Origin of the sequence: Desulfofundulus luciae, from assembly GCF_030813795.1 — a bacterium.
Lineage (GTDB): Bacteria > Bacillota > Desulfotomaculia > Desulfotomaculales > Desulfovirgulaceae > Desulfofundulus > Desulfofundulus luciae.
In genome coordinates, this window is sequence record NZ_JAUSUX010000022.1 from 1 (window position 1) to 43,738 (window position 43,738).

The 43,738-nt window shown below is 58.4% G+C and carries 38 protein-coding genes; 3 read left to right on the top strand and 35 right to left on the bottom strand.

From position 1 onward, the window contains the following. From J2Z49_RS11575 to addB, 14 genes are all read right to left on the bottom strand, one after another. Positions 1–501, bottom strand: a 501-nt coding sequence (locus J2Z49_RS11575) for a thiolase family protein (protein ID WP_307403121.1), incomplete at its 3' end; no start/stop codon positions are given. Positions 502–957: 456 nt separating this feature from the next. Then, positions 958–1,338: a RidA family protein gene (locus J2Z49_RS11580; RefSeq protein WP_072871479.1), complete on the bottom strand. Its 381-nt coding sequence runs from the start codon at positions 1,336–1,338 to the stop codon at positions 958–960. A 55-nt stretch (positions 1,339–1,393) separates the two neighbouring features. Continuing rightward, the gene (locus tag J2Z49_RS11585; protein ID WP_307403155.1) at positions 1,394–2,116 is read right to left on the bottom strand and encodes a type 1 glutamine amidotransferase; all 723 of its coding nucleotides are present in this window, start codon (positions 2,114–2,116) and stop codon (positions 1,394–1,396) included. Beyond that, complete coding sequence (locus J2Z49_RS11590) at positions 2,088–3,491, bottom strand: MurT ligase domain-containing protein (RefSeq protein ID WP_307403122.1); 1,404 nt, start codon at positions 3,489–3,491, stop codon at positions 2,088–2,090. Before J2Z49_RS11590 ends, J2Z49_RS11585 begins: the two co-directional genes overlap by 29 nt. Positions 3,492–3,700: 209 nt before the next feature. Further along, positions 3,701–4,675, bottom strand: coding sequence for an MBL fold metallo-hydrolase (locus J2Z49_RS11595; protein ID WP_307403123.1), 975 nt, complete (start codon positions 4,673–4,675; stop codon positions 3,701–3,703). A gap of 102 nt (positions 4,676–4,777) precedes the next feature. Then, positions 4,778–5,323, bottom strand: a complete 546-nt coding sequence (locus tag J2Z49_RS11600; RefSeq protein ID WP_307403124.1) for a Uma2 family endonuclease — start codon at positions 5,321–5,323, stop codon at positions 4,778–4,780. Positions 5,324–5,427: 104 nt separating this feature from the next. Next, positions 5,428–6,258: an ATP-binding cassette domain-containing protein gene (locus tag J2Z49_RS11605; protein WP_307403125.1), complete on the bottom strand. Its 831-nt coding sequence runs from the start codon at positions 6,256–6,258 to the stop codon at positions 5,428–5,430. Continuing rightward, a complete protein-coding gene (cbiQ, locus tag J2Z49_RS11610; protein WP_307403126.1) occupies positions 6,237–6,998 on the bottom strand; it encodes a cobalt ECF transporter T component CbiQ in 762 nt (253 codons plus the stop codon). The genes J2Z49_RS11605 and cbiQ overlap by 22 nt, the downstream gene beginning before the upstream one ends. Before the next feature lie 322 nt (positions 6,999–7,320). After that, the gene (locus J2Z49_RS11615; protein ID WP_307403127.1) at positions 7,321–7,632 is read right to left on the bottom strand and encodes a PDGLE domain-containing protein; all 312 of its coding nucleotides are present in this window, start codon (positions 7,630–7,632) and stop codon (positions 7,321–7,323) included. Continuing rightward, the gene (locus tag J2Z49_RS11620) at positions 7,629–8,285 is read right to left on the bottom strand and encodes an energy-coupling factor ABC transporter permease (protein ID WP_307403128.1); all 657 of its coding nucleotides are present in this window, start codon (positions 8,283–8,285) and stop codon (positions 7,629–7,631) included. The genes J2Z49_RS11615 and J2Z49_RS11620 overlap by 4 nt, the downstream gene beginning before the upstream one ends. 310 nt (positions 8,286–8,595) lie before the next feature. After that, positions 8,596–12,216, bottom strand: a complete 3,621-nt coding sequence (locus tag J2Z49_RS11625; RefSeq protein ID WP_307403129.1) for an AAA family ATPase — start codon at positions 12,214–12,216, stop codon at positions 8,596–8,598. Next, positions 12,203–13,444, bottom strand: a complete 1,242-nt coding sequence (locus J2Z49_RS11630) for an exonuclease SbcCD subunit D (RefSeq protein ID WP_307403130.1) — start codon at positions 13,442–13,444, stop codon at positions 12,203–12,205. Before J2Z49_RS11630 ends, J2Z49_RS11625 begins: the two co-directional genes overlap by 14 nt. A gap of 13 nt (positions 13,445–13,457) precedes the next feature. After that, entirely contained in the window at positions 13,458–17,354 is a 3,897-nt protein-coding gene (gene addA, locus J2Z49_RS11635) for a helicase-exonuclease AddAB subunit AddA (RefSeq protein ID WP_307403131.1), read from the bottom strand. After that, entirely contained in the window at positions 17,332–20,946 is a 3,615-nt protein-coding gene (gene addB, locus J2Z49_RS11640) for a helicase-exonuclease AddAB subunit AddB (RefSeq protein WP_307403132.1), read from the bottom strand. Before addB ends, addA begins: the two co-directional genes overlap by 23 nt. A gap of 697 nt (positions 20,947–21,643) precedes the next feature. Between addB and J2Z49_RS11645 the strand changes: the two genes are divergently transcribed. The 3 genes from J2Z49_RS11645 (at position 21,644) to J2Z49_RS11655 (ending at position 25,288) form a co-directional block, all read left to right on the top strand. Then, the gene (locus J2Z49_RS11645; RefSeq protein ID WP_307403133.1) at positions 21,644–23,188 is read left to right on the top strand and encodes an SLC13 family permease; all 1,545 of its coding nucleotides are present in this window, start codon (positions 21,644–21,646) and stop codon (positions 23,186–23,188) included. Between the two features lie 121 nt (positions 23,189–23,309). Beyond that, positions 23,310–23,891 carry a gamma carbonic anhydrase family protein gene (locus J2Z49_RS11650; RefSeq protein ID WP_307403134.1) on the top strand — a complete coding sequence of 194 codons (582 nt, stop codon included), beginning with the start codon at positions 23,310–23,312 and terminating at the stop codon, positions 23,889–23,891. Continuing rightward, the gene (locus J2Z49_RS11655; protein WP_307403135.1) at positions 23,870–25,288 is read left to right on the top strand and encodes an ArsB/NhaD family transporter; all 1,419 of its coding nucleotides are present in this window, start codon (positions 23,870–23,872) and stop codon (positions 25,286–25,288) included. The genes J2Z49_RS11650 and J2Z49_RS11655 overlap by 22 nt, the downstream gene beginning before the upstream one ends. A 146-nt stretch (positions 25,289–25,434) precedes the next feature. Here the strand turns inward: J2Z49_RS11655 and J2Z49_RS11660 are convergent, their stop codons facing one another. The 21 genes from J2Z49_RS11660 to nadE all read right to left on the bottom strand — a co-directional run bounded on the left by J2Z49_RS11660 (position 25,435) and on the right by nadE (position 43,450). Beyond that, the gene (locus J2Z49_RS11660) at positions 25,435–25,992 is read right to left on the bottom strand and encodes a CBS domain-containing protein (protein ID WP_307403136.1); all 558 of its coding nucleotides are present in this window, start codon (positions 25,990–25,992) and stop codon (positions 25,435–25,437) included. 50 nt (positions 25,993–26,042) lie between these two features. Continuing rightward, a complete protein-coding gene (locus J2Z49_RS11665; RefSeq protein ID WP_307403137.1) occupies positions 26,043–27,272 on the bottom strand; it encodes an anti-sigma factor domain-containing protein in 1,230 nt (409 codons plus the stop codon). Positions 27,273–27,278: 6 nt separating this feature from the next. Further along, positions 27,279–28,013, bottom strand: a complete 735-nt coding sequence (gene sigI / locus J2Z49_RS11670) for an RNA polymerase sigma-I factor (RefSeq protein WP_307403138.1) — start codon at positions 28,011–28,013, stop codon at positions 27,279–27,281. A gap of 194 nt (positions 28,014–28,207) precedes the next feature. Beyond that, positions 28,208–29,200, bottom strand: a complete 993-nt coding sequence (locus J2Z49_RS11675; protein ID WP_307403139.1) for a cation diffusion facilitator family transporter — start codon at positions 29,198–29,200, stop codon at positions 28,208–28,210. Positions 29,201–29,633: 433 nt separating this feature from the next. Further along, entirely contained in the window at positions 29,634–30,359 is a 726-nt protein-coding gene (locus tag J2Z49_RS11680; RefSeq protein ID WP_307403140.1) for a TraR/DksA C4-type zinc finger protein, read from the bottom strand. Between the two features lie 67 nt (positions 30,360–30,426). After that, a complete protein-coding gene (locus J2Z49_RS11685; RefSeq protein WP_121452566.1) occupies positions 30,427–30,729 on the bottom strand; it encodes a DUF5665 domain-containing protein in 303 nt (100 codons plus the stop codon). A gap of 227 nt (positions 30,730–30,956) precedes the next feature. Further along, positions 30,957–31,832 carry a protein translocase subunit SecF gene (gene secF, locus J2Z49_RS11690; protein ID WP_307403141.1) on the bottom strand — a complete coding sequence of 292 codons (876 nt, stop codon included), beginning with the start codon at positions 31,830–31,832 and terminating at the stop codon, positions 30,957–30,959. Between the two features lie 14 nt (positions 31,833–31,846). After that, the gene (gene secD, locus J2Z49_RS11695; RefSeq protein WP_307403142.1) at positions 31,847–33,094 is read right to left on the bottom strand and encodes a protein translocase subunit SecD; all 1,248 of its coding nucleotides are present in this window, start codon (positions 33,092–33,094) and stop codon (positions 31,847–31,849) included. Positions 33,095–33,121: 27 nt separating this feature from the next. Beyond that, positions 33,122–33,781 (bottom strand): HD domain-containing protein, encoded by a 660-nt coding sequence (locus J2Z49_RS11700; protein WP_307403143.1) that lies wholly within the window; start codon positions 33,779–33,781, stop codon positions 33,122–33,124. Positions 33,782–33,899: 118 nt separating this feature from the next. Further along, positions 33,900–34,187 (bottom strand): preprotein translocase subunit YajC, encoded by a 288-nt coding sequence (gene yajC, locus J2Z49_RS11705; protein WP_072869201.1) that lies wholly within the window; start codon positions 34,185–34,187, stop codon positions 33,900–33,902. Between the two features lie 75 nt (positions 34,188–34,262). Continuing rightward, positions 34,263–35,375, bottom strand: coding sequence for a tRNA guanosine(34) transglycosylase Tgt (gene tgt, locus J2Z49_RS11710; RefSeq protein WP_307403144.1), 1,113 nt, complete (start codon positions 35,373–35,375; stop codon positions 34,263–34,265). A 16-nt stretch (positions 35,376–35,391) separates the two neighbouring features. Further along, positions 35,392–36,423 carry a tRNA preQ1(34) S-adenosylmethionine ribosyltransferase-isomerase QueA gene (gene queA / locus J2Z49_RS11715; protein WP_307403145.1) on the bottom strand — a complete coding sequence of 344 codons (1,032 nt, stop codon included), beginning with the start codon at positions 36,421–36,423 and terminating at the stop codon, positions 35,392–35,394. An 18-nt stretch (positions 36,424–36,441) separates the two neighbouring features. After that, positions 36,442–37,914, bottom strand: coding sequence for a SpoIID/LytB domain-containing protein (locus J2Z49_RS11720; RefSeq protein ID WP_307403146.1), 1,473 nt, complete (start codon positions 37,912–37,914; stop codon positions 36,442–36,444). Between the two features lie 96 nt (positions 37,915–38,010). Further along, complete coding sequence (locus J2Z49_RS11725) at positions 38,011–38,229, bottom strand: DUF2905 domain-containing protein (RefSeq protein WP_307403147.1); 219 nt, start codon at positions 38,227–38,229, stop codon at positions 38,011–38,013. Beyond that, positions 38,226–38,786: an epoxyqueuosine reductase QueH gene (locus J2Z49_RS11730; RefSeq protein ID WP_307403148.1), complete on the bottom strand. Its 561-nt coding sequence runs from the start codon at positions 38,784–38,786 to the stop codon at positions 38,226–38,228. The genes J2Z49_RS11725 and J2Z49_RS11730 overlap by 4 nt, the downstream gene beginning before the upstream one ends. Before the next feature lie 125 nt (positions 38,787–38,911). Continuing rightward, positions 38,912–39,934: a Holliday junction branch migration DNA helicase RuvB gene (gene ruvB / locus J2Z49_RS11735; RefSeq protein WP_307403149.1), complete on the bottom strand. Its 1,023-nt coding sequence runs from the start codon at positions 39,932–39,934 to the stop codon at positions 38,912–38,914. A 22-nt stretch (positions 39,935–39,956) separates the two neighbouring features. After that, positions 39,957–40,571 carry a Holliday junction branch migration protein RuvA gene (ruvA, locus tag J2Z49_RS11740; protein ID WP_307403150.1) on the bottom strand — a complete coding sequence of 205 codons (615 nt, stop codon included), beginning with the start codon at positions 40,569–40,571 and terminating at the stop codon, positions 39,957–39,959. Further along, positions 40,568–41,071: a crossover junction endodeoxyribonuclease RuvC gene (gene ruvC, locus J2Z49_RS11745; RefSeq protein WP_307403151.1), complete on the bottom strand. Its 504-nt coding sequence runs from the start codon at positions 41,069–41,071 to the stop codon at positions 40,568–40,570. Before ruvC ends, ruvA begins: the two co-directional genes overlap by 4 nt. A 58-nt stretch (positions 41,072–41,129) precedes the next feature. Further along, entirely contained in the window at positions 41,130–41,780 is a 651-nt protein-coding gene (locus J2Z49_RS11750) for a hypothetical protein (RefSeq protein WP_307403152.1), read from the bottom strand. A gap of 88 nt (positions 41,781–41,868) precedes the next feature. Continuing rightward, positions 41,869–42,597 carry a YebC/PmpR family DNA-binding transcriptional regulator gene (locus J2Z49_RS11755; RefSeq protein WP_307403153.1) on the bottom strand — a complete coding sequence of 243 codons (729 nt, stop codon included), beginning with the start codon at positions 42,595–42,597 and terminating at the stop codon, positions 41,869–41,871. 130 nt (positions 42,598–42,727) lie between these two features. Further along, a complete protein-coding gene (gene nadE, locus J2Z49_RS11760) occupies positions 42,728–43,450 on the bottom strand; it encodes an NAD(+) synthase (RefSeq protein ID WP_307403154.1) in 723 nt (240 codons plus the stop codon). Positions 43,451–43,738: the final 288 nt, after the last annotated feature.

A 43,738-nucleotide genomic window follows, 5' to 3' on the forward strand; every position in this document is an offset into this window, starting at 1 on the left:
GTATTCTCTGGCCACTTCGCCGCCGTGGATGGCCATGTGCCGGTTGTAAAAGGCGCACCACAGGCCGTCGTGGACCATCAGGTCGACAAACCTGGTGTCACCCATGCGCAGGCCCCAGCGGGCGTGCACAAAGTAGGGCGCGTTGCTCATGCTTTCCATGCCGCCGGCAACGATGATGTGGGCGTCGCCGGCCCGGATGATCTGGTCGCCCAGGGTTACCGCCCGCAGGCCGGAGGCGCAGACCTTGTTTAAGGTTTCCGAGGGCACTTCCCAGGGTAACCCCGCCAGCCGGGTGGCCTGGCGGGAGGGAATCTGGCCGCAACCGCCCTGCAGGACCTGCCCCATGATCACGTTGTCCACCTGGTCCCCGTTGATGCCCGCCCGCCGGACGGCTTCTTTAATCACCATACCCCCCAACTGGACGGCAGTGAGAGGTGCCAGAACCCCGCCCAGCTTTCCAAAAGGCGTTCTGGCTGCACTGACGATGACCGTTTCTCGCACCAAAAACTTCTCCTTTCCCCGCAGTAATTTTATACCAGCCCACTTGAAAAAAGTTGTTTACCGGCAGGAAGTGCCATACATCAACCGGGAAGAAGATTTTACCTAGCCCCGATTTTACCTGAACCTACTTTGCCTAAATGCATAATGCATGTAGAGCAAAAGGCATGCCAAAAAAAATAGCCGATTTGTCATTCAAATAAAAAACTTTATTTTATTTGATTTTTCCATGGATTTTGACTAAAGGCTGCCGGGGCAAAGTGTACACACTGTAGACAGTTGTCGTTTGACATGCCACTTTTTTTTGACTTCACATGGCGTCCCGCCAGGGCGGGCAGCAGACTTCGTTGACTTTTTGCTCATCAAAAATAATTAAATGGCCCCCGGTATAAACCGGGAGCCATCTACCGTAATGACCACACCCAAATATTTGCTCAAAACCGCCGGGTATACCCTTCCCTACAGGAGGGCGATGGCTTCAATTTCCACCAGCACATCCTTAGGCAGGCGCGATACGGCCGCACAGGAGCGAGCGGGCGCACTCCGGGCAAAAAATTCAGCGTACACTTCGTTTAGCCCGGGAAAGTCATTCATATCGGTGATAAACACGGTAGCTTTCACCACCCGCTCCAGGGAAGTGCCTGCCGCCGCCAGCACTTCTCTTAAGTTGTTCAACACCTGCCTGGTTTGAACTTTAATATCCCCCTCCACCACCTTACCTGTGGCCGGGTCGATGGGAATTTGGCCAGAGACGAATACAAATCCACCGGCTTTAATGGCCTGGGAATAGGGCCCTATGGCGGCCGGAGCCCTGTCGGTACGCACTACTTCCTTCTCCATTTTGCAAACCCTCCCGCACCCAGTGATACAGTATGTATTATTTGCCTTTTTGGGTTTACTCCAAAAGGCGCTTGAGCATTACTTCAGCGGCCACCCTTTCCAGACGGTCGTCCAGGGGAGCAAGTTCCGCGGGCAAACCCCGGCGCATGAGTGCCAGGGAGATGAGGTGATCCGTAAGCCGGGGGTTCTTGGGCAGCAGGGGGCCGTGGAGGTAGGAGCAAAAGACGTTTTTGTAACGGGCCCCCTCGGTGCCGTCCTCCCCGTTGTTGCCGTAACCCACCAGCACCCGACCCAGCGGGGAAATCTGGCCCAGGAAAGTCCGGCCGGCGTGGTTTTCAAAACCGGTTACCCGCACGTTCTCCCCTTCTATTTCCAGCTCTACCACCACGTTGCCAATCATTCTCTCCCGCCCGGCCTCCGTATAAAAGTCTAAAAGACCCAGGCCGGGAATCACGTGGCCTTCCAGGGTGCGGTAATATTTGCCCAGCAACTGGTAGCCGCCGCAGATGGCCAGCACCACCAGCCCATCCTCCACCGCCGCCTGCAAAAGCTCCCGGCGATTTTCCAGGTCTTTGGCCATCAGGTTTTGTTCCCGGTCGGAACCCCCGCCCAGGAAAAGAAAATCCATTTCCCGGAAGTCAACCGGGTCCCCCAGGTTAATGCGGTGCACCTCCACTTCAATCCCGCGCCACTGGCAGCGGCGGACATAGGCCATCACGTTACCCCGGTCACCATAGAGATTTAACAGGTCAGGATACAGATGGCAGACTTTCAACACGACTTTCCCTTTTTGCATAACCACTCAAAATCCTTTCCAGGGGCCATAAGGCCGTATAGGTAGCCAAAAGATAGGCCGTGTTGCCGGAACCATTCAAAACGTGTTCTACGGCCCGGTGCATGTTCTCGACCACAACCTTGTCAAGGGGCACCCCGGCATATTTCAGCCTGACGGCCATTTCCGCCCCCCTTTGCCCGGTGCAGACCAGGGAGTTCAAGCGGTGGTGGTGTTCCTCCAGAACCTCAAAATCCACGTCCCACAGCCAGGAAATGTCCCGCCCGTCGGCATCGTTATCATTGATGGCAATGAGCACATCCACCGGGCCGGGGAGGGAAAGCAAAGCTCCCAACCCCTCGTTAAAGCCGGTGGGGTTTTTGACCAGGTTTAAGAGCACCGGCTTATCCCGGTAAAGGAACCTTTCCATACGCCCGGTGGCCGGTGTGTAACCCGCCAGGGCGCCAATTATCACTCCCGGCTCCACGCCCAGGGAAAGGCCGGCCGAAAAAGCCGCCAGGCCGTTGTAGAGGTTATACAACCCGGGCACGGGAATAACCAGCTCATGGGAGCCGGCGGGCGAACGCAGACGGCAGGTTATCCTGTGATCTCCCTGGGAAACTTCCGTGCCCTCTACATCGGCGAGAGGCCGGGAAAAGCCACAGCCGGGACAACGGTAATTACCCAACTGGCTGTAGTGATAGTAGGCATAGAAGAGCTCCCGCCCGCAATGGGGGCAGAAGCGCCCCTCCCGGGCGGCGGCAGAAAAGGAAGCCACCTGATGGTGTTCCCCCAGGCCATAATAAAACGCCTCTTTACCGGTGGAGGTAGCCAGAGGGGCTACCAGGGGATCATCGGCATTTAATACCAGCCCGGTCCCCGGCAATTGAACTAGAGCTTCACGGATGAGGGATATGGTTTTGTCCAGTTCCCCGTAGCGATCCAGTTGGTCCCGGAAAAAGTTGGTGATCACCACGATGTTTGGATATACCTGGCGGGTAACCCGGGGAAAGGAGGCCTCGTCCACCTCCAGGAGGGCGTAATCGCAGTCCACCCGCCCGGAGAGGGATGCGGCCTTTAAAAAAGCGGTGGTTACGCCGGTAATCAGGTTGGCCCCCTCGGCGTTAACCACCACCCGGTAACCAGCCTCCCTGACAACCCGGGCAATCATGTTGTTGGTGGTGGTCTTGCCGTTGGTGCCGGTCACCATGACCACCCCCCGGGAAGCCTGCCGGGCCAGGCAGCCCAGGATGCCGGGGCAGATTTTCAAGGCCACCATACCGGGCAGGGAGGAACCTTTACCCCGTCCCAGCAAGCGAACCAGCCACATGATTGCCTTAGCAACCAGGATGGCAATAATTAAACGCAAGCGAAAAGCCAAGTCTTTCCTGCACCCCTTGTTAGAGGAAATATATTAGAGGATAAATATGTGAGCCCGGTTGGATGCGGCCCAGCACTCACCTAAATATGACTCTGCTCCCGGTGTTTCAGGTTTAATTGACACATCAGGTTTTTGGAAGAGCTAGTATTCCAGTGAGTGCTGGGTCCCCGCTCACTCCAGTGCTTCGCGCCGACAGCACCGCATCCTCGTCATAACGGTTTTACTGAATATTTACTGAGGAAATAATACGCCACGCCGTCCTTCTTTTCTACTTTCACGCGGCCTTCTTCCACCAGTACGTCCAGGTGGGCCTGTACTTCCGAAAGTCCTAAAAAGATGTTGAACCCCTTCAAATCGGGATAGGTGATCCGGGAAAGCTCAAAAGCGCTGCATGGCTCGTACTTGCCCAACAGGTCTACCAGGGCGTCGAAACGGGCCTGGTGGTGTTCCCGCACCATGGCCACCACCTGCCGGTAGTCGTCTATGACTTCTCCGTGCCCCGGCCAGACCCGCCTTATGTCCATGGACGTCAGCCTGTCCAACCCCTGCAGGTAGTGGCGCAGGCTGGGTGCCCGGCGATCGGGGTGAACCGGATCGCGCTCCAGAAATGGGTTGGGGGTGATGCGGGGCAGCAAAAAGTCCCCGGAAATAAGGCTTTTCCCCGCCGGGTCATAAAAACAAAGGTGCCCGGTGGCATGGCCCGGAAAATGGAACGCCTTCAAACTTCCGCCCTCAAATGGTATTTCCGTGCCGTCGGTGGCGGTTATGGCACCCCCGGGCGGCACAAAGGGCCGGGGGAGCTTATCCCCGTCCTTGAGAACTTCCGCTATGATCTCCGCCGGGGTACCGGCCTCCCGGATAAAGGGCATCCTCTCCCCGATAAAATCGTTTTTACCGCTCAGTTTCTTTAAATCATAGGGATGGATATATACCTTTGCCCCCGTCAGGGAGTGTATCCAGTGGGCCAGGCCGCTGTGATCCGAATGGAAATGGGTGAGCAGAATCCGTTCAATTTCGGCCAGGGGAACACCCAAACGGTTTAGTTCTTTCTGCAACACTTCCCTGGCCTCCCGGGTATCGGGCCCCGGATCCACCAGAGAATAGGGTCGTGAGGCGATGAGATAGGCGTTCACCGGTCCCACCGCGTAAGGGGTGGGTACTACTATCCTGTGTAACGGTAGCAAATCAACAACTCCCCTTCAGTAGAATGGCATCCGGCGTTGTCTACGCTTACTCCTGTGCTCCGCACCGACACTAAGTTGGTTGCGGATACTCTGAAGCGAAAATTAAAAAACCTTGTTCAGATCCAGCCGCAGGCCGGGAAGCACCGTGGAAACAAAAGGCTTTTCATCGTGCCGGGCGTAAAGCTCCTTTTTTTCTCCTTCCGGGGTGAAGGTGCACACTTCTATAGTTTGGGCCACCGGGTGCACATACCAGACTTCCCGCACCCCGTGGCTTCGGTAGAGCTCTTTTTTAATGGTTTGATCCATGGCCGCGGTGGAAGGGGATAAAACTTCAATCACCAGATCGGGCCCACCCCTTATATTGGCCTCACCGATGATGTGCCGGCGCTCCTGGCTGATGAAAATGATATCCGGCTGAACCACATCTTCCTCCGTTAAGTAAACGTCAATGGGAGCATCTAAAATGACCCCCAATTTGTTTTCCTGAACATGCCAGCGCAAAATAAATTCCAGATTTCCGCATATCATCTGGTGGATCACGCTGGGCGCTGGTACCATATAAAGCCTCCCCCCAATTAGTTCGTAACGCTTATCCACGGGTAACTGGAGGTATTCACGGTAAGTCATTTTTAATTCACCCAGGGACATCCCCTTCACCTCCGAAACCTCCGAAAAGAAAACATTTACAGTTTATTATACCACAGCTTAACCGGCTGGCCATAATAATAAAAGCACCTCTTGTCTAGAGGCGCTTAAACCCGGTGTCCTGCCAAAATATCTTTCAGCAAGGCTGCCGCCTGTTCCACTGTATAGGGCACGGTTTTGAGCTGCAATTCGGGCAGGGAGCGAAAAATCTGCGTCACCAGGGGAAAACGCAGGCTGGCCTGGCGGATTATATCCTCCCGGACCAGCAGCGACGGATCACCCTGGGCCAGGGTGCGGCCGTTTTTTATGATAATCACCCGGTCCGCCCAGCCGGCCGCCATATCCACGTCGTGGGTGGCCACCAGGATGGTGGCACCCCGGCGGTGCAGCCGGTCCAGAATATCCAGCAATGTATCCTTGCCCTGAGGATCCAGGTAGGCCATGGGCTCGTCCAGGACGATAACTTCCGGCCCCATGGCCAGAACCCCGGCAATGGCCACCCGCTTTTTCTGGCCGTAGCTAAGGTGGTAAGGCGGTTTGTCCCGGTATGCTTCCATCTGCACTGCCGCCAGGGCCTCCTGCACCCGCCGTTCGACCTCTGCGGCGGGCAGGCCCATATTCACCGGGCCAAAGGCCACGTCCTCCCCTACGGTGGAAGAAAAAACCTGATCATCGGGATCCTGAAACACCAGGCCCACCCGGCTCTTGATCTCCCTGGCCGTACGGGCGTTGACTTCCCGCCCCATGACCCGCACCTTTCCCCGCTGGGGCAGGTAAAGGCCGTTTAAATGCAGCAAGAGGGTGGACTTACCCGCTCCATTGGGTCCCAAAAGGGCCACCCGGCTTCCTTCGGGTATAGAAAGGGAAAGGCCCTGCAGGGCCCTGGTGCCGTCCCGGTAGGTATAGTGCAGGTCCTCTACTTCAATGACAAAAGCCAAATATGTCCCCCCAGTTCAAAAAGACGCAATCCTATGGCCACGGACAGGATGAAAGCACCCCACGCCAGATCCCACCCTCCGGGAGGAGGAAGCGCCCTTTTGCGGTTCTCCCCGGAATAACCGCGGGCCAGCATCGCGTGATAAATCCTCTCTCCCCGTTCCCAGGACCGGATAAAAAGGACCGCTATGGTTTGCCCCAGGGTGCGAAAAGTGTGCCGGTGGAAAAGATGTCTGCCCGGCACAAACCCCCGGGCCGTGCGTGCGGTTTTCATCCGCCGCAGCTCATCGCCCACCACATATATATAGCGGATGCTAAACTCTATCAACTGGATGAACACAGCCGGTACCCGAAAGAAGGACAGCGCTTCCAGCACACGGCGCAGGCCGGTTGTAGCCATCAGGAAATTTACGGCTAAAACCGCAGCAAAAACCCGCAGGGAAAGCATAAGGGCGTGCTGCCACCCTTCCCGGGTAGCGGTTAAGGTTAGTATTCCCCACTCCCAGCGCCAGAAGGGCTCACCCGGGATGATGAAGGGGAACAGGAAAATCATTATGCCGGCAAAGGGCAGCAACCACAACAGGCGACTGACCAGCTGACGCAGGTGCAGGCGGGCCGCTGCCGTAAGTACCAGCAGAAAACCCGCCGCCAGAGCCAGAGCTGTCCGGGAGGTAAGCATGGTCGACAGGGCAACAAAGCCCACCACCGCCACCACCTTGACCCGGGGATCCAGCCTGTGCATGAACGACCCGGAGTACCCGCCGGGTTGAAGAAAATGGTCCAATACCTGTGACACTTTAACACTTCCCTTCCAGCCCTTATGCTATTTCCGTACCGGGCACAGAAACTCACAGAAAAAGACCATGGGGTAACACGCCTGTCTTTCCGGGCAGGCAGTTGCCTCCATGGCCTTTCCTTATATCTTATGTGATTTTAAAAAATTATACGATATTGAAAACCATGGGATCTCCTTGACCCCGTTTAGATAATTATACCGCCGGCAACCCCCTCTGTTCAAGTATTTTTATTCCAGGCCAGCGACAGTGAAATAAGGTCCGCAGCCGTCAGGAACGCCCCTTCCCGGCATTTCCCTTCGGCCGGACAAAAACCAGGCTCACAAGATACATGGCCCCAAACACAAGCAGTGTGCCCACTAAGCCGGCCAGGGAAGTGGCCAGGCCCTCGCTGGCAATGCCGGGAAAAACGTAGTCGGGCATCAGGGCGTGGATCAGTTCTTTCCCCTCGGCCAGGTGCAGGAATCCCTTATCCTCGGCCACCCGCTCCAACCCGTCCGGGCTGGGAGAGGCAAAGGGAGAAAGAAAGGCGGCAATGGCCAGGGCAACCAGAAGGCCCCATATTAAATTCTTTCTGTTCATAATTGCTCACCTCCCGCATAACTCTTCTGCCCGAACTGCTCCAACCCCCACAACCGGGAAACAAAGGAAACCACCACCACGGTAATCAGACCCTCGCCGATACCGATCAGGGCGTGCCACCCCAGCATGGCCGGCAGGACCACTGCCAGGGGTACAGTACCGGAGAAGGCAATTTCCAGGCTGCATGCCAGTGCCGCAGCCATTACCGACAGCCAGGCAGCCAGGAAGGTAGCTGCAGTGCGGCCGGCATTACCCTTGAACAGGCCGCCCACCAGCCGGTAAGTACCATAAGCCACCCACGGGGCAATTACCGCCATATTCAACACGTTGGCCCCCAGGGCGGTCAGGCCGCCGTCATAAAAGAAAAGCATTTGAATAACCAGTACCGTGGTTAAAATCAAGCCGGCACTCCAGGGGCCCAACAAGATCGCCGCCAGGGCTCCCCCCAAAAGATGGCCCGAGGTACCGCCGGCTACAGGGAAATTGATCATCTGGGCGGCAAAGATAAAGGCCCCCATCACCCCCAGGGCCGGCACCTGCCGGTCCTCCAGCACTTTCCTGGTCTTTGAGACTGCCGTGGCGAGAGCTCCCGCACTAACCACACTGGCCCCCACCCAGATCTTGGGATCCAAAAATCCGTCGGGAATATGCATTAGACCGCCTCCTCCTGTTTCGATAATTTCAACCTGCGCAGCCTTACAATCACCAGGGGAACAAAAATGACCACGCTGGCCTTCCCCTGGAAGAGACCTCCGTGGTCACCATTGTACCGTAAATCCTTTGTCCTTTTGGGCCGGCTGTAACGGGCACCTCCTTGATGCCCATTTTTTAAAAAGCCGTTACTTTATGTAGTATTCTGCAGGCCGGGTTGAAATCCTGCCGCCAATAAAAATTTTCCGGCACTTCATTTGTTTACTCCAGAATCTTTTTTCCCGTTGGGGCCGGACTCTGGTGATGCGCCAATCACGCCAGTTCCAGGCGGACCCGGCTGCCCGGGCCCCCGGGCCGGGCCGGCTCGACCACCAGGCGGCGGGGCAGGCGGCTTTTCAGCTGGGGCAGGTGGCTGATCAGTCCGATGGCCACCCGTTCCAGGGGCAGGCGCTCCAGGGTATCCATCACCGCCTCCAGGCACTGCTCATCCAGGGAACCGAAGCCCTCATCCAGGAAGAAGAACTCCAGGGGAGCCCGGCCCCGCCGCTGGATCTGATCCGAGAGGGCCAGCGCCAGGGCTAAAGATACCAGGAAGGTTTCGCCGCCCGAAAGGGTGGAAACAGGGCGCTTAAGGCCTCCGTTGCCCTCGTCCCGGAGGATGAAACCGCCCTGCCCGTCCAGTTCCAGGGCGTAGCGGTAGCCGGTGAGCCGGCCCAGCCGCTCCGTAGCCAGGGCAACCAGGTTCTCCAGCCGCCGGCGGGCCATAAACTCCACCAGCGCCCTGCCCCGCAGAAGCCCTTCCAGCTCCCGCAGGAGTGCAGCGCGCCGGGCCAGCTGCTGCCGCTCCCCTTCCAGGACGGCCCACCGCTGCTGGTTTTCCTGCAGCTTTTGCAGCAGCACCCCCGCCGCTCCTTCCTGCTGCTGGGCCAGGCCCAGGGCTTCTTCCGCGGCCCGTAATTCTTCCTGCAGCCGATGCCACTCTCCCTCGTCCACGCGCATGCCTTTCAGGCGGGCCTCCACTTCCTGCAGCCCCTTCAGCAGCACCTGTTCCTCCTGACGGTGTTTCTTCACCTGACTGGTTAATTCCTCCCGCTCCTGCGGGTCCAGCAGGGCGTCTTTAGCCTCGGCGGGACTGGCGAAATGGTTCTCCCGTGCCGACCGTTCCAGGCGCCGGTACAGGTCCTCCAGCCGCTCCTGCAGGGCAGCACAGGTCTGTTCTTCGCCCTTCAGTTCCAGCCGGACCCGCTGGAAGGCCTCAGTCGCTTTCTGGCTTTCTTCCTCCGCCCGGGCCACCGCCCCCTGCAGCAGGGACAGCTCTTCCTGCACCTGCTCCAGGGCCTCCTGCACCCGCAAACCGCCGGTAAACTCGTGCAACTCCGCCCGGAGCCGCCGGATCTGTTCTGCCCTGCCCGCCAGGGTGACCTTCAGGGCCTCCTCTTTAACCACCAGGTCCCGCAGGTCATCCTTGAGCTGCTGAAGCCGCCCGGCCAGGTCTTTTAACTCCGCCTCCAGCCCTGCCATCTCGTCCTGGCAGCGCCGGTGCTTTTGCTGCTTCTCCCTTAAAGCATCCCAGTACCCCGGGACCTGCTCCGGGTCCGCCAGGCCCAGCACCTCCAGAAACAGCCGGAGTTTTTCCCTGACCGCCTGCTGCTCCGCCCCTTTTTCCCCCAGGTGCCGGCAGAGGACGTCGACCTGCCGGGCCAGGCCTGCCCGGTCGGACTGCAGGCGGGCGAGGGCGGGCCTCTGCTCATCCAGCCGGCGGCGCAGTTCCTCTTTCCGGTCCAGGGCTTCTTTTAAGTGCTGCTGCCAGTCGCGCCAGGCCCGCTGCTGCTCCTGATATGCCTGCTCCGCCCTTTGCAGCCGGGCCGGGAGATCCTGCACCGGCACCCCCTGCCATTCTGCCGGCAGCTCACCCCGCAAACGCTTGCCCTCCGCCCCAACCTGCTCCTTTTCTCCCGCCAGCTGCTCCTCCCGGAGCTTTAACGCCGCAATCTCCGTTTCCAGCTGGACGATTTTCTTTTCACACTCCTGCCACTCATCCCGCCGCCGCGCCTGCTCCTCCTCTGCGGCTTCCACCGCCTCCTCATAGGGGGTGAGTTCCGTCCCCGCAGGGGAGGCGGGCGAGGGGTGATGGGTCGAGCCGCAGACCGGGCAGGTCCGCCCCGCCTCCAGCGTCCGGGCCAGGGCGGCGGCCATATTCCGGCGGCGGGCTTCCTCCAGTTGCTGCCGCGCCCGGTCCAGTGCCCCGCCCGCTTCTTCCAGAGCCAGCCGCAGGGCCGCCGCCTCCTGCCCCCGGGTTTCCCGCTCGTGCTGCAGTAATGCCAGCCGCTCCCTGACCTGCCGGTGTTCCTCCTGGAGCTTCTGGTACCGGGCGGCCAGTTCCTGCAGCGCCTCGATCCGGTGCCTGAGGTCCTGTATTTCACCGGCCCGTTTTTCCAGGTAACCCTCCGGTACGGGCGGGTTTCCCTGCAGGTGTTCCAAACCCTCTTCGTGCCGCTTCAGCTCACGTTCCAGCCCCTGCACTTCCCGGGCCAGTTCCGTCTCCCGCTGCTGCAGCGCGGCAAGATCACGACCCGCCTCATCCCGCTCCCCTTCCATCTTTTTTACTTCCTGGCCCAGCCGGGACAGCTCCCGGTACAGGTCCAGGGCACAGCGGGCCTGCTCGGCTTCCTCCAGGGTAACCTGGAACTGTTCCCGCAGTTCCTGCAGTTCGGCCAGCCGCTGCTCCCCCCAGGCCAGCCGGGAAGCAAGTTCTTCCTGCTGCTTCCCCAGGTCCTGCCCGGCCAGCTCCCACCGGTCTAATTGTTTTTGATCCCTGGCTTGCTGCTCCAGCCAGGTGTCCAGCTCCTTTTCCTGCTCCCGGGCCTGTTCCAGCCGCGCCTGCTGCCTTAAAAGGGCCGGACCCCTTTCCTCCCACTGCCGCCGCACCCGCCCGGCCTCTTCCCCCGCCGCCCGGGCAGCCTCCTCCCGCCGTGCCAGTTCTTCCTGCAAAGAGCGCAGCCCTTCCCGGCGCTTCTCCAGGTCTTTTTCCAGGCGCCCGTACTCTTCCAGCAACCCGCGAAGGGTTTCGGCCCGGGCCGCCCGTTCCAGGCGTTCCTCGGTCCAGCGCACCTGCGCTTCCGCGGCCTGGAGTTCCTGCAGCCGGCGCTGCAGGTTGGCCCGCTGTTCCTGGGCCTGGCGGATCTCGCGGGCCTCCTCCAGCCGCCTGCGGATCGCCTGCAGGTTTTGTTCTGCCTCCCGGCGGGCCGCCCGGTTCTTTTCCAGGGCCTGACGGGCCCTCTCCAGGGCCTGGGGTGAACAGTCGCCCAGACCCCTCTGCTCCGCCTCTACCCTGTCCAGGCCTGCCTGCACTTTGGCCCCGGCATCGCTTACCCGTTTCTTTAACTGCTCGCCGAACCGGTCGAGTTCAAAAATGCGCTCCAGCATCTGGTTCCGGTCCGCCGGCCGCAGGGCCAGAAACTCGGCAAAACGGCCCTGGGGCAGGACCACCGCCCGGGTGAAGTCGTCCGCGGTGAGTCCCAGCAGCCTTTGAACTTCTGTTTTTACCTGGTCGGCTCCATCCGCCAGTACCCTTTCCCCATCCGGGTCGATGCGCACCAGCCGGCATTCCCGGGTATGGGCACCAAAATCGCCGCTTTTGCGCAGCACCCGTTCCACCCGGTAGCGGCACCGTCCCTCACCCCGGCCCACTTCAAAGGTGAAGGCCACCCGGGCCTGTTCGCTCTGCTGGTTGATAATTCCCTCCCTGCCCCGGCTGGCCCGCTTCACCTCCCCGAAGAGGGCCAGGGTAACCGCATCCAGGATGGTGGACTTGCCGCTGCCGGTGGGACCGAAAATACCGAAGATCCCCCGCTCGCACAGGGCCTCAAAGTCCACCACCTCTTCCTGGCGGTAGCTGTGCAACCCGGCCAGGCGCAGTTCAACCGGCCTCAACTTCGTCCCCCCTTTCCCCTGCCGTGGTTTCCACCAGTTCCAGGAAAATACGCACCAGATCGGCTTGCGGCTCGCCGCCCCCGGTCTGCTGGCGGTAAAAAAGCTTAAAAAGCTCGTCCAGGGGCAGAGCGCCCACATCCGGGGTTCCGGCAGCCTCCCCTTCCTGCTCCGGCAGGACCGTCCTGATGTCGATGATCCCCGGCCGGATCTCACGCAGCCGCTCCACCTGCTCCCGGGTAAGGGGAGCTGCCGCGTGGACTTCCAGGTCAATCCAGGCCCGCTCATCCCGCCCGGCCCGGCACCAGGCCAGTACTTCCTCGTACCCCCCGGTGGCCCGCCACCGCACCAGCGGCCGCCCGGAGCTCAAGGGGATCTCCCGCCACTTCACCGGCCGGCCGCAGGAGGCCTCCACCAGAATTACCCCCTTGGCCTGGCCGGCATCGGAGAAGCTGTAGGCCAGGGGCGAGCCGCTGTACCGGCAGGGCACGGCTGCACCTTCCACCCCCTGGGGGCGGTGCAGGTGCCCCAGGGCCACGTATTGTACCTCCCGCGGAAAGGCACCCGGATCCACGCTGTAGGCCCCGCCCAGGGAGAGAGTACGTTCGGAGTCGCTGATCTGCCCGCCGTACACGTAAAGGTGGCTGACGGCCAGGTTCACCGCTTCCGGCCGGCAGGCGCCGGCCAGCTGCCGGAAGGCGGCGGCCACCCGCCGGGAATAGGCCGCCTGGCGGTCAACTTCCTCCGGGGAGCCGGTGAGCAGTTCACCCAGCCTGGCCTCGGAGGGGTAAGGCAGGGCCAGTACCACTGCCGGGCAGGGCCAGCCGGACCCCTGCAGCACCAGGCGGGAGGGGCCGGACTCCAGCACGCCCGGCCCTAAAGGCGGCACATCTCCCGGGCGGCCCAGGATGTGCACCCCCTGGCGGGCCGCCAGGGGTACCGGTGCGGCCAGGCGCTCGGGCTGGTCGTGGTTGCCCGCAATCACCACCACCTGCCGCCCGCCCACCGCCAGGCGGGAAAGGGCATCAAAGAATATTTCTTCGGCCCGGGCCGGGGGATTTTCGGTATCGAAAACGTCCCCGGCCAGCAGGACCAGGTGCACCCCTTCCTCCGCCGCCAGGCGGGCGATCTCATCGATAAACTGCTCCTGCTCGTCCCAGCGCCGGTGGCCGCCTATGGTTTTTCCCAGGTGCCAGTCTGAGGTATGTAAAATGCGCAGGGCCTTGTCCAAGTTTGATCCCCCTTTAAACCGCCACCGCCCGGTTGAGGGCGAAGAAGTAGAGGTACTTCTCCCGCACCGGCCGGCCCAGGATTTTTTGGGCCGCCCGGGCGTAGAGGTCGAGCTGGATCCGGTAGCGGCCCACCGCGTCATCCAGGTCCTTTTCAGTCAGCCGGTCGGTCTTGTAGTCGATGATCACCAGGCCTTTTTCTTCCACCAGCAGGCAGTCAATAACCCCCTGCAGGAGGATGATCTCTCCCGGCGGCACTTTATCGCTTAACTCCGGGTAAAGCTCCGGCACCTCCAGGCCCAGGGTAAAGGGCACCTCCCGCCAGAGGCGGTTATCTTTAGCGGCAGCCAGCACCCGCCTCCCCAGGTCAGTCCGCCAGAAGCGGGCGATCTCCACCGGGCGGACCAACTGCACTTCCTCCGGGCGCAGGATTTCCCGCTCCACCAGCCGGTCCAGGTGCCGGCGCACTTCCGCCTCGTCCGGAAGTGCGTCCAGCTCCATGCCCTGCATCACCAGGTGCACCACCCGGCCCCGCCCGGCACCGGTGAAGTTCTCTCCAGTGTAAAAAGCGGGCAGGTCGAATCCGGGGGGTAACTCCTCCGTCCCCGTTTCCCCTTCACCGGAACGCTTCTCCAGCAAACCTTCCCCGGGTATTTCCCCGCTCATCTGCTCCTCCAGCTCCTCCTGCCGGTGCCGCCACTCGGTAACCGTAACCTTGGAAGGCAGGTGCGAGAGCTCCCGGTGGGGACAGGTCCAGAACAGCCGCCGCCTGAGCTCACCGGTATCCACCAGTTCCGCCGCCCCACCCGGCCAGTTTTCTTCCTGCTGCTGCAGCCAGTCTCCGGGCAGCGGTTCCAGCCGCTCAAGCCACCGGGTCCAGGATGGATCCCCGGTGACTTCAGCACCGGGGCCGCCTCCTGCCCACAGCCCCTCCAGGGCTGCCGCCGGCCACAGGTGCACCTGCCAGCACCCGGTCCCGGCCGCCGCCAGCTCCCCGCCCGGGGAAAACCCGGCCAGGGCCGGGTGGCTCCACAGGGCCGGTCCCAGCCACTCTAAAGCCGACCTGGCTCCGGCCTGCAGCGAAACGCTCAGGGGCCCTTCCGGCGGCACCGCCGCCACCCGGCTCCGCCAGTTATCCACCTGCCGTTCCAGATTGCGCACGGCGGCGGCCAGGATCAGGCGCTCCCGGGCCCTGGTCAGGGCCACGTACAACAGGCGCATCTCCTCGGCCAGGGCCTCCAGCCGCAGGCGCTGCCGGATCACCCGGTGCAGGACGGTGGGGTAGCGCACACCCCGCTCCAGATCCACCACCACCGGACCACATCCCAGTTGCCGGTGCAGCAGGAAGCTTTCGGAGAGATCCTGCAGGTTGAACCGGCGGCCCAGGCCGGTCACCACCACCACCGGGAACTCCAGGCCCTTGGCCTTGTGGACGCTCATGATCCGGACCACGTTTTCATTTTCGCCCAGGGAGCGGGCGGCATCCATGTCCCCGCCTTCGTCCCGGATCTGTTCTATAAAGCGCAGGAAGCGGAAAAGCCCCCGGTAGATGGTCCCCTCGAAACGCCGGGCCCGGTCCACCAGGGCCCGCAGGTTGGCCTGGCGCACCACGCCGCCGGGCATGGCCCCCACCAGGTCGTAGTAGCCGGTCTGGCGGTACAGTTCCTCCAGCAGTTCCGCGGGCGGCAGGCGGCGGGCCAGGTCCCGCCACCCCTGGAGCCTTTTCAGGAAGCGGCGCAGGAGTTCCGCAAGCTCCGGGGCCACCCCCGGCGGCCCCTCTGCGGCCTGCTGCACGGCGGTGTAAAAGTCGCCTTCCGGGCAGGCCAGGCGGATTTCCGCCAGCCGCGCCGCATCCAGCCCCACCAGGGGCGACCGGAGCACCGCTGCCAGGGGAATATCCCGGCGGGGGTTGTCGATTACCTGGAGGGCGGAGAGTACGGTTTCCACCTCCGGGGCGTCGAAGTAGCCGCCTGCGCCGTCCGCGAAGGCCGGTACCCCCAGGCGGCGGAACTCTTCCAGGAATACTCCCACCCGGCCCTTGAGGGAGCGCATCAGCACCACCACATCCCGCCAGGTGACCGGGCGGTATTCCTTTTCTTCCCGGTCGTAGACCCAAAAATCCTCTTTGAGCACCAGCCGGTGAACCCGCTCCGCCACCCAGCGGGCCTCCAGGCGGGCCAGGTCCAGTTCATCCGGCTCCGGTTGCCCGTTTTCTTCCTGGCCGGTTGTATCCCCGGCCTTATCTCCTTCCGGAGGCCTGAAATCCAGCAGGTGGATTTCCACCGGACCACCTGCCTTACCTGCCGCGCAATCCGGATAGCCGGCTCCGGGTTGAAGGCGGGCACGCTCGTCGTAATCCAGCTCCCCCACCCGCCGGGTCATCAGCCGTTCGAAAAGATAGTTGACCGTCTCCAGGATCTCCTGCCGGCTGCGGAAGTTTGCCCGCAGCGTCAGGCGCCAGCCCGGCCCGGGTTCCTGCCCGGAAGCCAGATCCGCAAACTGGTGATAGCGGTGCAGAAAAACCGTTGGGTCCGCCAGCCGGAAGCGGTAAATGCTCTGCTTGACATCACCCACCAGGAAGCGGTTATCCCCCCGGGAGACCAGCTCCAAAAGGGCCTCCTGGACCCCGTTGATATCCTGGTACTCGTCCACCAGCACTTCCGCGAAGTACTCACGGTACTCCGCAGCCACGGGGGAAGGAAGGAGTGGAGCCCCGGGGTCCTGTGGAATTTCTCCGCCCCACGGAGATCCCTCCCCGTTCTGGGCCAGGACGGCCAGGGCATAGTGCTCCAGGTCGGCAAAGTCGGCCACAGCACGCTCCAGCTTGGCCCGCCGGTAGGCCTCACCAAACCGGAGCACCACCGCCACCAGTGCCTGGACCAGGGGGGCAACCCGGGCCAAATCACCAATCATATCCACCGGTGAACGGGAGAAATATTCATTAAACAGGACCTGCACCCGTTTTTTGACGTGATCCCGCAGTTTTTTCACCCGTTCTTTAATTTCATCTACTGCCTCTCCCCCGGCTGTTCTGGGCAGGGCCGGCCACTTTTGACCTTCTTTCAGGGCCATCTGCAGGTTTTCAAAGGAGCCTTCCACCAGCTCCAGCCAGCCCCGCACCCTGGCCAGGTCTTTCTCCAGCACCGCCGTGTACTGCCGCGGCCCGCCGGGGCCGGCAGCCAGGCGCCGGGCTTCTTCCAGGCTGTCCAGCCAGTCCTCCAGCTCCAGGCGGATTATTTCCCGCCACTGCCCGTGCCAGGGCTGCTCTTCCCAGGAACGGCCCCCGGCTCCGGCCAGGGAGTCAGCCAGCCAGTTCAGCCAGGCGCGGGGCCGGGGCAGGCTCATGGCAAAATCGTACAGGCGCAGAACCAGCTCAACCAGTTCCCGGTCGTCGCCGTGGCGGCCCGCCAGGGCCCGGGCCAGGTAGAGGAAGGGGGCTTCGGGCGGCGAGTCCCGGTGCTCCTCGTAATATTCCTCCAGAACCTCTTCCAGAACCTCCAGGCGTAAAAGAGACGCCTCGTTTTCATCCATCACCCGGAAGCCCGGGTCCAGCCCCAGCAGGTAGAAGTGGCGCCGCACCACCTCGCCGCAAAAGGAGTGCAGGGTGCCGATGGAGGCCCGGGGGACCAGGAAAAGCTGGCGTAAGACCCGGGGGCCGGCCGGCCGTTCCTGTAAAGCCCGGTTCAGGGCGGCGCTCACCCGCTGGCGCATCTCCCCCGCCGCCGCGTCGGTAAAGGTAACCACCAGCAGGCGGTCCAGATCCACCGGATTTTTTTCGTCCAGCAGGTGCCGGATGATCCGCTCCACCAGCACCGCGGTCTTGCCCGATCCGGCGGCGGCCGAGACCAGCAGGTTCCCTCCCCGGGTGGTGATGGCTTTTTGCTGCTCTTCAGTCCAGCGAGTAGAGGACAAGGCCATCTCCCTCCTCTTGAGCGGCACCCTTTCGGAGGCGCTCGCGCAGCTCTTTGGCATCTGCAACTAGGTTCCGGTAGCGGTTTTCGGGCAGCCACAGATCAAAACGGCACACGGGGCGGTACAGGCAAGCGGTACAGGCGCTATTGGTGCCTGCTTTCAGGGGGGCGATGTCCACCCGGCCGTCGATAATGCCGCCGGCGACCTTCCTGAGCAGCCCGCCCAGGACATCGAGTAGGACGCGGAACTCCCCGGGTGTGAATATGGACGCTTCCTGGCGCCTGGAAGGACGGCCGTCCTTATTAAACCCGGCGGGCACCAGGAGGGACGTTGTCCCTGCCGCCAGGGCGCGGTCCAGCAAGGAGTACAAATCGGCGCCATGGTCCACCAGCCAGCCGGATAACCTGAATGCCTTAAGCCACTCCCGGTCCAGTTCCTCCGGCGGCAGGTCCGGCTGAGCCAGGTTCAGGATGGGCCGCTGTACCTGGAAGTAAAAAGCGCCCGCCGGCAGTATGGACTGCTGGTAGCGGCGGCAAAAGGCGGCAAAGTGCTCCAGGGCCACCCACAGGTAGACCAGGAGCTGGAGATGTACCCCTGCCAGCACGCCGGGGAGGCTGAGCCCGCTGGGACCGGATTTGTAGTCGATAACCCGCAGGTAAAGGGCGTCAGCGCCCTGTCCCAGGTCCACCCGGTCGATGCGCCCCCCAAGGCTCAAAATAATCCCTTCGCCCAAGTCGAGCTCCAGGGGCGGTAAGAACAGTTGGGTCCAGAAAGGTAAAGCATTTGTTCCCGTCCCCGGAAAATCAGGCAACGCCTGCCTCCCCCGCGGACCAAAATATACCTCCAGGGCCGCGGGGCGAAAACCGCTCTTTTGCATCTGCCGTACCAGCGCCCGGGCTGAATCGTTAACCCGTTCCAGCAGTCGTGCCTTTTGCTGGCGCAACCGGGCGCTTGAGAGCAGGATGCGGTTTTGCAGCCGGGAAGCCAGGCCGTCCACCAGTTCCGCGCATATGCGATGTATATCCTCTTCCCCCAGTTCCTCCCAGGGGAGGCCGTTCTTTTGTACCCGTTCCACGAACATGCGCAGGGCCTCGTGGTATAGCTGGCCTGTATCCGGAGGCGCCAGCCGGTATACCGCCCGCTCCTCCAGCCCCAGGCCGTAGTCCAGGAAATGGGCGAAGGGACACTGGACAAACCGTTCCAGGCGGGAGACGCTGCTGAAAAGCACGTGTTTTTTCCGCTCCCGCCGGCCCCACAGTTTCAGACCCAGTTCGCGCCCCAGGGGAGGCTCCACATTGCGCCCCGTCAGGCCCGCCGTTAAAATGGAAAGCTTGTCCCGCCATCCTTCCTTTTCCAGCAGCAGGTTATATACCCGCCACCACAGGGGATGAACGGGGCGGCTCCAGGATGCCTCCCGCCAGCGCAGGGCCAGGCGGGGAAGCAATCCTGCCGGGTGCTCTACGTATTCCACGTCGGCCGCACCACCCGGCGGCTCCACCGGCAGGAACCGCGGCTGTAAATCCGGCAGCAGTTCCCGCACCCGGCGTATCACCGGCGAGGGAGTTACAGCCCGCCCCTCGCCATCCCCCAGGGGATAGCTCAAGAACAGCTTACCGCCCGTGCGGGTCAGGACCTGGTAAATCAGAAATTGCTCCTGGTGCAACCGGTCGATGGTACCGGCCGGCAGCTCCAGGTTCCTGTCACGCAGCCACATGGTTAGCTGCTCCCGTTCCCGTTCGGTGAACACCCCGCCGGTGCGGATGCCGGCGGGCAGCACCCTTTCCGTGAGGCCGGGCAGAAACAGGGCCCGCACATCCCGGGGCGGCCGGGAGCGGTCGAGGCTGCCTACGGTCACCGCATCCAGGGCCGGGGGGATCAGGGAGAGGCGCATGGCCTCAAGACCCGCGTCCAGCACACTGGCCAGCTCCGCCGCGGAAAGCTCCACTTTCCCCAGCACTTCCACCAGTTCGTCCAGCAGGCCGCTCACCAACCGCCAAACCTGGCGGTGTTCCCGGGCCAGGTCCGGCTGCCCCGCTTCTTGCGCGGCCCGGCTCCACTCATCTAGCCTCCGGGGTACTTCCAGCTCAAGGCACAGCTCCAGCAGGATGCGGGCCCACTGCCGGCCGGAAAGGCGTACGGCGCGGCCGGATGCATTTTCCCGCGCTTTTAATTGAGCGGACCGCAATTCTCTGATCGCCCGCCAGCGAATGCGGTTGATCTCTTCCAGTTCCGGCGGCGGGGACGCCTGCCGCTGCCCGTCCTCGCTCCAGGTGCGGCCGGGCAGGTAGCTCCAGGGCTCCTGGCTGTACCAGCGGCTGCCCCGGATCCCGGCGGCCAGGACGTAGTTTTCCAGCCGGTCCACTTCCCCGGCACTTACCCGGGCCAGTCCCGTTTTTAGAAAGCGGAACACGGGCTCGTAAGCCCAGTTTTTCTGCCATACCTCCAGGGCCGAACGCAGCAACTCCACCAGGGGGTGGTGGATCACCGGCTGCTGGTGATCGATAAAAAAAGGGATTTCGTAGTCCGCCAGCATTCTCCGGAACAGGGGGAAATAAGCATCCACGTCCCGTACGGCCACCATGATCTGCCGGGGGCGCAGGCCCTCCTCCCGCAGCAGCCGCCGGATGGCCCGGGTTACCCCCTCCACCTCGGCCCGCAGGTTCACCCCGACCAGCAGGCATACCTTATTTACAGTTCCGGCATAAGGAACGGTGGGATAGCTGAAAAAGTGGCGCTCCAGGTGGGCCAATTCCGGAGCCTGGGCCAGGCGCCAGGTACCATCTGGTTGGAGAAACTCCTCCCGCACCGCCACATTGGCCTTGCGGGCTAAACGCACAAGGCGCGCCCGCGTTTCCCAGGGTTTGACAAAGGGATCGTGCTCCTGCGGGCGCCCGGTGGCTAGGGCCGGATCAAGGCAAAGGGTTACGGTTATTTCCCGGGCTTTGGAAAAAAGCGCCTCTAATACCGCGTATTCCTGCGGGGTAAAGGAAGAAAAGCCGTCCACCCATACCCGGCAGTTGTTCAAAAAAGCAGCGCTGGAAATCTGCCGGGCCAGCAGGTCCAGGTAATCATCGGGATCGGTAAACCGCCCGGCCAGCTTTTCCCCCAGCCGCCGGTAAACCAGGCACAGGTCTTTGAGCTTTTGCCCCATCTGGCCATCCTTGCCGGACGCCAGTTCTCCCAGGTCTTCCGGAGCAATCCGGTGCATTTTCAGTTCGCCAATCAATTCGGATAAAGAAGTAAGAAAACCCGGCCGGTTGGCCAGGGAACCCATAAGGCCAAGGTTTTCCTTTTCTTCCATCAAGATGTTTTTAAGCATCATCCGCCGCCCCAGCTCACTAACGGGCAGGCGGGCCGCGCCGCCCGCCTCCCGCAGCACCCGGTGGGCCAGCCGGCGAAAGCTGTACACCTGCGCCCGCAGGCTCCCTCCCCGGGCGGCTAGTTCCCGCTCCATGTTAAAAGTGGCCTGGGCCGGAACAATCAGGAGCAAAAGGGGACCCAGGGGTTCCCTTTCCAGCTCCGCGCGAACTTCCATCAGGCAGCGGTGGGTCTTGCCCGTCCCCGCCCGTCCCAGTAAAAGACGTAAGCTCATCCCCTATCCCTTCTTTAAGGTTGCTACCTGGCTATTCCTCTTCCATCATTCTAACCGAAATAAATGCCCCCTGGCAATTCTGGAATTTGTTTGATGGAAACGGCCCTAAACCGGTCAGGTATTGTCACCACGAAGACAAAAAAATTTTTCCATCAACCTAAAACTTGTGCTTGATTTCACGCAGTTCCTGTGCTATGATGGGAGTGACAAAAGTTGCTTAAATTGTCAACACACTTGTCCTAAAGGCAGTACCTCAGGCCTTGAAAGGCGGCGAAAGGACAGGTGGCTTTTTAAACCTCGCCTTAGTGCATTCATTCACAACTTAAATGTGTCTTATCTCACATTCATAATTCAGAACTTAAAACGCAAGCCTTTCTGGAGTTTTTCCTCAACTGCAATTCAAACGATCAAGCACCAATTGACGCAAAACTTACCCGGCTATGCACTTTCTGTTACATGGCTTTTTCACACCCACAATAGTACATAAGTTCACAATTTGTCGGGAATACGGCACGAAGGGGGTGGCGGGAGCTCTGTCTGGCTGCACCAAATTTTCAGTGACAATGGGGAAATGCAAGCAGGGATAAGTGTATGCAGGTTCTTTGATTAGTTCGTATATCTCCTCAAACAAGTTTGGCATACCGGGAAAATGGCTGGTCCTATCTTCTGGGGTCCTTGCTTAAAAGGAGGGGTTTTCATGGCCAAAACTTTAGAAGATATCACCGGGCGCGCCCGGTCCCAAACCGCCGCCCGTCCTTCAGAGGCGGCCAGACCACTTGAGTTGCAAAAAGAACTCAAATGGGATTTAAGGCGCACCGTATTTATCGCCCTTGGCCTGGGACTGTTTTTCCTGCTTTACTTCTTACCCCCGCTGCCGGTAGCCGTGGATCCGGCGGGCAAAGAGTTCGCCCTTTCCCGGCAAGGTCAACTGGCCATCGGGCTGTTCCTTTTAGCCGGCATCTGGTGGGTGTTCGAGGTTATTCCCATCGGGGCTACCGCCCTGGCCATCGGTATCTTCCAGGCTTTATTTGGCATCCGGCCGGCCGACGTTGCCTTCAGGGATTTCATGGATCCGTCGGTATTATTCATCCTCGGTTCTTTAATGGTCGGCCTGGCTTTTACCAAAGTGGGCCTGACCAGGCGGCTGGCCTTTAAGATGCTGCAGATCACCGGTGAAAACACGAGAATGATCCTTCTGGGAGTTTTCGTGGTTACCGTTATCCTGACCCTTTTCATGGCCCACACGGCCGTAGCCGCCACCATGTTCCCCATTTTAATGGCCATTCTGGGGCTCTACGGCACCAGAGAAGGTGAAACCAGCCGGTTCGGCAAGGCCCTGTTCATCGGCATGGCCTTCACCGCCGGAGCGGGCAGCCTGATTACCTTGCTAGGAGCCGCCCGGGGTGTAGTGGCCCTGGGGTTCTACAAGCAGATTACGGGCCAGGAAATCAGCTTTGCCCGTTATACTGAGGTCATGGTCCTTTACGGCTTCGCCATGATGCTCTTAATCTGGCTTTTGATGATCATCTGGTTCAGGCCGGAAAAAGACCGCATTGCCGGTCTAAAGGAAAAGGTGAAAGAACTCTCCGCCAGCCTCGGCCCCCTGACCAAACAGGAAATCTTTGTCGGTGTAGCCGTGGCGGTAGTGGTAGCTCTTTTGGCTTCGCAAAACTTCATCCCGGCGCTGAAAAGCCTGAACAAGAGCGCCATTATGCTCACGCTGGGGTTACTGTTCTTCCTGACCCGCTTATTTACGGTGGAGGATCTGGAAAAGCGGATTCCCTGGAATATCGTCCTTCTATTCGGCGGAGCCATGTCCATCGGCTTCTGCCTGTGGCAGACCGGGGCCGCCCAGTGGATGGCCGTACACTGGCTGGGCATGTTTAAGCAGGCTCCCTGGTTGATCTTCGTGCTGGCCATCTTCTTCCTGGTAATGGTTATGACCAACTTCATCATGAACGTGGCCGCCATTGCCATCACCCTGCCCGTGGCCCTGATCATCGCCAAATACCTTGGGGTCAACCCGGAACTGATCCTGTGGACCTCCCTGGCCGCGGCAGGATTGCCCTTCTGCCTGCTGGTGGGGGCTGCACCCAACGCCATCGCCTACGAGTCCAAACAGTTCACTGCCGGTGAGTTCTTCGTTGCCGGCATCCCTGCCAGTATTATGGCCCTTGTACTGCTGGCCGTGTTTGCCCTGACCGTCTGGCCGCTCCTGGGTGTGCCGGCACTGGTAAAATAAGCTGGTAAAATAAAATCAGCACTAGTAAAATAAAAACAAGGTGTCGGGAGCGGGACGTGTCGGAAGCGGGCCAGACGCACGTACACGGCGGGCCCGCTTGCCTCAAAAGGAGGAACACAAGATGCTGCAGAAGGCCCCGATGGTCGGCTGGAAACCCGGGGGTTTCCCCGTGGTGAGCGCGAATGCATTTATTCATGAAACTGCGGTTTTAATGGGAGACGTGGTAATTAAAGATGGGGTTGCCGTATATCCCCTGGCAGTGCTCCGGGCCGATGAAGGATTTCCCATTGTCATCGGCGAATACAGCAATGTTCAGGATGGTGTGGTCATCCATTGCCTTAAAGGCGGCAGCGTAACCGTGGGCCAGAGGTGCAGCCTGGCCCACGGGGCGATCATCCACGGGCCGTGCGAAATCGGGGACGAAACTTTTGTGGGGTTCAGGGCCATGGTGGTAAAAAGCCGCCTGGGTCGGGGGTGCTTTGTCGGTCATGGGGCTCTGGTAAACGGTGTGGAAATACCCGACGGCAAATACGTACCCAGCCTGGCCGTGGTGACCACGTCAGAGCATGCGGCTGCCCTGCCGGAGGTCTCCCGGGAACAGCTGGAATTTGTCAGGGAAGTGTTTTCGGTCAACCGGGAGCTGTGCGATGCCTACTTAAATCTCCATAGGAGGGGTGAACCTTGTCCGAGCAAACCCAGGTAATCTTTGCCACGGCCGTCTTTTTGCTCACCTACGCCTTGATTGTTTCGGAAAAAATCCACCGGGCGGTGGCCGCACTGGTGGGAGCAGCAATACTGGCCCTCACCGGGATTTTGAACCCCGAAGAGGCGACCCATGCCATTGACTTTAACACCATCGGCCTTCTGGTGGGCATGATGATCATCGTAGGCATCACCCGCCAGACGGGTGTCTTTGAATACCTGGCCATCAAGGCGGCCCGCCAGGCCAGGGGTGAGCCCCTGCGCATCATGGCCGCCCTTTCCCTGGTTACGGCAGTACTCTCGGCTTTTCTGGACAATGTGACCACGGTGCTGCTGATCGTCCCCGTCACCTTTGCCATCGCCGGCCAGTTGCAGATCAGTCCCATACCTTTTCTTATTGCTGAAATCCTGGCATCCAACATTGGCGGCACGGCCACATTGATCGGCGACCCGCCCAACATCATGATCGGCAGTCAGACCCACGTTGGGTTCATGGATTTCGTCATCAACCTGACGCCGGTAATTGCAGTTATCTATATACTAACAATTTTCTTCCTGCGCCTGATCTACCGCCGCCAACTGGTAGCCCGCCCGGAACTGCAGGAAAAAATTATGCTCTTAAATGAAAGGGATGAAATTAAGGATCCCGTTTTATTGAAAAAGTGCCTGGTAGTGCTGTTACTGACCATTGCCGGATTTGTCCTGCACCAGTACCTGCACCTGGAATCCAGTGTCATCGCCCTTTCCGGGGCCAGCCTGCTGCTGCTGATTACCCGGGAGGATCCCGAGCACGCCCTGCACGCGGTGGAATGGCCGGTAATCTTTTTCTTTGTCGGTCTCTTCGTAGTGGTGGGAGCGCTGGAAAAGGTGGGGGTTATTGAAGCCGTGGCCCGCTTCTCCCTGGAAGTCACCCGGGGACAGCTGGTGCCCGCGGCCATGCTCATCCTGTGGATCTCCGCCCTGGCCTCGGCCTTTGTGGATAACATCCCCTTCGTGGCTACCATGATCCCGCTCATACAGGATATGGGGCGCCTGGGTGGAATAGCGGACTTGAACCTGCTCTGGTGGAGCCTTTCCCTGGGGGCGTGTTTGGGGGGCAACGGTACGGCCATCGGCGCTTCCGCCAACGTGGTGGTCATCGGCATGGCGGAAAAGAGGGGCCACCCCATTTCCTTCCTCGGCTACATGAAGGTGGCCTTCCCGCTCATGATCATGTCCATTGTGGTATCCACGGTCTACCTGCTCTTCTGGCACCACTACCACGGGCTGGTATCCCTGGTGGGAACCCTGGCAGCGGCAGCCGTACTGGGGCTGGTTACAACTCTCTTGAACAACGTTCTCTACCGCTCGGAAAACCGGCCTGCAGCCAAAGTGCTGTCTAAGTACAGGGAGGCGTAAAAAAGTATAAGGAAACACCATACGCCGCAGGGCCAGCGGCCGGGGACGCCCGCCAATCACGGTATATCGTTGCGTAAAGGAATAAGCAAACACAATATACCCGCCTGAAATGGCGGGTTATTTTTGCCCGGTCCTTTATTGTTTTTTTACCCGCCGGTGACGATCCTGCTCAGTTCGAGAAAAAGCTCCTTGTCGCGCAGGAGACCTACCACCCGGTTCTTTTCCTCCACCGGCAGGATTTCAAAACCGCTTTTGGATATAAGGTAGACCGCCCGGCTCAAAGAATCCCAGGGTTTTAGCGATACGGGAAAGGGACGCATGGCCTCCCGCACTTTTCTTCTGGCCATTTCTTGACCGCGTGAGGTAAACAGGCCGATATAGGAAGGGGGCTCTTCCTGGGGGAAGGAAATTGACCATCCGGCATAAGATTCCCTTTGGGGCAGTGGCAAGTGGGCCAGGGCCAGCAGGTGGTCAACTTTTAATAATCCAACGGGGACTTTTCCTTCCAACACCACCAGGGGTGGAATGGCTCCTGCCCGTGACTGAAGGGCAACTCTTTTCAGCAGGCAAATGGCATCCTTTAGGCTATCATCCGCAGGAATAGTCCGGCAGGTTTCCAGTGAAACCATTAATTCCTCCACGGTTTTTTCCCGTTTAAATGACCTGGCCAGGACATCGCCGGCGGATTGTACCAACGCAGGCATCTTGAATCCCCCCTTACCCTGCTGCTGGTAGTGATCCAGGTAACTACATTCTACCACTTTCGCCGGCTGCCTGGCAATGCAGCTTTATCACTGTTTTGGTTGTTATTTCTATCTTTGCTATCTTTTAACTCTTTGTCATGGCGAAGGTCCTGATCACGACCTGTGGTGCCGGAAAGGTCTTTGTTATCACGAAGGTCTTGATTATCATTATCATACAGGTCTTTACCATCTGGCTCCCCGTTCTTAATGTTGCGTTCCTTGATGCCATTATGTTCCTGATCATAGCCATGCGGAGGAACTCCCTGGGTACGCAGGCCGGGCAGTTCCCGGGCATCGTCAGGTAAAACCGGTTTAACAGGGCCACTTGTTTTTTGCTCCGGGGCACCGGCACCGGGGTGCACCCGGGGGGTTTTATCCTCCGTTATGGAAACCCGCTCAAGACCTTTGTTATTTACCGAACCGGGTAAACGATGATTACTCCTGGCTTCAGGACCCGGTTGGGAAACCGGTTTGGGCAGATCCACCCACCCGGTATAGCCGTGTTTGCCCAGCACTTCCCCGATCACTATACCCTTCTCTTTCTCAAGGCTGGCCATACCTTCCCGCTTTAACTCTTCCAGGCCAATATCCAGGCCCTTTTTGCTCCCCTCCACGTGGATTAGATAACGGCCCGTGGACAGGCCGAACTTGCGGGCCTGCCGGCGGATCTCCGGTGTAGCAGTTTCCACCACCACCTCGGCCGGCACTCCCGTCGACTGCAGGGACTTAACGATGGTTTGGTATATCTTCCCCGGCTGCAGAGCCGGCTCCTGTCCATTTTTCGCGGTAATGGTGGTCAGCACGACGTTGTTTTGAGAAGGAAGGAGATAGTTGGCCTGGACCGCCCGGGTAAGGATGGAATCAATGGCCTCTTCCACGGGACGGCCAAGAACTGCGGCCCGGGACAGCAGGATTTCTCCTGCGGCATTCAAGCCTTTAGCCTCACACACGTACTCCCGCCGATCCAGGGTCATTTCCACACTTGGGTTGATGTCCATGGAAACATAGGCCACCGCCTGGGTCAACCAACCATGATACAGAAGACCTGCACCCAGGAAAATCAACAGGCATGCGGCGGCCATTAAAGACTGCCAGAAAATAGCGCGCCTGCGTGGAATATAGCAAATCTCTTCACCCAGACGCACTCCACCGGCGGGCAGGGGAATTTCCCGGAACTGCGCGTCCCGGGTGAGAACGACACATGTTTTGGCCTTGATCTCCACGACGATGCCGGTAATCATTTTTCTTCAATCTCCTTTACCGCTGGTTCTTAAATAATGACAAAGGTATAAAAATTCATGGCAATTACGCCATAAGAGGGCCATGGCAATGATATATTTACGGCCCCGCTCCAGGGTTTTGCGGTGCACACCGGTAACCAGGGAAAGCTCCTTCAAGGGCAATTTTTTTGTTTTCATCAGGTGTTCGAAAAGGGAATCATCGGCAGCCAGGAGACGGGAAACTCCCAGCAAAACCCGTCGCGCATCCTGATGCCTGGGTGCACAGCGTACCAGTTCGGAAAAGGAGATCTCAAATTCGGCCAGGATTTTAGCATAGTCCCTGATCTCTTCTTCCCTTTCCCGGGCTGCCTCCCGGGCAAGGTAATCCTGCCAGGCCAGCGATGACTCAAGGGGGCTGACGGATAGATCCTCCTGTTCACTGTTCAGTGACCCGGCCATGTGGGCGGACGCCCTAGCTTCCTTACGCAGGTAATCAGTAACACGGCTCTTAATCATGAGCCGGGCAAAAGCTAAAAAGGGCACCTTCCGGTCCTCTTCGTAACGGTCAATGGCTTCATTAAAAGTAATGAAGGCAATGCTCAGCTCGTCATCAAAACCCCATTCCAGATGCCGGCGGCAAAGCCCGGCAGTAACCCGGGCTATAAAGGGGCGGCACTCAGCCAGCAATCTTTCCCGGGCCGTACCATCCCCTGACCTGGCCAGGGCAAGGAGGTGATCTAAATCCTCCACCGGCAGCACCATCCTTCAGGTCCTCATGATTCACCCCCGGTCTGCCCACCGTCTATTACTTTTATTACTACGCGGCAGCCGCTCTTTTTGGGGGAGCATGAGGGCTGTGATTTAATGGTAACGATAAAGGGGTGCAGGATTTTTCCTTCACCCCTTTTACTAAAATATTCGACTCCAACGGGCTCTTTTCCTGCCTGAAGATGTTTTCAGCCACTTTCACCACCTTCAGGCGCTGTCCCATCCGTATCCAGAGCACAGGCGCGACATTCCTCACAGCTGCGTTTTTGAGTGGTGGGGGTCAGGGAGACATGCACCCGGCAAACATGACAATCGCTTGTGCCCGGACGGCAGGGTTCGGTATGGATAAGTACGCTGGCTCCGGCCAACTGCCGGCAGATGTCGTCTTCGATGGCGTCACAGAGCTGGTGCACCTGGGCGATGGGACGGTAACCGGGAACCACCAGGTGAAAATCTATGTAGCGGTCCGAACCCGCCCGGCGGGTACGCAGGTCGTGGAACTGAACAAATTCACCGGCATAGGAGGTTAGAACCTGCCGGATTAACCGTTCTTCATCGTCGGGAAGGCGGGCATCAACAATGCTGCCCCAGGAACCCCGCAGGAGATCATAAGCCGCTTTGAAAATGAAGAGGGAAACGACCAGGGCGATCAGGGGATCCAGGATGTACCAGCCGGTCAGTTGAATGGCCAGCATGGCCATAAACACTCCCGCCGAGGTGTAGACATCGGTACGCAGGTGCCAGGCATCGGCTTCCAGGGCCGGGGAACCGGTGTACCTGGCGGTACGCATCAAAAGGCTGGAAATGACCAGGTTGACGGCTGCCGACAGCCCCATCACCGCCATGCCAAGGCCCAGGTGGTGCACCTCCCGGGCGCCCAGGAGTTTGGGAATGGACTGCAGCACGATCATGATCCCGGCAGCGACAATTAACAGCGCTTCAATAATGGCAGCCACATTCTCAAACTTACCGTGGCCGTAATTATGCTCGGCATCAGCCGGACGGGAGGATTGTCGCACCGAGGCATAAGCAATGAGCGCCGCCGTCAGGTCAAGACCTGAGTGCAATGCTTCAGAAATAACTGCTACCGAATTCATAGCCAGACCAACAGCCAATTTGCCGCCGGTGAGCAGGGTATTTGAAATGACCGAAAGCCTGGCGATCTTTACTTTATCGTCCAAGCCCACCACTCCCATAAAAAACAGACCCGGGGGCATCATCCCGGAAGCCGAAATGAAGTCCCGCGGGTGAAACCGTTACCTTAAAAAGGGCCGGCCTGCTGATTCGTTCCGGTTGTATATCGATAGTATAGCACAGTGCTCCTTTTAAGGGCAACGGGGGACAAGAAAATTTCCCGGCCTGTAAATGTTCAGCGAACCCGGTTGGATGCGGCGCTGTCCTCGCTCACTCCAGTGCTTCGCGTAAGATGTGCACCGCGGTTCGCTTCGGGCCGCCCAGTACTCACAGGTGAAGGATTGCCTTTGCGGAAGACATATTGCACATGCTCGCTATCTGTACTTAAAGAAATCATTAATTCAGTGAGTGCTGGGCCGCCTTTTTCATCCTCTGTTTTTTTCGTACGGGTGATGCCGTTACCCACAGCGGCATTTACACTTAGCCGTGAGGGGAACTGTCCTCCTCCTTTTTGCTGTGCTCGATGCCCACATCGATGCGTTCGGAGGGTGCGCTTTCGTCATCATAGCCGCGCCGGTTCTCGTAAATCACCCCGTCATCGCCTATTTCGTACGGGATGTTTTCTACCTCTTCCACGTACCCCCGGTCCTCCCCGGCCAGCTCATTGGGGCCGTAGTAAGCCCCGGCTCCAGCCTGCCCGGCGTGTTCAAAATAACGCGCCACCTCCTGCCAGGAGTCTTCCAGATCATACATAACACTATCCATGTCTTTTTCAAAGCTGGTCTGGTAAAGATCCTTAATGATTTCCTCCTCTATGGGACGGTAGGAGCTAACCGGGCGCTTTTCATCCTTCAAGCGACAACGATAACAAACGGTAGTATAGGGAATGGCCTCCAACCTTCCGGGATCAATGGTTCCCCCGCAGATATCGCAGGTGCCGTATGTGCCCCGGTCAAGCCTGGCCAGCGCTTCATCAATGGCGCGGATCTTGATTTTGGCATCCTCCCGCAAGGCGAAATCCTTGCTGCGCTCAAACATTTCCGTGCCGATGTCGCCCGGGTTGTTGTCGTAAAGGGACAATTCACCAATGGAATCGGCCATGGAAGTGGCCAGGCCACCCTCATTTATGCCTTTAATCAGCCCCATCTGTCTTTGTTTTTCTTCTTCCAGGCGGCGGCGTATCCCCGCCAGTTGTTGTGCATCCACCATGAATCCTCCTTTGGCTCCAGCACTTGTGCGCATGGGGTGGCTGGTGTCGGCTGGTGCCCTTCCTTTAGGGGCCGCCCAGGCGGCTCTGGACAATGGCCACAATCTCGGCGATGAAACCGCCGATTACCGGCAGGTTGAGCATCACCAGCCGCTGCAAAATCATAATCAGGATGGCCCCCAGCAGGGCAAAACCCACCGCTACCCCCACACCCCGGGCCAGGCCGGAAAGAAAATTAACGTAGAGCAGCCTCCCGGGCTGTTCTAAAAGCTGAACATACTCGGCCAGTTTCATCTTTTCCATGTTAATGGATAGCTCGGTAATTTTGTCCCGCAGGGCTTCCAAAATGCGCCTTTCCCTTTCATCCACCGGGACCAGCCTCCCGTGAGCATGGTTTAATTTTAATTTTCCCCGTGCGGTCGATGCTAAACAAAAAACTTTCATTCCCTGGACGGGGCAAAAATAAAAAGCGGCGGTATTTTGCCACCGCTTTGTACAACTGCAAGATTACTTTTATTTTAGAGAAGTGTTCAGTGACCCGGCTATGGTGCCGATAGTAGCGGGTTTACTGAACAATTACATTTTAGTGAACCCGCCTAAGCGCGGGCTTCCTTTACTTTGGCCCGCTTTTCCAGGAGCTTGAAGTCCACCCACAGGGGGCTGGCGTTGAAGATGGAGGAATAGGCACCGCTGACCACGCCAATGAGCATGGCCAGGACAAAGTTGCGGATGGTGCTGCCGCCCAGGAAATAAAGGGCCACCAGCACAAAAACTACGGTCAGCACCGTGTTGATGGACCGGGTCAGGGTTTGCCACAGGCTGGCGTTAACCACATCTTCCAGGCATTCCCCTTTTTTGCGGGCCAGCATATTCTCCCGGATGCGGTCGAAAATAACAATGGTGTCGTTAATAGAGTAACCGATAATGGTTAAGAGGGCCGCCACAAAGGAACTATCGACTTCAATCCGGAAAAGGGAAAAAATACCGGTAACGACCAGGGTATCGTGCAGGAGCGCAATAATGGCCGCAATTCCCTGCTTGAACTCAAAACGAATGGTGATGTAAATAACCATTAGCACCGAAGCTATCAACAGGGCCAGGATGGCCTTGGTGGTCAGCTCCCGCCCGATGGTGGGACCTACCGATTCGTTGCGCAGCATGGTATTTTTGCCCAGGCCGTTCAGAGCGGCCACCAGCTTTTCCTGCTCATCCTGGGTCAGGTGCCTGGTGCGAATGATATAATCGGAGGTACCGCTTTTCTGAATACCCCGGCTGATCTCCAGGCCCTGGGCAGCCACCACCTGCCGCACCTTTTCCACCGGCACCGGCCTGGCAAAGCGGACCTCCAGCAAGTTGCCGCCGGTAAAATCAATGCCGAGATTCAACCCCTGAAGCATAAGGGAGATCAATCCGGGCAAAATAACCGCGATGGATATGGCATACCAGATTTTCCGCAGTTTAATAAAGTGCATTTTCCTTCAACCCCCTATGCCCCGTAAGCTTTTGCATTTTTTACCAGTCCGCTGGCGGCCACCAGGTGCAGCAACCACCGGGTTACGCTGATGGCCGTAAACATGCTGGCCACAATACCGATACCAAGGGTCACGGCAAAGCCCCGGATGGGACCGGTGCCCAAAAAATAAAGCACCAGGGCGGCAATGAGGGTGGTGGCGTTGGAGTCGAAGATAGCGGTAAAGGCCCGCTTGAACCCGGCATCAATGGCCGAGCGCAAACTCTTGCCGGTCCGCAGCTCCTCCTTCAGCCGCTCGAAGATAATCACGTTGGCATCAACGGCAATGCCCAGGGACAACAGGAAGGCGGCGATGCCCGGCAGGGTCATGGTCACATGCAGGCCCACATAAATAGCCAGGACAATCAGGGCGTAGATCAGCAGGGCAAAATCGGCCACCAGTCCCGGCAGGCGGTAGTACATAACCATGAAGATCAATATGGCCAGCACACCCACCACTCCGGCGTGCTCGGATTTTTTCAGGGAGTCTGCCCCCAGGGCCGGCCCAATGGCCCGTTTCTCGGCAATCTCCACTTTTACCGGCAGGGCACCGGAACGAAGCAGGACGGCAATGTTATGAGCTTCCTCCAGGGACTGATAGCCGGTGATCTGAGCTTTGCCATTTGGAATGGCCTCCTGCACCACCGGGTTTTGCAGTACTTTGCCGTCCAAAATAATGGCGATATGCCTGCCCACGTTGGCTGCCGTAGCCTCGGCAAATTTTCTGGCTCCTTGTGGATTAAAAGTAAGATCCACTTTCACCTGACCGGAAGCAGGGTCCTTGGATTCGATGGCATCCTTTAAGTCGGCTCCGGTTACCACCGTCTTGCCGTCCTCGGTCTTGAACTCCAGGTAGGCCGTCTTTACTATTTCACGCACGGCTTTTTCGGGATCAATATTACCGGCCAGCTCTACAATTAACCGGCGTTCCCCCTGTTGCTGAATGACCGGTTCGCTCACCCCGAACTGGTTCACCCGGCGCTGAATTACGGCCATCAGCTGCTTCATTTTGTCGGGGGTCACTTTTGCCTCGGGTGTATCCTGGGCCTCAAGTACCACATGGACGCCGCCCCGCAGGTCCAATCCCAGGACAGCGTCCTTGATCAGAGGCAGGTATTTCCCCAGGTAGGGGTTTTGCTGCCAAACCGGAGCCACGGCGGCCATCGTGGCCAGGGACACAATAACCACTATAACTGCCAAAATTAAAATCTTATTCCACTTCATTGCCTGCTTCTTTCTCCTTTCAATGCACTAAAGCAACTTGGAACCGTTTATGATCAGCTCAAAATTACACTGCAAAAAGTTGGCTGCCCGCCGGCAAAGGGTCATCCGGGTAAGGAAGATCTCAAAATACTCCATTACCGGGCAGATATTAATGTCAATGGTGAGATCCATGGTAATGGTGCGTTTTTCCCTGTCAACCCAGATAAAGGCATGCTCCACGGCATAGTTTACCCGGTCGTGTATATCAAAGGTGGCAAAGTCCTGGTTGCGCACCCGGGAACGGTGTACGTCGGACTTATCGGCCACAATCAGGGCCGCCGCCACATTGTTGACCGGCTGGCCGTACTGCTCCTCGTGATTGGCGATGGCCGAAATTACCGTGGCTATCTCATCTGGGTGCATGCCCATGCCGTTCAAAATAGAAAAGGCCAGAACCGCCCCGGAAATACCATGGTCGTTCCTGCTGACTACATTGCCTATGTCGTGCAGGTAACCCGCGATGGCCGCCAGTTCGGCTTCCCTTTCGGGGTACCCCAGCCGTTCCAGGATACTACGGGCAATACTGCTCACCAGGTTTAAATGCCGGTAGCTGTGCTCAGTGAAACCCATTACTCCCAGGTACTCGTTGCCCTTGCGGATGAAGCTGTCCACGATCGGGTTATTTTTGATATCTTCCAGGGTAATCAAAGAATTCCCATCTCCTTAACCATAAAAACCCACTTAAAACTTACGCCAGGCATTTTAGCCAATAACATGTTTACGGAGAAAAAGAGTAGGAATGGCCTACTCTTCCAGGAAACCAGGGCTATTTTTCCTTTTCCTCTTCTTCCTCCCGTGGTCTGACCTGGGCAACGGCATTTTTCAAGATCTCAATCCGCACATTGTCCGCCACCCGTACCACCAGGGTATCATCCTTTATCTTTACTATGGTACCATAGATACCGCCTATCGTCACAATGGGATCGTTTACCTTGAGGTTACGGATCATTTCCATGTGCTTTTTCTGCCGTTGCTGCTGGGGGCGAATGAGCAGGAAATAGAGCAGGGCAAACAGGGCTACAATGTAGAGCAACGAAACAACCTGCTGGTTCATATGAGTCCTCCTTTCTCCTGAGAAGTTATTATTCGTGCCGGAATGGCAATTCCCTCTTAAGATGGGGAGAAAAATTTAATTTTTGTTCCAGCGCGCCAGAAATGCCTCCTTATAATCGTAGAAGTTGCCTTCCAAAATGGCCCGGCGAATGTTTCTCATCAACTCGAGAACAAAATGCAGGTTATGGATGGTGGTGAGGCGAATGCCCAGCACTTCGTTAGCCTTAATGAGATGGCGAATGTAGGCCCGGGTAAAGTGCCGGCAGGCATAACAATCGCACTCCGGGTCCAGGGGGCGAAAATCCCGGGCATACCCGGCATTGCGGACCACCAGTTTCCCGTCACGGGTGAAAACAGTCCCATTGCGGGCAATGCGGGTAGGCAGAACGCAATCAAACATATCCACCCCCCGGGCCACCCCTTCCAGCAGGCAGTCGGGCGACCCCACGCCCATCAAATACCGGGGCTTCTCCCGGGGCAGCAGGGGAACGGTATAGTCCAGAACCTGATACATGATATCCTTAGGTTCCCCCACACTGAGCCCCCCGATGCCGTATCCGGGAAAATCCAGCTCTACCAAATCCTTTGCACTTTTTTCCCGCAGGTCCCGGTGCACCCCTCCCTGAACAATGCCAAACAGGGCCTGGTCCTCCCGCCGCCTGGCTTCTTTACAACGCAACGCCCAGCGGCTGGTCCGTTCCATGGCTTCCCGCGCTTCTTCATAGGTGCAGGGATAGGGGGCACACTGGTCAAAGGCCATGGCGATATCCGAACCCAGAGCTTCCTGAACGGCCATCGCCTTTTCAGGGCTGAAAAAGTGCTCGCTGCCGTCTATATGGGAACGAAACCAGACGCCCTCTTCTTCAATACGGCGCAGAGACGCAAGGCTGAAAACCTGAAAACCACCGCTGTCGGTGAGGATAGGGCCGGTCCAGCCCATGAAGCGGTGCAGCCCCCCGGCCTCCCGGATCAGGTCGGCGCCGGGACGGAGGTACAGGTGATAGGTATTGCTCAAGATCAGCCTGCCGCCCAGGTCCCATACTTCCCGGGGAGTCATGGTTTTCACCGTGGCCTGGGTACCCACGGGCATAAACACCGGGGTTTCTACGTCCCCTCGAAGGGTATGGAGAACCCCCGCCCGGGCCCCGGTGCGGGCATCTTCCTTGATGATGGAAAAGCTAACGGTCACGGATCTCTCTACCTCTCTAAAGAATCAGCATGGCATCGCCAAAGCTGAAGAAGCGGTAGCGCATTTCCACCGCCGTGCGGTAGGCGTGTAAAATCTTTTCCCGGCCCGCAAAGGCGCTGACCATCATTAAAAGGGTGGATTTAGGCAGGTGGAAGTTGGTCACCAGGGCGTCCACGGCCTTAAACCGGTAGCCGGGATAGATGAAGATATCCGTCCACCCCGTCCCGGGCCGGATTTGCCCGTCGGTGTCCGCCACCGTTTCCAGGCACCGGGTGGTGGTCGTGCCCACGGCCACCACCCGCCCACCCCGGGCGCGGGCCACATTTATGGCCCGGGCGGCTTCTTCAGTAACCTCGTAATATTCGGCATGCATGTGGTGCCGGGTGATATCCTGGACCCTCACCGGCCGGAAGGTGCCCAATCCCACGTGCAGCAGCACCCGGACCAGTTGCACTCCCCTGGCTTCAATCCTGTCAAGCAATTCCGTGGTAAAATGCAACCCGGCGGTGGGAGCCGCGGCGGACCCCTCCTGCCGGGCGTAAACTGTCTGGTAACGTTCGGGATCTTCCGGGTACTTTTTAATGTAAGGAGGCAGGGGCATCTTGCCCAGCCGGGACAGCACCTCCTCAAAGGGGAGAGCCGAGGTAAAGGACACTACCCGCCCACCCGTCTCAGTCACATCCTCCACCAGACCCTCGGCCAAGCCGTCGCCAAAGATCAGGCGGGTACCAGGCCTCAACCGCCGCCCCGGCCGCACCAGCGCCTCCCATCGCCATTCGTCCAGCGGCCTGAGAAGTAGAACCTCTACTTCTGCCCCGCCCTGGGCTTTGCAGCCCGTCAACCGGGCCGGAATAACCCGGGTATCATTAACCACCAGCACATCCTGTGGTGAAAGGTACTCCACGATGTCCCGGAACAACCGGTGTTCCATTCGGCCATCATCCCGGAACAACACCATCAAGCGGGACTCATCCCTGCGGGGAGCAGGGTCCTGGGCTATTAGTTCTGGCGGCAGATCGTAATCAAAGTCACTCAATTGTAAGCCCAAAAAACCATCACCCAAACTTCAGGCGCCGTAATTAGAAACTATCTGGACACCTGTATAATAGTATTTCAAGATTTCCTGGTAACTATAACCCTGGGAAGCCATGCCAAGGGCGCCGTACTGGGACATACCCACACCGTGGCCCCAACCGCTGCCCCGGAAAGTGACCTTTAATAAACGGGGGCGGTTATCCTGCTGACGCTGACCGGGTACGACCTGATCAGCCGGCGGCTCCTGCTGCCCCGGCGCCCCGTTGCCTGTCATGATCTTTTCCATGGTAAAACAGGCGCTTTTTAATCCCAGGGCGCGGCGCACCTCATCGGCTTTTCCTTTAAGAGGATCATGGCCGATTTCGATGGTTAAAGGCTGGCCGTCCAGGCCCAAACCGCTAACCACAAGGCACTTCACCCGCTGGCCGGTGGAAGTGCGCTCCATTTCTACTAAATCGTAAATTTCACTGAAGCGGTAGCCCGATGCAGCCAATTGCTCCTTGAGCTGCTCGGCAGTGTAAGTCTTGATCCAGTCGTAATGCTTGTTCTGGGGGTTGCGATCGAACGGGTCCGGCCGGCCACGCAGGTAATCCACCTGGTTTTTCCAGACGTCCTCACTATTCTCGGTGTACCCGCCGCTTGAGCTATGAAAAACGGCACTGACGGGCCGCCCGCGGTAGGTCATCACCACTCCGCTGGTTTCATCCACCGCCTTGCTGGCGGCGGGCTGCTCACCATCGTATCCCCGATATACCTGGCTTGCCTGGGTGGCCAGCACATCAAAACCCTGGCTTGCATAGGTCCCCAACTGGGCCAGGACATAACTGCGGGCGGCCACCGCCTGGGCCTTCAGTGCCTCTACCGGCCAGTGGGCAGGCATCTCCGCGGGCACCACCCCGTAAAGATATTCTTCGATGGGCAACTGGTTAACCACCGTGATCCCCTTGCCATCCAGACGGAACTCCATATTGCCCCTGTAGCGACGGGCCTGATCTCCCTGGTAGAGGGTAACCAGGTTCAGCCCCCCGGCAGGGGCAATTTTTTTCATTTGCCCGCCGGCACCCATTACGCTGACGCCCGCCAGATTATTGAGCACGACCCTCTTGTCGTTTGCCCCAAGGGCGTGCAGGCCGCCCTCCCGCTCTAATTGTTTTCCTGTCCCCGAAAGAACGTCCACCTGTAATACCTTGCCCCGTACCCCCACAGGGCCGGTAAAGCAACCAATCCGGTTACCATCCCTGTACAATTCCAGGCCGCTGGGGGAAAAGCACACTTCCCAGCGCTGGCCGGGAACAACTTCAGATATGATCTTGCTGGTATAATAGTCAACCAGTTGATAATTTCCCGTTACTGAAAACGTAACTTGGCTGGCCTGCTGTACCAGGCCGACCCGGACGTCATAAGGTGCCACCACGACCTCCCCCAGTGCAGGCAAGGCGGGATAGCCCAACAGGGCCAGCAGTCCTAAAAAAAGGATAGCTGAACTCAACCGCTTATTAAACACTAACCACAAACCCCCTGGAGGTAAAATTATCCCTGTTAAAATTATCCCTGTCCAGGTAAGTTCGACAGTTTCACCCAGTTTCCTGCCATTCAGGAGCTACCGTCGAAAAATAAGGTTTAGAATTAACGTAAGGACAATGCTCAAGATAATGGAAGTAACAACGGGGAAGTAAAAGGTAAAATTACCTTTTTGGATGAAGATGTCTCCAGGGAGACGGCCCAGGTGGAAGAGCCTCTCCGATGCCATGAGCAGGCCGCCAACGACCAGCAGGAGGATACCCATCAAGGCGAGCATTTTGCCTAAACTGTCCATCATTTCTCTTCACCTGCACCTTCTCTTCTGGAAGAACGGTAATAGCGCTCCTTTTCACTATATATGCACCCGCAATACTGCTGGCGATACATACCCAGCTCCTTAGAACGGGCAACGGCTTCCTTGAAACCGGGACGAAAATCCATATAGTAAAAGGGGATCCCCGCTTCCTCACCTACGGCCTCGCCAATTTCCCGGAGCAAATCGTGTTTTTGAAAGGGGCTGACCAGCAGGGTGGTAGTGAAGGCATCAAAACCCCCCCGCCTGGCCACCCGGGCCGCCTGCCGCAGGCGCAGGGCATAACAGAACTGGCAGCGCCGGGTTTCCCGGTAAACCACCATCTGTAAAAATTGCTCCAGCGGGTAGTGCTCATCGAAAATGACAGGCAGTTCCTGCTCTCGGGCATATTTTTCCAAAGTTTCCTTACGTTTCAACCATTCGGTGTAGGGATGGATATTGGGATTAAAGAAATAGCCGTGAACCGTGTGGCCCTCCCGGCGCAGGTAGTCCAGGGGGTAGATGGTACAGGGGCCACAACAGGTATGCAGCAGTATTTTCATTGGACATCACCCTGTTAGAAATTGCACATGCTGCCTGGCGGCGGTCGTCTCCCGTCGCTTAAAAATGCCCCTTCAGTGCCGCACGCCGCCCATGTTCATTTTGTGACGGCGATACTTACCACAATTTACCACAAGCTGGCTTGAACAGGATCTCGTTTTAAAGGTAAGCCGAGGTGTTTGTAGGCCGCAGGGGTGGCCACCCGCCCCCGGGGTGTGCGGGCCAGGAGTCCCGTTTGCAAAAGGTAGGGTTCAAAAACATCCTCCAGGGTGCCCGCTTCTTCGCCGGCAGCTGCCGCCAGGGTATCCAGGCCCACAGGCCCGCCGTTAAACTTCTCTATAATTATGCGCAGAAGGCGCCGGTCGGTATAATCCAGGCCCAGAGGGTCCACCTCCAGAAATTGCAGCGCCTTCACAGCTACTGCCCGGGTGATTATGCCTCCGGCCCGGACCTGGGCGTAATCCCGCACCCGTTTTAATAGACGATTGGCCACCCGGGGTGTTCCCCGGGAGCGCCGGGCAATCTCTAAAGCCCCCTCCATTTCTATAGGGATCCCGAGGATATGGGCCGAACGGGAAATGATCTGCACCAGCTCGTTGACTTCGTAATATTCCAGCCGGCAGATTACCCCAAAGCGATCCCGCAGGGGAGATGTAAGCAGTCCGGCCCGGGTGGTGGCGCCAATCAAGGTAAACCGGGGCAGCTCCAGGCGTAAGGAACGGGCCCCCGGCCCTTTACCAATGACAATATCCAGGGCAAAGTCCTCCATGGCCGGGTAAAGTATTTCCTCCACCGGCCGGCTCAGGCGGTGGACCTCGTCAATAAACAACACATCTCCCAGGGAGAGATTGGTCAGAATGGCTGCCAGATCGCCGGGGCGTTCCACGGCCGGGCCGGATGTGACCCGGATGCCCACCCCCAGCTCGCTGGCGATGATGCCGGCCAGGGTAGTCTTGCCCAGGCCAGGGGGACCAAATAAAAGCACGTGATCCAGCACTTCCCCCCGCTCCCTGGCCGCGCTTATAAAAATGGACAGGCTTTCCTTAATTTTTTCCTGGCCGATAAAATCCTGCAGCCGCCGTGGCCGCAGGGTGTATTCACCTTCCCCATCCTCCGACCGAAAAGCGGTGGAAAGCAGCCTTTCTTCCAAGGGTAAACACCCCCATCACCGGTTAAGCGTTTTTTTGCCGGCCCAGCCACTGGAGGGCGGACCGTAGCAACTCTTCGGTAGAACCGGAAGCAGCCTGCTGGCGGACCTGCCGGACGGCCCGGCGGGCCTCCATCTGGGCGTAACCCAAAGCCACCAGAGCAGCTACGGCTTCCCCCTCGTTCCCCGGAGTACCTGTTTCACCTGTGTCATCTGTACCGTCAACCTCGAAAACCATGTCTGCCAGTTTGTCCTTCAACTCCAGGATAATACGCCGGGCCGTTTTTTTGCCTATCCCGGGAACGGCTGTAAGGACGTTTTCATTTTCCTCCTCCACCGCCCGGCGCAAGGTGCCGGGGGTTACCGTAGAGAGAATAGCCAGGGCCGCCCGGGGGCCTACCCCGGCCACATTTAACAAACTGCGAAAGGTTTCCAGTTCCACCCGGCTGGAAAAACCAAAGAGGGCCGGCCCGTCTTCCCGCCAGATTAAATGGGTATACAGGCGCACCGGCTGCCCTTTTGTCGGTAGAAGGCTTACCATGGAGAGGGGTACCCGCACCAGGTACCCTACCCCATTGACATCCACAATGATGCCATCCTCCTGTATTTCCAACAGATTACCACTGAGAAAGGCAATCATGCAAGGGTTTTCCTCCCTTTTGCCTCTCCACCACCAAGCCGGTGGGCATGACAGATGGCCACCGCCAGGGCGTCGGCGACATCATCGGGGCGGGGGACCTCGGGCAGGCATAGGAGAGCCCGCACCATGTACTGGACCTGCTCCTTGGCCGCCCGGCCGTAACCAACCACCGCCTGTTTGACCTCCAGCGGAGTATACTCGGCTACTTCCAGGCCGGCATTGACGGCGGCCAGAAGGGTTACCCCCCGGGCCTGTCCCACGGCCAGGGCAGTGCGGGCATTCTTGTTAAAAAAAAGTTCTTCCACGGCAAATTGTTGGGGTTGATAGAGTTTAAGCACCAGTTCCAACTGCCGGTAAAGATGCTGCAGCCGGAAAGGCATAGGCAGACCGGCTTGTGTTGTAATGCAGTCGTAGGCTACCACCGTCAGCCGGTTTCCCTGCAGTTCAATTATGCCATAGCCGGTGATGGCCGTACCCGGATCAACACCAATAACCCGCATAGAACCCTCTCCCCCTCTAAAAAATTCCACACCACCCGCCCGGGCTCCTGCCACCAATTCAAAAATCAAGTCCGGGATTAGTCCCGGACTCCGTTGCCTCATCCAGGTTTTCCAGCATGGCGTTTACCGCCTGTTCCGATGGAAACTCCAGTTCCGCCCGCAAAATAGCCTGGGTTTCCGGATCCTGGCGGTTAAAATCGCCCGCCTTGTGCAACTTTAGCTGTAAATCGGGGTGCAGTTCAGCTACGGGCATGTTTTTCTCCACCCGGAGCAGTTTTTCATCGTAACCCAGGGGTCCTTCGTATACGGCCAGATAGCCTTCATGAACACCCAGGTGACGGTAGTTTTTGTGTTCCGGGCAGAAATCCTTGACCCGCTGCCTTAATATTAACATCCTGCCCTGCTCCTCCATGCTCCATCCCTCGGCAGGAGGATATCGCCTGGCCAGGTCTACCCGGTCTAACCCGAGCAGCTCCCGGGGGGCACGACCCAAAAAGACAATGTGGATGTCACCGCAAAGATATTCTTTTTCTTCCTGGACAAAGGTGTCGCTTTTCACCGGCAGGACGGATTGGTCGTTTGATTTAAATAGGGCCAGTCCGGGCTTGATTGACGGCTCTCCCAGCAGGTTCAAGCCCAGGTAGACTGTGATGGCCACTCCAAGCATGATCAGTAATCCTGCGAAGGCATAGAGAAGCCTTTTGAGCATGGCTCCGGACACTCCTTAAACATAGCAGTGGTTATCAGTTATATTGTTGCCACTTTTTGCCGGAACCATACTTCTCCAAGTTTATTCCCTAGTAATCCTCCAGTTCAAAGTTGGCGTACACTTCCTGAACATCGTCGTGATCTTCAAGAGCTTCCATCAAACGCATCATTTGCTCCGCCTCTTTGCCGGCAAGCTTAACCGTGCTCTGGGGAACCATGGTAACCTGGGCCTCGGCAATGGGTACGCCCTTTTCCACCAGGGCGCGACGCACCTGTTCAAAGTCCTCGGGAGCGGTAATGATTTCGAACTCGTCTTCTTCGGCTTTCACATCTTCGGCCCCCGCCTCCAGGGCGTTTAGCATTAACTCATCCTCATCCAGGCCGTCCTTTTCCACCACAATAACACCCTTTTTGGAAAACATCCAGGAGACGCAGCCGGCTTCCCCCAGATTACCGCCGTGACGGGAGAAAAGGTGCCGGATCTCCCCGGCGGTGCGGTTCCGGTTATCGGTCATGATCTCCAGCATGACCGCCACCCCACCGGGACCGTAGCCCTCGTAAATCAGTTCCTCGTAGTTGGCCGCGCCCAGTTCACCGGTACCTTTCTGGATGGCCCGCTGTATGTTCTCGTTGGGAATATTGGCTTCTTTAGCCCGCTGTATTGCCGCTTTCAGCCTGGGGTTGGCGTCGGGGTCTCCGCCTCCTAAACGGGCCGCCACAATAATTTCCCTGGACAAGCGGGTAAATATTTTGCCTCTCTGGGCATCCACCTTGGCCTTTTTCCGCTTGATGGTTGACCACTTGGAATGACCGGACATCTCTTACTGAAACCTCCTCACCTACCATAAAGTACCGGGGGCTGTTAATCATTTAAGACAATGTCAATGTCATATATAGGCGATCGGCCCTGCCACCATAAAAGCCTGGTTACTTTAAATCCCCAAAAGACTAAAAGGGCGGCAGGACCGGCATCTGCTTTTTGTGGGCATTTTTGGTCGCCAGACGCTTGACAACCTCCCGTACCCGGTCGTCGGCCTTCCCGGTAAGGATAAATTCATCCAGCTCCTGGTATGTTATACCCATTTCCGTCTCGTCGTTTTGCCCGGCCCATAAACCGGCAGAAGGGGGTTTTTCTATAATACGCCGCGGTATTCCGAGGTATTCGGCCAGCTCATAAACCTGGCGCTTGACGAGGTTGCCAATGGGTAAAAGGTCTACTCCTCCGTCACCATATTTGGTGAAATAGCCGACGGTTAGTTCACTGCGGTTGCCCGTCCCGGCAACCAGGTACTGCAGCCGGGAAGCATAAAAATAAAGGGTGGTCATGCGCAGCCTCGGCTTGATGTTAATAATGGAAAGATCCTTTCTCTCCACGTTGTAATCTTCACCGGTCAAAAGGCGAACCAGAAGGGCAAAGGGTTCGTCGAGCACGATCTCTTTAAAAGGAATATCAAAGGTCCTGGCCACCAGCCTGGCGTCCTCCGCATCCAGGGGATTGCTATAGCAGGGCATGATTACCCCCAGAACGTTATCCGGGCAGGCCCGCTTACATAATACAGCCGTAACAGCGGAATCAATACCACCGCTCAAACCTACCACATAACCCCGGGCGCCCCTTTCAGAGACCTGTTCCCTGAGCCATTCGGTTAACCGCTGCGCGAGCAGATACAAACCCAATCCCCCCGTTGTAAAAAATCTTAGCTTTTATCATATCACGCAGCTCTGGATAAAGCAATTGTCCTGTGATTTGAGGCATGCCATTCTTTGCCATACGATGGATGCCGAAGCTTTTTCCTTCTCTGAACTTAAGGGTACTTTAACATCATGACCCGAGGTCGAACCAGTGTCCGGCCTTAATACATGCAAAAACCCCCGGGTTATAGACCGGGGGTATGAAAAATATTTTCCGGCAGCGACCTACTCTCCCGGGGGTAGACCCCCAAGTACCATCGGCCCTGG

Bases quoted from the DNA above. Each gene is read 5' to 3' on its own strand.
- J2Z49_RS11580 (WP_072871479.1), bottom strand. From the start codon at position 1,338: ATGGAGAAGGAAGTAGTGCGTACCGACAGGGCTCCGGCCGCCATAGGG.
- J2Z49_RS11600 (WP_307403124.1), bottom strand. From the start codon at position 5,323: ATGTCCCTGGGTGAATTAAAAATGACTTACCGTGAATACCTCCAGTTA.
- cbiQ (WP_307403126.1), bottom strand. From the start codon at position 6,998: ATGCACAGGCTGGATCCCCGGGTCAAGGTGGTGGCGGTGGTGGGCTTT.
- J2Z49_RS11615 (WP_307403127.1), bottom strand. From the start codon at position 7,632: ATGAACAGAAAGAATTTAATATGGGGCCTTCTGGTTGCCCTGGCCATT.
- J2Z49_RS11620 (WP_307403128.1), bottom strand. From the start codon at position 8,285: ATGCATATTCCCGACGGATTTTTGGATCCCAAGATCTGGGTGGGGGCC.
- addB (WP_307403132.1), bottom strand. From the start codon at position 20,946: ATGAGCTTACGTCTTTTACTGGGACGGGCGGGGACGGGCAAGACCCAC.
- J2Z49_RS11645 (WP_307403133.1), top strand. From the start codon at position 21,644: ATGGCCAAAACTTTAGAAGATATCACCGGGCGCGCCCGGTCCCAAACC.
- J2Z49_RS11650 (WP_307403134.1), top strand. From the start codon at position 23,310: ATGCTGCAGAAGGCCCCGATGGTCGGCTGGAAACCCGGGGGTTTCCCC.
- J2Z49_RS11660 (WP_307403136.1), bottom strand. From the start codon at position 25,992: ATGCCTGCGTTGGTACAATCCGCCGGCGATGTCCTGGCCAGGTCATTT.
- J2Z49_RS11665 (WP_307403137.1), bottom strand. From the start codon at position 27,272: ATGATTACCGGCATCGTCGTGGAGATCAAGGCCAAAACATGTGTCGTT.
- sigI (WP_307403138.1), bottom strand. From the start codon at position 28,013: ATGGTGCTGCCGGTGGAGGATTTAGATCACCTCCTTGCCCTGGCCAGG.
- secF (WP_307403141.1), bottom strand. From the start codon at position 31,832: ATGCACTTTATTAAACTGCGGAAAATCTGGTATGCCATATCCATCGCG.
- secD (WP_307403142.1), bottom strand. From the start codon at position 33,094: ATGAAGTGGAATAAGATTTTAATTTTGGCAGTTATAGTGGTTATTGTG.
- yajC (WP_072869201.1), bottom strand. From the start codon at position 34,187: ATGAACCAGCAGGTTGTTTCGTTGCTCTACATTGTAGCCCTGTTTGCC.
- J2Z49_RS11725 (WP_307403147.1), bottom strand. From the start codon at position 38,229: ATGATGGACAGTTTAGGCAAAATGCTCGCCTTGATGGGTATCCTCCTG.
- J2Z49_RS11730 (WP_307403148.1), bottom strand. From the start codon at position 38,786: ATGAAAATACTGCTGCATACCTGTTGTGGCCCCTGTACCATCTACCCC.
- ruvA (WP_307403150.1), bottom strand. From the start codon at position 40,571: ATGATTGCCTTTCTCAGTGGTAATCTGTTGGAAATACAGGAGGATGGC.
- ruvC (WP_307403151.1), bottom strand. From the start codon at position 41,071: ATGCGGGTTATTGGTGTTGATCCGGGTACGGCCATCACCGGCTATGGC.
- J2Z49_RS11750 (WP_307403152.1), bottom strand. From the start codon at position 41,780: ATGCTCAAAAGGCTTCTCTATGCCTTCGCAGGATTACTGATCATGCTT.
- J2Z49_RS11755 (WP_307403153.1), bottom strand. From the start codon at position 42,597: ATGTCCGGTCATTCCAAGTGGTCAACCATCAAGCGGAAAAAGGCCAAG.